Genomic DNA, 57,671 nt, shown 5'->3' on the forward strand with positions numbered 1-57,671 from the left:
TTATGCCATTGCCGATTCTCCGTTCGGGCCGTTTAAGCGTGTGGACAAAATTCTTCAGCAGGACCCGAAAGTGGCAACCGGTGCCGGACATCATTCCGTTATAAACATTCCGGGAAAAGACCAGTGGTACATTGTTTATCACAGACGCCCGCTGACTGAGACCGACGGTAATCACCGGGAAACCTGTATTGATGAAATGACTTTTGATGAAAAAGGGTTTATCAACCCGGTTAAAATCACAACGCAGGGCGTGAAAAAACAGCGTATTAACTAGCATTTGTCTGATAGATCTTTATATGACAATCCGTTGACTATTAATTTGATAGTTAACGGATATGCTTCGAATTACTTACATATAGCGGTCATCGTTTAAATTGATTTCTTTGTTTCCGGGATTGTTCAGAGCCTGTTTTCGCCGGTTTATGACCAAATGATTTTTTAATTTTCAATTAAGAGCGATATTGTAAGAACTTATTTGTTTGTGTTTATAGCTTTTCTGCTACAATGAATGCTTTAAAATTGATCCTGGAAGTTTCAGGCGCGCTGGTCATTTTGTTTTCTGTAATTCCGCTTATCCGAAATGACTACTGGGCATTCAGGGTTTTTGAGTATCCGAGGATTCAAAAGCTTTTTCTCAATTTAATTATCCTTGCCCTTTACGTTTCATTCTTTTCAGTTTCATCCACGTATGAAATTGTATTTACAAGTCTGATCGTTGCCAATGCGCTTTATCTGCTTTTCCAGATCCTTCCATTTACCTTTCTGGCCAAAACTGCGCTGATCAGGGCTACGAAAAAGGATGATGACAATTCGCTGAGCATTATTTCTTCCAATGTTTTTCAGGATAATAAGAATACGGCCGGCTGCATGAAGCTGCTCCATAAATATGATCCGGATATTGTTTTGCTTCTGGAAACGGACAACTTCTGGCTTAAAGGAACAGAAGCCCTGAAAGAAAAATACCCGCATCAGGTTCTGGTGCCGCTGGAAAATACGTATGGCATGCTGCTGTATTCCAAACTGAAACTGATTGATGCCGAAGTAAGGTACCTTGTTGATCCTGAAATACCTTCCATTAAAGCAAAAGTGCAGCTTCCGTCCGGTAAGACCGTCCGCTTGTACTGCGTGCACCCTACTCCGCCGGTTCCGGGCGAAAACCTGTATTCCACCGAAAGGGACAAGGAACTGCTGATGGTCGCCAAAGAAGTAAAGGAAAATAATCTGGCAACCATCGTTGTCGGTGACCTCAACGACGTGGCATGGTCGTACACAACCAAACTCTTTACCAAAATCAGCGGTTTGCTTGATCCGAGAAAAGGAAGAGGCTTTTACAATACGTTTCATGCCCAGCACCTGATCCTGCGTTTCCCGCTCGATCATGTATTTTGTTCAACAGACTTCAAGCTGCGCCGCCTGAAACGACTTGAAAATTTTTCTTCTGATCATTTTCCTATTCTGATCAGCCTGCAATATGAAGCCATTGCACATTTGCAGCAGGAAGAGCCTGAGCCAGACGCGGATGAAATCAAACTGGCGGAAGAAAAAATCCATAAAAAGGCAAACTGATCCAGACTGCTTCCGGATGCATACCGGGCCCAGCAGGCCCGTGTTCAGGGCTGCCGTTTTTTGGAATGATTTTTGCTAAACAGGAATAAGTGTTAAAAATGCGTTTTTCTGTTCTATCTGAAATTGTCCTTTTACCGGTATGCAAATTCTTACATATGAAGAAAAGATACAATCTGAACTGGTCAGGTGGCAGCAGAAAATGCAGAAGCGGCCTAACTTCGTTGACAGGACTTCCAAAAAGGTTCAGGATAAGCTGAACAACCTCATCCCCGACAAAGTACACGAGGCCATAACGGCTTCAATCAGGCAAATGACACGGGCTGTGCTTACAGGCGCAGAATTTACGACTTCAATGCCTGTACCCAGAAACACGATTGAAGAAATTGAAGCCGAAGTAAAGAAGCGGATTGCATTTTACAAAAAAGCTGGCGCTGCAGAAGGCGGTATCACAGGAGCCGGCGGTTTCTGGCTGGCATTGGCCGAATTTCCGATTTTACTGGGCATCAAGCTCAAACTGCTGTTTGAAATCGCAGCATTGTACGGTTACCCGATTGATGATTACCGGGAACGGCTTTTTATTCTCCACGTTTTTCAGCTTACATTTTCAAGCCAGAAACAACGCCAGCATGTTTTTCAGCAGATCATACAGTGGCATATAAAATGTAAGGAACTGCCCGAAGATATCAATCAGTTTGACTGGAAAACCTTTCAGCAGGAATACCGTGATTACATTGACCTTGCCAAACTGGCGCAGCTGATACCCGGCATCGGAGCCGCCGTTGGGCTTGTCGTCAATTACCGCCTGCTCGATCAGTTGGGAAAAACGGCCATGAACGCCTACCGTATGCGATGGTTTGAAGAAAAAAATACATTGATAGCATTTACAAGTTAATCCACCTTGCCTATTATCTGAATGAGCGCCAAGCAAAAGGAACACGTTTACACCAAAAAAATAGATTCGGCCTTACTGGCAGTTTATAACGGTTATTCTTTTTTTATCCGTTTTTTCCGCGAAGCTTTTCGGGGCAGAATGGAATTTCAGGAGATTGTAAAACAATGCTATGCCATCGGAAACAAATCGCTTTTGCTGATCGGGATGACGGGATTTATTACCGGAATGGTGTTTACAAAACAGTCCCGGCCGTCTCTGGCTGAATTCGGCGCTACTTCGTGGCTTCCTTCGCTTGTTGCCATTGCGATTGTAAGGGCTTTGGCCGCGCTCGTTACCGCCCTGATCAGTGCAGGAAAAATCGGTTCCAGTATCGGGGCCGAACTTGGCTCCATGCGTGTTACCGAACAGATCGACGCCATGGAAGTTTCTGCCGTAAATCCATTCAAATTTCTGGTAGTTACGCGTGTGCTGGCTTCAACGATTTCGATTCCGATCCTGATGTTTTATTGTACACTGGTCAGTCTGATGGGTGCATTTCTGAACGTGTACTTGAATGAAGGCACGAGTTTTATTGCATTTTTTGAGAACGCATTCGAACAGATTACTTTTCTCGATGTGGGGACTTCGGTCGCGAAAGCAGTTGCATACGGGTTTACAATCGGTATTGTAGGCTGCTATCAGGGATATAACGCCAACAAAGGAACAGAAGGCGTAGGAAAAGCGGCCAATTCAGCGGTGGTTATTTCCATGTTCCTGATTTTCATTGAAGAAGTCATTATTGTTCAGGTATCGAATTATTTCAGGATATAAAATGGCAGAAACCCGCTTAGACACCGATACGGTTATTGATATACAAGATCTTTACAAATCCTTCGGAGACCTTCATGTACTCCGGGGTGTGAACCTGAAAATAAACAAAGGCGAAAACGTGGTTGTGCTCGGCCGTTCGGGAACGGGAAAATCGGTTTTGATCAAAATCATTGCCGGCTTGCTCCGACAGGATAAAGGCATGTGCAAGGTACTGGGAAGTGAAGTTTCCACGCTGAACGAAAATGAACTGCGCGATCTGCGGTTGAAAATCGGCTTTTCCTTTCAGAACAGCGCCTTGTACGATAGTATGACAGTCCGTGAAAACCTGGAATTTCCGCTAGTACGCAATGTTGCAAACCTGAGCAGGGCCGAGATCAACGAACAGGTGGAATATGTACTGGATGCTGTGGGGCTGCTTCAGACGATCAATCAGGTTCCTTCCGAGCTTTCCGGCGGGCAGCGCAAAAGGATCGGGATTGCCCGGACACTGATCCTGAAACCGGAAATCATGCTTTACGATGAACCCACCGCAGGACTTGATCCGATTACATGCCTGGAAATCAATGAGCTTATCAATGAGGTAAAAGAGAAATATCACACCACCTCCATCATCATCACGCATGACCTTACCTGCGCAAGAACAACCGGTGACCGTATTGCCATGCTGCTCGACGGCATATTCCTGAAACAGGGAACGTTCGAGGAAGTATTCGATACAAATGAAGAAAGAATCAAAAGTTTTTACGATTATAATTTTATTCAATAAATAATGGAAACATCAAGCAGAAAACGCTCTATAACAGTCGGTCTTTTTGTCATCATCGGCATTTTGATTTTTGTAGTAGGTATACTTACGATCGGGAGCATGAAAAAGGCATTTTCTACAACCATTACGGTCAAAACCATTTTTGATGACGTAAACGGTCTTCAGAAAGGAAATAATATCTGGTATTCGGGTGTGAAAATCGGGACGGTGAAATCCATCCGGTTTCTTGAAAATTCCAAAGTGGAAGTGATCATGAACATCGAAGAAAAATCCCAGGAATTCATCCGTAAAAATGCCAAGGCCAAAATCAGTACGGACGGTCTGATCGGCAATAAAATCGTGGTGCTTTACGGCGGAACGCAGAAAGTACCTTCCATTGAAGACGGCGACGAGCTGGCCGTTGAAAAAATCGAAAGTACCGAAGAAATGCTGGCTGTACTGTCCGAAAACAACAAAAATCTGCTGGGCATTACAAGTGCATTCAAAACGATCAGCAAGAATATCCTGGAAGGAAAAGGAACGGTCGGGATGCTCCTGAACGATGAAAGTCTTTACAAAGACGTAGACCAGACTTTAACGCTGCTGAAAAAGGCATCGCAGAATGCTTCCACCATGACGGCATCACTTTCCGGATTTACAGAAAAACTGAACCAGAAAGGCGGACTGGCCAATGACTTTGCAACCGATACGGTTATCATGCGCGACCTGAGAACGACCGTAGGCAGACTGAACGAAACGGTTTCTTCAGCAAACGAAATGGTTGCAAACCTCAAAACGGCCAGTGCCGACATCAATTCCAATACAACCAGCCCGATCGGTGTGCTGCTGCATGATGAAGCGACGGCGTCCAATCTGAAAGGCACGCTGCAGAATCTGGAAAGCAGTACGGAAAAGCTGGACGAGAATATGCAGGCATTAAGGTCCAATTTCCTTTTCAGACGTTATTTCAGGAAAAAAGATAAAGAAGAAAAAGAACAGGCCAAACAGCAGGAAGCAGCACCAACCGAAGAAAAAGCACAGAATGTTCAGTAATTTGATATCTTTGTAAAAATAGTTGTGCATTTTACATAATAAGTCAAATAATTTCATAAGCTTTAACAAACCATAATTTGTAACTTGTTAAAACATCTGAAACACCTATAACTGGAAGATATGGCACTGCAACTTAATCCTGCTCTGGACTTGAATTACATTGATAAAGCGTATGGAGAAGATCCTGTTATTCTGCATATGATTTTTGATGCTTTTCTCAGTGATTCCGTCCCGCGCTGGAATGCATTGCACGAAGCTCTGGATAAGGAAGACTGGAAGGAATCAGCGAGTATCGTTCACGGTCTGAAGCCATCTTTTACCATGGCCGGTCTTACCTGGATCCGCCCGAAAGTAGAAGTTCTGGAAAAGGCGATCAAGGACAACGAAGAGCCGGAAAACCTGATGGATATGTACCTGAAAATTTCCGACGAACTGAATCAGCTGATCCCGATTCTGGAAGAAGAATCCGAAAGGCTTAAACATTATTAATCGGCTTTTAGCTATTAGCTTTTAGCAGTTGGCTTTTAGGAAAGGCTGAATATTATAACAAGCAAATTCTTATAGCATAACGTTTTGCTGATTTCGGGTGATTGCCGTTAGTTTCCTGAATTGCAGTTTAATAAATTAGAATTGAAAGCGCCGTTCTCAAACGGCGCTTTTTCTTTTTGCCTTGTCCCAGACGGCGCTCTGGCTTCCGGCAATGTATCTTCTGATCCCGGCCAGCACGGCATAATTCATCACGCAAAAATAATAGGGCACGAACAATGCCTTGATCTTGATTCTTCGTTTTTCCAGAACCCAGCCGGCAAAGGAAAGCGTATAGAAAAGCAGCTGTGCAATCAGAATAGCCGTATAAAGCCATTCACCCGTTCGGATGACAATAACGATATTCAAAATCAGTGCAAGCAGCATCAGAAAAGGAGTTACCGTCCAGCGCAGCACGCGGTGACTGATGTACTGAAAAGTAAGGACGGGGTAATGAAACGGGTTGAACAGCTTTTCAAGGCGCAGAATGGACTGTATGCCGCCGGCCGCAATCCTGATCTTTCTTTTCAGCTCTTCCTTGATGTTATCCGAAGAAAGTTCCGATGCATACGCCTCGGGTTCATAAATGATGCGGTAACCTTGCTGTGCGATCAGCATGGAAATCATGAAATCGTCGAGAATGGTGTCGGATTGTACTTCCTTGTACAGCGAACGCCTTACGCTGAAAAGTTCGCCCGCCGCACCTACAACCGAATACAGTTCGGAATCCCATTTTTTAAGCGTCGATTCGTATTTCCAGTAAAAGCCCTCTCCTGCCGTCGCATCGGCCATGGCTTCCTGCATTACCCGTTTTTCACCTGAAACGGCACCCACTTTCGGATCGGCATAATGCCTTGCAATGAGCAGCAGCGCATCTTTATTTAAAAAAGTATTGGCATCGGTAAAGACAACAACCTCACTGTCTACTTCGTGCATGGCCCTGTGAATGGCCTGGATTTTTCCGCTTCTGACCGGCGTATGCATGAGTTGGATTTGTCCGTAACGCGCAATAAGATCGGGTGTACGGTCTGAGGAACCGTCTGTGATAAACAGCAGCTTCAGTTTTCCCTGCGGATAGGAAAGTTCGAGCGTGTTCCGGATCTTTTCCTCGATAATGCTTTCCTCGTTGTAGGCTGCAATCACCAGCGTCAGCGTCGGGAAATCCTGATCCAAACCGGGTACAAGCCTTTTTCCCTTGAAAATCCTGCGAATCCGTACAAGGATAAAAAGGACAATGCCGTAACCGAGAAAAGTGTAAAAGACAATAAACAGGCTGAACCAGAAAAGTAATTTCATATTTTATCTCGTAAGTGGAAATCCAAGATTGTTGCTGTCCGCTTTGTTTGTAAAATGCCAGGCAATGGCTTTCAGAAAAACCGGTATAAAATTGTATTCTCTGTTTTTGATATACTGAAAAAGATTGCGGGGGATTACGGCAGCCAGAAAATAGCAGCAGAACACAAGGAATGTGGACGTATCCGCATTTTTACGGATAAAAAGGATGCGGTTCCGGTTCATAAAAAACTCTTTCAGTGCCGTCCGCTTTCCTACGGAAACCGATTCCTTATGATAAATAAGCGCGGACAAGTCCACATGGATTTCATAGCCGGCTTTCCGGATGCGTTCGCACCAGTCCAGTTCTTCATAATACAGAAAGTAGTTCTCCGACATGACGCCCGCTTTCTGCAGAGCTTCCCGCCGGATCATCATGGCGGCGCCATGCGCGTAACCTGTTACTCCGCTCAGCGAATCGTACTGGCCGCGGTCCTCTTCAAACTGCCCGATGCATGCATTTCTGGCAGTGAAGTAATTCATCGGCGTGTAGCCTGTGTATTGCAGCATGCCCGGCTGATCGAAGTAGTGGATTTTGGGTGAAATCATTCCGATTTTCGGATTGGATTCCATCTTTTCCACCAGCTTTCCGATCAGGTCCGCAGTAACTTCCGTGTCATTGTTGATCAGAAAAAGGTAATCGCCGGTCGCATGCTGAATGCCGATGTTGTTTCCGCCGGCAAACCCGGTGTTGATTTCAGAACGGATGAATATAATGTCTTTGTACCGTGACTGCCATTCCGGGACCACATTGACCTTGCTTCCATTGTCAACAACGATTATTTCCAGATCCGGATACGTATTTACCTCTGCAAGTGATTTCAGCAAATCTTCCGTAACCAAAGGCTGGTTGAAATTTACCGTAACAATGGAAACCTTTTTCATGATCATGCGATTTCTGAAATTGTTCTGAAATAACAAATATATTTTGTTGATTTGTAGAATTATTTCAAAATTAGCAATAAAATTATAGCTTCAAATAATTGCCGGGCTTTAAGAAGATATTTTATTGGAAATGTAAATCAAACGCTCGTTAAAGCAGCTTTAATCTTATAAAATATTCACAAAGTGAAAATCAACCGCTTGCTTAACATCCGGAAAGATTCTGAGGGACAAAGTATCCGCTTGACGCAGTCCGAGATTGGCAATGCTTTGCTTGAACAGAAACTAAGTGAGCTGATCGAAATTATAGAGCGCTCGGTGATAGACAGTGAAAGTGCAAGGCTTTATCAGCAGCAGATTGCGGCAGCCTTTGAAAAAGCGGAAACGGCAGAAGCTCAGATTGCATCGTTTGAACAGCTGGACCAGGACAACAACCTTTCGAGGGAAGAATTGCTGGAAGGGCTGGAAAAACTGCTTTCCGAAACCAAGATAGACAGCAAGATCAGCAGCAATTACCTTAAAAAAAATGCATTTCAAAAAGGGATTATGTTCATTCTGGCCATATTGCTGATTGTATTCGGATTTGCCATGATCATCATGCCTGCTCCGCCCAGCTTTGAAATTTTTACTGTTTTTTACTTTACACCGAATGACGGCGTTACGATCATGGACCTGGTTTCGTTGCTCATCATATTTGGCGGCGTCCTATTGTTTGTTTTAAACTTCAACAAAAAATGATCAGTTTCCCGGATCCTCCTGCGGCCGTAAAAAAGATCCTGCTGGTAGAAGACAACCTTTTGTTCCGGAAGGTTATTGAGGCATCCTTGCTGAAAGCAGGCTACAACTGCGTGCTTTGCGAATCTGCAACAGAAGCGCTGGAATTGCTTGCAGATGAAATGCCGGACCTTATTCTTTCAGATTATGACATGCCTGAAATGAACGGATTTGATTTCCGGCAGGCCGTTCTGCATAATCCGAACCTGAAAGATATTCCGTTTGTATTCCTGACTTCCATCACCGACGATTCGCTGATGCTGGAAGGGCTGAACATGTATGCGCTGGACTTTATCAACAAGGAAACGCCGATGGCGGTCATTATTTCCAAGCTCAACAATATCATTACATCCCTTCAGAACGAGCATGTAAGGTCCGTACATGAACTTAAGATTGCTGCCGAAACGCTGAACGTCAAATCCATGCCGGTGCAGGACCCCAAAGTTGCGGGTTTCCGGGTTCATTTCTGGCACAAAGGATTCCGTGGTTATCCCGGCGGTGATTTCATTGATTTCGTACAGGTTGACGAACGTTTCTGCTTTGCTTTTCTGGGCGATATCATGGGAAAAAAATGGAAAGCTTGGTTTTTCACATTCGGTTTTTTAAGCTATATCCGCGCTGCAATCCGTTTCTGCGTGCTGGATAACGATTATGCAATTGATACCATCATGCAGAAAATCAACAAGCTGGTTTATCTGGACGACAGTCTGGAAAGTATTTTGTCCAGCTTGTCGCTGCTGCTGCTCGACAGTCATACCGGAGAAGTGCATTACTCCGGGGCGGGAGATCTTCCGCTTGTGAATTTTGAACCTTCACTGGACAGCGTTTCAACCATTATGTCTTCCGGCCTGCTGCTCGGGCTGATGGAAGAAGGCATGTACGACAAACAGGTCATTAAAATGAAATCCGGGGACCAGATCGTGCTTTTTACAGACGGCATGATCGATATACCTTCGGATGGCTCCAAAAAAAGTGATTATCCTTTTTTTGTAGACAAGATCAGTCCTTATCTCGGCAGAACAGACAGTTTTGAACTCATCAAGAAGCAGGTTCTGTCGACGATCAACGATGGCAACCAAATGGACGACGCAAGCATTATTTTTATCGAAAAACAATAATATACCCTATGGTACTTCAAGTTAATGCCCTTTCAGATGTAGTACAGGCAACTATTTTGCCGGAAGAAGCCAGCCTTGCAAATGCAGACATGTTCAAGGAAGAGATGATCACACTCATAGCCGGCGGCACGAAGCTCGTTATCCTGAGCTTTGAAAATGTAAATTATATCGACAGTTCCTTTCTGGGCAGCCTCGTTGTGGCTCTGAAATATGCCATGCCGCGAAAGGTGGATATTTACCTTGTTGCCCTGAAACCGGATGTCAAAAATCTGCTGACCCTGATCAGAATGGATAAAGTCTTCAAGATTTTCAAAGACTACAAGCAGGCAATGGAAACAATAAACTAGATCATGAAAGTGGAAGCAGGTAAGATTAATATTGTTTTTAAATGTGACCGGGAAGAAATTCCCGGGATTGTAAATCTATGCCTTGATCATATCAGGAAAGAAACACACGTCAAGCCTGTGGATCTGTTGACGCTTGCAAAGCTGAAATGGATTATAACCGAACTACTTACCAATGCCGTAAAGCATTCGGGCATGGAAGAATGCACGCTTACTTTCGAGCACGATACCGAACAGCTCGTCCTTGAAAAGGAAGACACGGGAAAACCGCTGATGCTCTTTGAAAACAACAGCGGCAAAGTGATAACCTGGCCGCTGTCCGGCTTGTCCGAACCACTGGAATTCCAGATTTATCATAACGGAACGGATTCACTTAAGGTACGGAGTACAGAACCGGACGGCGCAGCTTTTTTTGTTGAACACCTTGATGATGTACAAATGCCCGGGCTGCTTATTGATACAAGCGAGCATTTCGGGCTGCTGATCATGACCAAAGCATCTGATGAATTCACCTATACATACGATCCCATTTTGAAAACCAACCGGTTCAGAAGCATCATTTATCTGAAAAACAGTGACTATGAAGCATAGGTTTGAAGTACTTGACATTTTTCGCGGTCTGTTTGCGACGCTGGTCTTCATGTTTCACCTGGGCCCGTTTGCAGAAACGCCCGTGCTGAACAACAGCTTTGTGGAAAATTCCGACATGTTTGTCGATTTCTTCTTTGTGCTGAGCGGATTTGTAATTGCTTACAGTTATCAATCCCTTTCCGACTGGCAGCAGTTCAGGCTTTTTATCACCAAACGCATTTACAGGATTTACCCGCTGCATCTGTTCATGCTGCTGGCTTTTGTGGGAATGGAAGTTGCCAAAAATCTGCTGAACCCTTACGTCAAGGTAAATAACCTGGTTAATCCGGCCAATAATGTCACTACTTTTTTTACATCTCTTTTTCTGATCAATTCCACGCCGGTTCCGGGCGTCAGGGATGTAAGCTGGAACATTCCGAGCTGGTCAATCAGTGCAGAAATGATGGCTTATCTTGTCTTCGGAAGTCTGCTGGTTTTCATTCACAGCGCGCGCCAGTTCAGCCGCAGAAATTTTTTCTATGCACTGATTATCCTGGTTTGTCTGGCTGGATTGTCCGCAGTTTCTGGAAGTTTACAGATCAATTACAGCTTTGATTACGGCTTTCTGCGGGGCATACTCGGCTTTTTTACCGGTGCAATCTGTTTCAACCTGTTCAGTAATACGCATCACCGTGTACGCACCTGGCCTTCGTTCTTTTTTTCTGCTGCGGAACTGGCAACGCTTGTGCTGATTACGGTTTGTATCTGTTACGGAGAAATTATGAAGCCGCTCGGTGCTGTCTTTGAAGTGTTGTTTTTTGTTTGCATTTACACTTTTTCATTTGAAAAAGGCTTTATATCGGCCATGCTGAAAAAAGCCGGCTTACTGCATAACCTCGGAAAGTACTCCTACTCGATTTACATGACGCACGCCTTGATGATCAGCCTTTTCAACGTGCTGTTCATCCGCATCCTCAAATTTCCGCCCAGTGCATATTCCTATCTTTTTATCCTGAATTTCGTACTGATCTATCTCGTTTCTTCCTGGACTTACAAGAATATTGAAATGCGGTTCCAGTACAGGAAGACGAAAGTTCCTGCAAAACAAACGGATGCAGCATGAAGTCAGCAATCAGTTTCTGGCTAGTTTCAGCCAGTAGGTTTTAACAAGGTTTACAGCCTCCGAATAACCCGTTGTAAATACACTCATGATGCTGAAAGGCTCAAAGCGGTTAAGCCCCCAGTAACCGATCCCCACGCCGATCAGCGTCGGCACAATTCCTGCAATGGCCACGCCGTATACATTTCCTGTCAGGTAAATTCCGGCAAAAGAAGCCGTTACACTTCCCGCAAGCATTAAAAGCACTTTTATGAAATTGATCTTGGGCTGATGGATTACATCCAGCGTCAGGGCAAAAAACCGGTCGAGCGGATAAAGCAGCGCAAAAGTCATAAACAGGCGCATGATATTGGCCGCTTCACTGTGTACGTACTTGCTTCCGCCAATGATACTGATGGCAACGTCGGCAAGTGCCACGGCACCCAGGCAAGCCGGCAGCAAAGCAACCGTAATCAGGCCCGTATACCTTTTCATTGTCTCGATGACCTTTGCTTTGTTGCCTTCATTGTATGCCGCGGACAACTCGGGCATTCCCGTTGCGGCAAAACTTCTGAGCGGAATTTCAATGATTTCCATAAGCCGCTGGCCGAGGTTGAAAACGGCCAGTGCCGCAGGCCCGAGCATAAAGTTGATGATCATGGTATTGGACGTCCCGAAAAGGTTGGAGCTTAGCGTAGTCCCGACGCTGTATTTACCAAAATGAAAAATTTCACTGATCGTTGCCCACGTCCGGTCTTTGAACATGGCAATCCGCGACCAGCCCATGAAAATGGCAAAGAGGCTCGTCATGGCCGCACCGCCCAGATATGCATAAATAATATTCTGCAGATTGGCTGTTTTGGTCAGTGCCATGATAATCACAAACAGTATGAACACACCCTGGCTCAGAAACCGGATGCATAGCAGCTGATCAAAGCGCTGCTCGGCCTGTACGACGCAGGAAGCAATAAATGAAGGAAGTGACGCTACATAAATTATCCCGAACCATTCTACAAACAAAACAAGTGAGGGATTTTTGAAATAGGAAGAAAACAGATAGGCAGGAACATTCAGGATCACCAGAACCAGCGTGATGGCACCGCCGATAAACCATGCCGAACCGACCACTTCCGCTTTTCTGGCCGTAGCGGCGCCTGCATAAAACTTGATAAAGGCAGTCGTAAGAAAACCCGAGCGAAAGGTATCCACGAGCAGCAAAATAGACAGAAAAAACACCCACATTCCGATACTTGCAACCGGAAGCGCACGATACAGGATGATCATGTTAAGCATTCCCAATACAGACATGATGCCGTTCCCGGCCAGCGAAAGAAAATGTTTGTTCCTGAACTTCTGTAAAAGCTGAATGGCCATGTAACGCTGAATGTGACAGTTAGTAATCTATTTAACGGCGCAGCACAAATATGTAATTTTTTTTAATGAGATATTATTGACACTGCGAATTATTTCCACAAATAATTTAATTAATTTGCCTAATGATTAGATTCTTGGCTACGTTCCGAATTAATACATTGGTGCTCTATGATAACCAAAACTTTTACACCTGTTAAAAATTCACAAAGGAGTCATACCATACTGCTGTCCGTTATTCTGCTTTCAGGGATTTTCCTGCGTGTCTTCCACTATTTTGATAACCGCTCATTATGGGAGGATGAGGTTTTCTTGGCTTCCAGTCTTATTCATATGGATTTCATCCAGCTTGCTACCTTGCCGCTGGAATACCAGCAAAGAGCTCCGATCGGCTTTTTGTGGCTTTCGCGCCTGGGCGTGGTGCTTTTTGGAAAGAAAGAACTGGCATTACGGCTTTTTCCGTTTTTATGCGGCATTGCATCTTTACTTCTTTTTGTTCCGGTTGCCAGGCATTTTCTGCGTTCGGGCCGCAGTATCGTGTCAGCGGTGTTCATTGCAGCGTTCGCCCCGCCGCTGGTTTATCATGCCGTGGAAGTAAAACAGTATGGAACGGAGTTTCTGGCAACGGTTCTCTGCCTGCTCCTGTACATAAATTATTTTGGAAAAACCGATGTAGATAAGCTGGTGCTCTGGGGCTTGGGCGGAGCTGCCATACTCTGGTTTTCGTTTTCGTCCCTGTTTATCCTGGCAGGAATGGGCGGGGCCGTTGCACTGACCTGCATGGTCCGGAAAGACTGGAAAATGTTCTTTTTATACCTCATTCCGTTTTCCTTGTGGCTCTTCAGCTTCGTCATTCAGTATGTATTTTTTATCAGCCGGTTTCCGGAAGAAGAATGGCTGGTGCAGTTCTGGCGCAACCGGGAAGCTTTTATGCCGTTTCCGCCGCGGTCGCTGCACGATGTGCTCTGGCATTTGAACCAGATTTATTCTCTGGTCCGATACCCGATCGGGCTATCCTGGTTTGACCTCGATTATGAGCACGATTACAGTCCGGTTACCCGGATTCTGGCAAGGGTTCCGTTTCTTCCGATTGTAGTCGGCATCATCGGGCTGGCCGCACTGTTTTTCCGCCAGAAGCGGCATTTGCTTTTATTTTCGATGCCGGTCATACTTGCGCTGGCGGCATCCTCGCTGGAATTTTATCCTTTAAGGGAAAGACTGACCCTGTTCCTTGCACCGATTTTCATTCTTGTGATTGCAAAAGGCGTGGAAAGGATTGATGCTTTCAAAATTTCATCCAATGCAAAAACATGGATCGCAGCCATTCTGCTTGCTGCTCCGCTCATGAATTCCGTCATGCAGGTCTGGAACACAAGTCTTTTCGGCAGTTACAAAAAATCCGTGCAGCGCGAAGTCATGCAGAACATCCAGAACCAGTACCGCGAAAACGATGTGGTGTATGTATACTGGAACGACCTGCCTTCATTCCGTTATTATGAAGAAGCTTATGATTTCAGGTTCAATACCATTTACGGCAGCGACGTACGCCAGGCTTCCAGCAATTTCAGCAGCTACTTTAAAAACATGTCAGCCGATTTCGAAAAATTCCAGGGTCATAAAAGGCTCTGGTATGTGTACAGGCCCTATAACGGACTGAAGCTTGGCGATATAGAAAACGAACCGCAATGGTATTATCACAATGTAGACGCCGTCAGGAAGGTATTAAGGCACATCTCCGGAATGGGCACTTTACAGGAAGTATTTCCGTCGGGGAAGTCAACTTACGATGTTAAAGTCTGTCTGTTCGGGCTTTCGCCGCAGTAAGACTTAAGTTGTCCTGAAATTTTGTTAAAACCTTTTCAATGTTGAAACATGAGTTTATTTGGTTTGCCTAAATGGATCCAGCCGCACCTTTTCAAGAACAAGAAATTCAAGGATCTTACCGGTTCCGAAATTGAAAATCTTAGAAGGACAATCAGCCGCTTCAAGGCTGAAAAACCGGATGTTTCGGTTGTAATTCCTGCATGGAACGAAGAAAACAACATTTACAGGACACTTTCTTCGCTTTCCAACAGCCGTACAAAATACATGGTGGAAATTGTGGTGATCAACAATAATTCTACGGACGGCACACAAAATGTGCTTGATACGCTGGGCGTCCGCAATTACATGCAGCCTGTTCAGGGAACGCCCTTTGCCCGCCAAATGGGCCTCGAACTGGCACGCGGCAAATACCATTTATGCGCAGATTCGGACACTTTTTACCCGCCCGACTGGATTGACCTGATGGTGGCGCCCATGGTGAAGGATTCCAACATTACAGGCGTTTACGGAAATTATTCCTTTATCCCGCCCGAAAACCAGGGAAGGTTCGGGTTATGGCTGTACGAGCTTTTTGCCGGCATGATGATCCGAATCCGCAAAAGAAACCGGGAATACCTGAATGTTTACGGGTTCAATATGGGGTTTGTAACGCAGATCGGGCGCGATACCGGCGGCTTCAAGGTAAGCGGTTCCAGAATTTACGCCAACATTGTCGGAAGCGATTACGAGAATGAAGCCGAAGACGGACGCATGGCGCTGAACCTCAAAAAAGCAGGAAAACTGAAAATGGTGACTTCTTCCAGTGCAACCGTTTACACGTCTCCGCGCCGGCTGCTGGACGACGGAAGCATTGCCAATGCTTTTTTCAACAGGGCCGGCAGACAGCTGAAAGGCATGCGCGATTATCTCTCTCTTTCCAATTAAGCTATGGAATACCATTTCCCCGATACTACTTTACTGATTACGCATTATAACCGGAGCGGTTCACTGGAACGGCTGCTGGCTACTTTTGAAGGTCTCGGATGCCGGTTCGGCGACATTGTCGTTTCCGACGACGGAAGCAGGCCGGAGCATCTGGACAAGGTGGTCGCGATGAAAAACCGCTATGCGTTCCGGCTGATCACTACGCCTGTCAACAAAGGCCTAGGCAACAACATCAACAAAGGCCAGGATGCCGTAAAGACGCCTTATACCCTGTATGTACAGGAAGATTTTCAGCCGTCGGATATTTTCCCGGGCCATTTTCAGGATGCACTTGGCTTCATGCAGGAAGATCCGGCGTGGGATATTGTCCGGTTTTATGCCTACTTCTCCTATCCTACACTGAAACCGTTCAAAAAAGGTTTTTCAGAAATGGTTTATACTTTCTGGGATATGAATCATTTGAAATTCTATTATTACAGCGATCATCCGCATTTGCGGCGCAGCAATTTTCTGGAAAAATTCGGAAGGTACCCGGAAGGGATCAAAGGCGACCTGACGGAATACAAAATGGCTGTCAGTTTTCTTCAGAAAAAGGGAAAAGGACTGTTCTTCAACGATTTTACCAGATTATTTTACCAGAAAAACTCTTCCGACGAACCCAGTACCATGGAAAGGCCTAACTGGAGACTGAGCAGCAATCCGCTCATCAAATTATCACGCCTGCTGTATCTGCGTTACCGCTGGCTGAAAAATTCCCTGGATCTGGTATTTATGAAGTGAACAGCGCCGACTGACTATTATGAAAAAAGACTACTATTTTAAGGATGTGACGCTTCTGATCACACATTACAACCGGAGCCAGTCACTGGAACAGCTTCTGAAATCCTTTGTACAGCTCGGCTGCCGGTTTGAAGACATTGTGGTTTCCGATGACGGCAGCAAGCCGGAGCATCAGGAATATCTCCGGACGTTACAGCCGGCATACGGGTTCAGGCTGATTACCACGCCCGCAAACAAAGGGCTTGGCAACAACATCAACAAAGGGCAGGATGCCGTGAAAACGCCGCTTACCTTGTATGTGCAGGAAGATTTTACGCCTGCCGCCATTTTCCCGGAAAGCTTTATAAATGCACTGAACATCATCAACCGCAGGCCGGAAATAGATGTTGTACGTTTTTACGCCTATTTTCTTTATCCTTACCTGAAAAACCCGGAGAACAACTATTACGAAATGGCCTTCCATGTGCTGAAACCGGGCTATAAAAAATTTTATGTTTACAGCGATCATCCGCATCTGCGGCGCAGCAGCTTTTTTGATAAATTCGGAAGATACATGGAAGGTCAGAAAGGTGATGTTACGGAATACGGCATGATGATGTCGTTTCTGAAAAATAACGGGAAAGCCGTGTTTTACAAAGACTATAAAGACCTGTTTCTACAGAAAAATTCCGAAGCCGAACCCAGTACGATGAAGCGGAACATATGGCGGGAAAGCGACAATTTTTTTCTGACGCAGTTAAGACATCTTTACAGGCACTTGAAATTCAACTTTGATTATATGGTCTGATTCCGGCAGCATCCATGCAAATGCAATCAGGTTTACAGTTACAGCTCAATCATTTACAGGTTTATGCCCGGTACTACAAGAAATAATTCATTCAAATGGTATTATGCCAGCATTTACCTCGGGCTTGCCCTGATTTTCGGATCGCAGTATTTTACCTATAAAAACGTAAGGGATCTTTCGCTGAACAACACAAGGCTGAACGTAACGGTCGGCGTGCTGAACCAGATTGCCAATTTCGGGCTGGTTACCAAAGATTTCCAGTCCAACATGCGCGGTTATCTTATTACACAGAACAATGAACTTCTTTCGGACAATTACAACAAAAAAATTCAGCTCGTCGGTATTACGGACACGCTTTTCAATCTGGTAAGATCGGACGCAGCGCAGACGCGGCGTGTTCAGGAACTGTTGCAGATTTCGGGCAAAATCGTTTCATATACGCAGAATGTCATCACATTATACCGCACGAATGGACAGGAAGCCGCTTTCCATCTGCTGCAGGAAGGAGAAGGAATCCGTCTGAACAATTTGCTGACGGACAAAATCAATGAAATCAACAGTGTTGCGAACAGCAACCTGGATGAACGGAGAAGGCTCGTGGCCAGAACGCAGAAAAATTCGGTTCTTTTTATTTTCGTGACCGGAGCCGCCGGATTTCTGCTCTCGCTTTTTTCAATCGTACTCCTGAACCGCGACAAGCGAAAACTCAGGCGTTTGCAAAAGGAAATAAATGAAAAGGAAAGAGTTGTAAACCAGTATCTGGAAGCCATTCCGGATGGCGTGCTCGTTATCAACAAGGAAAATGAAATCGTACTGCTGAACCAGTCAGGCCGTGAAATTCTGGGTGTCAGATCAACCAATCTGGAAGCGCTTAACCAAGAGCTGAATACGGTGAAACTGCTTGATCCCACGCGTTACCACATTGCATTTACCCGTGACACACTGCCGGTTTCACGCGCTTTACGCGGCGAAAAACTCATCGGCAATAAAATTGACCTTGTAAAAGACAACAAATTATTTCATCTTGAAACCAATGTACAGCCTGTAATCGGGCTGGAAGGTGAAATCACAAGCGCCATTACGGTTTTCCGCGACATTACCGAAAGGGCCAATTACGAAGCTACGCTGGAAAAAGCCCGGACGCTGGCGGAGAAATCGGTGAGGGTAAAAGATATATTCCTGTCCAATGTAAGCCATGAAATCCGTACGCCGCTGAATGCCATTATCGGTTTTACAAACCTGCTCATCGGTGAAGTAAAGGACCAGAAAAGCATTGAATACGTGGGCTACATCCAGTATGCGAGTAAAAACCTGCTGGAACTGATCAACGATATTCTTGACTTTTCAAAAATAGAGGCCGGACAGGTGCACCTTGAAAAAACGGCGGTTTCCATTACCGAACTCGTCAACTCGGTTTCGGTGATCATCAACCAGCGGGCGGTGGAAAAAGGCATTATTTACCAGTCCGTTTTATCCGCCGGCCTGCCGGAAATCATTGAAATCGACAAATTGCGGCTTACACAGATTTTGCTGAACGTCTGCGGAAATGCTGTCAAGTTTACCGAAGAAGGCAGTGTAAAATTGCTGGTGGAACCCATCGGCGAGCCGGTCAACGGCGTACAGAACATCCGCTTTGAAGTACGCGACACCGGTATCGGGATTGCACAGGATAAAATAGACGAAGTGTTCAACCGTTTTGTGCAGGCCACAGAAAGCACAACGCGGGTTTTTGGCGGAACAGGGCTTGGACTGAGTATTGTAAAGTCGCTGGTACAACTATTTAACGGAACACTGAACCTGAAAAGTGAGGTCGGTAAAGGCAGTACTTTCACGATAGATATTCCGGTCCGGATCATGACGGACGCTGTTTTGCAGGAAGATCTGGAAAAAACGGTTGACTTCAACGGCTCCATTACGTCGTTGAGAATACTCGCTGCGGAAGACAATACGCTTAACCAGAAACTTCTTAAGGCGATTTTTGAAAGATTGAACATACCTTTGACCGTGGTAAACAACGGCCAGGAAGCCATCGAGAAACTTCAGACCGAATCGTTTGATATTGTACTGATGGATATTCAGATGCCCGTTATGGACGGCTATACCGCAATCAGGAAAATAAGGAGTTCCATTTCAAAAACAATTCCTATTATTACCATGACCGCGCATGCCATGATCGGAGAAAAAGAAGAATGCCTGAGCATAGGTGCCAACAGTTATATATCCAAGCCGTTCAAGGAAAGCGAACTGCTGTATACAATTGCACATCTTGGAAACAAAGAAAATATAGTAACGCCTCATAACCAATCCACTAATCAAAATCAAAATACCATGACTGACTCCATTATCAATCTTGAATATCTGAATGAAATTACAGGAGGCGATGAAGAGTTGCGGGAAGAACTTATTGCACTTTATGAAAGAGACAGTAAAACGCAGCTGAGCGCCATAGAAGAAGCATCTCAAACCATGAATCAGGAACAGATGCGGCAGGCTGTTCACAAATTCCGCTCCTCACTGTTTTCGGTCGGAATGCTTTCCACAGCCAATCAGTACAAAGACCTGGAAGCCATACTGAAACAGGGAAAATGGGAATCTTCCCTGAACCAGAAACTGGTAGAACTGAAGGCAGAATCGGAACTGGGCCTTAAGCAGCTAAAAATGCTGAGTTAAATTCAGAGTGGTATTTGCAAGCAGTTCATTGATTGCCTTGTAAATATCACCTACACTGTTTTCCCAGGTATGCGAAGCGGCAAAAGCACGGCGTGCTTTCATTCTGGAATCCGAGTTTTCTTCAAGGGCCTTTTCGATCAGTGAAACGTAATCTTCTTTAGTTTTGCCCAGATAAACGTGCTCCGCAAAAACACTCATGGCATCTGTTCTGGTAGCAACGGTCGGTTTTCCCATGGCCAGATATTCGTCAATTTTTCTCGGATAATTTCCGATGGTGACTTCGTTCAGCAATTGCGGATTGATGCATACGTCAAACGAATTGATGTATGCCGGCAGCTGGTCTATGTTTCTGGAACCGGTAAAAGTCACGTTCGGCAGCTGATGCAGACTGCTCTGGAGAAACTCGTTATCCTCAGGCCCCACCAGTACAAGGTTCCAGTCCGGGCGTGTTACTGCTATGTAATGAAGCAGTTCCATGTCCAGCCGGATGCTCTGCAGCGCGCCAACGTAGCCGATCCTCGGCCTGGCGATGGCACGGATATCGGCGGGTTCTTCACTGTCAACTCCTTCCATGAACAACTGCAGGTCGCAGCCCTGCCCTACATAATACGAATGCCGGTTATACTTTCTGCAGTAATCGGCCAGATAGGTGGAATTGGCAACGCAAAGGTCACTTTTTGCAATAAGCTGCGGTTCCAGTGAAGTACCGTGTTTTTTCCAGTAATCCACCGCCAGCATGAAATCGCGGGAATAATAAATAGACAGTTTCGGCAGCAGGAAATCTTTAAGATAAAAGCTCCGGAACATGTCGTTGTCATTGAAATGAATGAAATCACTGAACCCCAGGCTTTTTACGGCACGTGCAATGGACGAGGCAAAAATCCTGTTGTTCCTTTTATTGAGGAGGTTAAAAATGAACTGGGAAGGTATCCAGTTAATGGATTCGATCATCCGGTCGGGATAAAGTACCCACAGGTTTGCATTTATCTTTTCCAGGCCGTTCTGTTTCCTGTCGATGACTTCACGGCGCCTGATGATTTTGGGATCGGTACTTTTTTTCAGCAGACTGATCCGGTCCAACGGCGAATTAACATACAAAACTCTGTGATGCCTGCTGAATTCCAGTGCAATATTCTTGCAGTTGCTTCCGATTTCGACGTCCCACGCCTGCTGCCCGGTGATGACAATATCCATTTTCAATCTGCTTATAAGTAATAAAAATATTCAGGTTCCAGTTAAAATTGCTGAACGAACAGTCATGAATGGCTGTGAATTCTTTTATCCAGCATATCAAATATTTCCGGATGCCTGGCCATGTCAAATTTCCTGGCAAACAATGCACGGGATGCCAGCAGCTTGTCCACATCTTCGTAATCCAGCGTTTTGGGACTTGCATTTCCGGCCGACCAGTCAATGTATCTCAGGTTGTTATTGATCAGTTTACTCCGGAAAGTGGAATTGTATAATATGGTCTGAAAAATGATTTCGTCCGGCGCCCACGTAAGTTTAAAGAAACGTACAACTTCGGGGTGCTCGTCCAGATAATTGAGAATGAACTGCACCGCTTCCATGGTAATGCTGAGCCATTGCGACTTCCCGACGGGTACCAGCAGATCAGGCATTTTTCTGGCAGGAAAAAACTTGTTCATCCATCTCTGAAGCATGGTTTTTCCACGAAAATGATAGTTTGTCAGATGGTACTCTGTAAAGCGGGTTTCAGCTTCTTTCCACTCTTCCGGGATAAACCTGTATTCCATAAAATTCTTGTCCGGGTTCTTTGCAAAAAAATCATGGATTTCCTCGGCACTTTTTAACGGATAATCCGATCCGCTGAGCAGATTTACAACGTCAATCGCGATGCCGGATCCGGCAATGGCCAGAAAGCCGTTCAGGGTTGCCTGCACCATGCTGTAAGCGCCCCAGCGTACACGTTCCCGGTTGCTGATCAGAAAAACCCGGTTTCTGGAAGCCAGAAAACTGAAATGGCTGCTCTTTACCTTACGGTCTATGTGAATGAAAAAATAGGCATTTTCGTGCTGAAGGCTGTCGATTAGTCTTTCCAGCTGTGCGGGTTGCGAATGGGCCAGAATGAGATGTGCAATTTTCATAAGGTGATTTTCTCTTTTAAAGCCACTTCCCGGTCATTAATCCGCTTGATTATATTGATAAGGGCAACAGCGAGATAGAAATAAATATTGGATGGAAACTGCACCAGTGCTTCCTGCGGATAATTGCCGATGTTATACGCAAAAACGATCAGCAGCATGGCCATGCAGTATGTTTTCAGTTCTTTGTTTTCTATGAGGTAATAATTGTTGACCCCTTCCCGCAGGATAAAATACATCAGGATACAAAAGAGAAGTAAACCGATCCAGCCCAGTTCTACGGCAATACGGACGTATCCGCTGTCGGGCGGAAAATTGGCCAGAAAGGAATTCGGTGCAAACCGCTGCCCCCAGGCACCCGTTGCGCCCAGTCCGCCGCCCATCGGGTGCGTCCAAATATACGGCTGGATCCTTTTCTGGTTGGCAGTACGCAGCTTGAAAGACTCGTCATCGGATGGCTTGAACGCCGTCTGGAAACGTACGATATTGGGATCGGCCGTCGGCACAAAAATCAGGAACAGGATGAATACGCCGGCAATGGCTGTTCCTACCAGCACCTGACGGCTGAACCTCAGGATCAGGAAAAGCGCCATGGCTGCCGGCAAAAGGACATAGGCGCCGCGCGTTCCTGAAAAAAGCATGGCAGAAAAGAACATCGCGATCAGAATGGCCAGCACTACTTTTTTCCAGATTTTTTTTACAACGGTCAGAAGCGCAATGCAGAGAATGCTGCTGACAACCATATTATAGGAAAAAGCAACCGGATCGGAAAAGATGGAAAACTTGCGCCAGCGGCCTGCAATAAACAGCAGGTTGGCAATATTCGGATCGGAATGCAGCCATTCGTCTTCGGCAGTTGAAAAACCGATGTATTCCTGCTTGTAAGCATACAGTGCGGCAAAAATGGAAAGCATAAGCCACATGTAAAGCAGGTTCCGGATCGCTTTGACTGTCTTGATCTGGAACATGAAGACAAAGTACATCAGCATGACAACGGCAACGGAACGGATCGTGTAAACCCATGCCAGCCTCGATTCTGCAACCGGGTTGGCAACTTCAATCATGTTGTAAGCTATCCAGACGAGGATCATGAAACTGACCGGACCGCGAAAAACCGTCCAGTCGGGATATTTTTTCTGATAAATAAAAAACCCCAGAATAAGCAGTACCTGAATGCCGTCCATAACGGTCCCAAGCGGAAAATTGATTCCCAGCCGCATGATGAAAAACAGCAGATACGCCATGACCAGCAGCACTGAAATGCCGAACAGCGGAAACACCACAATCCCGTAAATCATGAGCGGCCCGATGATCAGCCCCAGAATAGCCGCGCAGGCAAAAATCCCGTAATAAGCAATGAGCGTTCCCATGACAAGGGAAACAGCTAGCAATAGGAGCAGTCCGGTCGTATTGCTCAGCTTCTGAACCCAGAACAAATGCTTCAGCCTGCTCCTCAGGTCGGTACCGGAAGCATTGTTCTGCATCAATATCTGAAAATCATCTGCCACTAGAAAAACAGTATTTTAAAGAAAAAAATAAATACACTTACAAGAACCAGCAACAAAGCGACCTGACGGGTTTTTTTCTGAAGAGGCGTCAGATGCCCGAAACTTTCCTTTTTCTTCTTTTCGGTTTTCTCCGGATATATTTTCATGAGCTGGAAGGCCGTTACTGTTTCTGGTCCGAATGTCCGTGCCGTGTTGCCACCGAAATCTGATTAGCCTTCCGCGCGTTGAAAAGGGCAAGAAGCTGAAAGGATATGAACTTTGGAATACTTACAAGCGACTGGTAAATGCGCGGGTCTGTATTTGATTTTTTCAGAGCAAGGTAAAATCCGCCGACAAATGTACACAGCCCGGCAAACCACGCAAGCGCCACAAAAGGAGCTATAAACAGGTTTACAAACATAAACAGAACGGAAAGAATCAGGAAAATAAACAGCGGCGGCCGCAGCAGCACCAGTCCGAAAATAAGCTGGTTCCAGTTGGAACCCGTAATTCCCTTGAAAAACATCCCGAAACCCAGTGTGAAATACTTGAACCAGGTATTGATCCAGCGCGCCCGCTGTTTTACCAGCTGATCGGTCCCGCTGGTTTTTTCATCGTATACAATGGCGTTTTCGGCAAAAGCAATCCGGTACCTTCGGCTGACGATCCCTTCCTGCAGAACTTTGTCGAACCCTGCACCGGTTACATCCAGATGTTCCAGACATTCTTTGTACAACGCCGTCGTAAATGCCATTCCCGAACCCGCCAGTGTAGCCGAAGATCCGGCGCCAAAAAGAACTTTCCCGTCATAAAAATGATAGTAAATATCCCGTGCCGCATCCAGACGAGCGTAGGTCGTATCCAGGTTTTTAGCATCCCTTACGCCTTGTACCGCCTGAAATCCCTGATTGAAATAGACATTAAGCTCATTCAGATACTGCGGGTGCGTGAGGTTGTCGCTGTCGATGATGGTGAGATGAGAATGCGGCCGGATAAAATTCCGGATGGCATAAAAATGGGAGCGCGTGTTACTGGCAAGCACTTGCTCCGGCCGCAGCACGAGCACGCGGTCCGCCGGAAAACGCAGATTGCTGATGTCGCATTTATCGGCTACGACGTAAATATGATAATGAACGTAATTCAGGTTCAGCAACGAATTGACAACCGCCGGCAATTGCTGCGTCTGTTCATAGGCCGTAACAATAATCCCGTAATCCGGAACCCGCGCCGCAGCCGGGTTCGGTACACGGCTGTGCGGTTGTTTTCTCAGGTTATAAATCAGCAGGAGCATGACCGGGAAAATCAGGTTGTACCCGATCAGCAGCTGCAGCAACAGCCATAACAGTTCTACTATTTTCATACTTCTACCAGTTTTCCGATTTTACCTGCCTGTTCCGGAATGTCTTCAGTATTGGTAAGCACCCAGCCGGAAAACTTGCTTTCCAGATTGTTCAGATACTGAATTTTGGATTGATCTTCATCTGAAATCGTATTTCCTGCGGCAAATACGGCTACAACAAGGTCGGTAAACGAGATCCATTCCTTGGCTTTGTTCATGGCGGTCAGCGGATCGGTTTCCACCAGAATAATATCAAACTGCGTTTTCAGGACCGAAAGCCGCTGGCTGATCACCCGGTCATCAGCGAGTTCTTTCAGGGAAATATCACCGCCTTTGTTGCCCAGTACGCTGATCTGGCCTGGCACCGCTTCCTTGATCGTATCCTTGTTTACGAAACTTTCAAACAGCTCCGAATCCGGGTTCAGCTTGGAAATATCCGACTGCCCGAAATTGCCGTCGATAATGAGCACCGTTTTGTTGATCTTCGAAAAAGCCCATGCAAGTGCCAGTACAAACGACGTTTTTCCGACGCCGTGCGAAAGACTGGTTACGGCAATGATCTTGGGATCGTCCATTTCATTGTCAAGTTCATAGCGTATCGACCGGACCAGATTCTTGTACAGCCGCAAAGGTTTTTCATCCGACGAACCCGTTCCGGCAAGGTTGACATTCGAATCCGAGCCCAATGCATTGAGATAACCCAGCACAGGCCGTTCCGTGGCATTGGCAAGCTGAAGCGGGTAACGGATGGATTTGTCAAGATAGAACAGAATGAAGAACACAAACACACAGAAAGTAAGGCTGATGACGCCGGAAAGAATCACCAGAACCATTTTCTTGGAAGCCTGAATCTGTCCCGGCATCGCCCTTTCGATCAGCCTCAGGTAAATAGGAAAACTGAATTCCAGACTGGCTTCATTATAGCGCTGCAATGCTTCGATATACTCCTTGCTTGCGATGTCGATTCCCGTTTCGTATTCCTGAATTTTGGCTTCGTTCGGCACCAGTCCGTCAAACTTGCGGTTCAGCCTGTTCAGCTCGCCCTGAATGGAAGCAACGCTGTTCCTGGCCAGTTCAAGCGAAATTTCCATCGTCAGTTTCTGCGTCACAAGATCCTGCTTCAGTGCCATCGGGTTATATACATACCGGTCCGATGCATCGTCTATTTCATTCGTAAGCTGGGTTTTCAGGGAATCCAGACTGACTTTCACTTTGGCGTCAAAATTGCTCTGGATGTATTTTTCGTTCAGTTCCTTCAGGTTCCGTTTGGTCGTAATGATTTTCTGGTTGATACCCGTCAGCGCGCTTTCAAAATATTTCCTGTCCGCCGGATCAAATTTCTTGTCAATGTTTTTGATTGCTGCACTGTAAGCAACAATGTCTTTCTGCGCAATTTCCCTTTTGGTCTCGTAATCGGCCATCTGGCCGTAAATGCTTTTTGCCTGCTCGTTCAGGTTCAGTACGCGGTTCTTGATCTTGTAATCTTTCAGCGTGTTCATCCTTTCATTGAGCGCAGTCAGTTTCTGGAGCATAAATCGCTGCAGAAAGTCAATCGTCTTCTTATTGTTCCCGACTACACGCGAAGAGTTGTCTGAAATAAACTCCTGACAAAGACTGTTGACCACATAAGCCGCAAGCTCGGGATCATCCGCTTCGTATTCAATATCAATGTAATCGCTTCCGCCGGTGCGGTATATAATGAGTTTGTCCCTTAATGAATTGGCGTCGTAACCCATATCGACCATGATTTTGTTCAGGCTGTTTTCATAGGGCTTCCACAGAAAAAGCTCTTCTCTGGCCTTGTATTTTTTGGTCAGGAGTGCAATGGCCTTGCTTTTGTCAGCCTTGCTCATGTCTTCAATTTCCTTTACAGGCTCCCGCCATGTCGAATCCTTGTAACCTTTCAGCTGATTCAGCAACAGCCGGTAGGAAACCTGATCCAGCGTTCTTTTAAGCCTCATTACCTGAATGAGACTTTCGAATTTTCTGGCAATCTGCGTATCCTGCTCGTCTTTGGCCTTCGTAACCACCTGATCGGTCTTGTCCACAAGCCCCGTTGCAATCCGGGCGCGGGTGTCATAGGTATCCGGAAGCCTTCTGACGAGGAAAAAGCAAAGTATAACAGTGATCAGCGGGACAAGGATCAGTGTGATCTTGTTCCGCTGCAGTAATCTCAGGAATTGTAAGAATTCGCTCATTTTATGTCTTCCAGTTTTTGTCCCAACAGTTCTTCCAGATTGCTTTTGGCCATCAGCACGTCGCTTTCTGCATTGAGTATGTTCTGAGTATGGTCGGCGATCATAATCAGCACCTTGTTGTAATTTTCAAGTGTTTCCTCCCCTCTTTCGAACCGGTGCCTGATGGTGGCGGCCATGCTTTCCACGTCCAGCATTGCCCCCGACCTGACACGCAGCACGGCAACTTTCTGGACGTAGGTGAAATACCGCTTTTTGACCTCGGCTTCCATGTTCAGGTCGAAACTTTCCTTGTCATACTGCGCGGCTGCCAGTTCGCCTTTGGCCTGTTTGATCAGACTGGGCTTTTGCAGGATGGAGCCGATGTTGGCAAAAAAACCGAACTGGTATCCGCCCAGAAAATTGGGTGATATGGTGGCAGTGTTGTTGTTCGGGCTGTACAGATAGGAAAATGAAAATATATCGAAGTAGGAAAGCTTGGCCCGCCTGATCCCGTACTCAGCTGTATTTACCCTTGCTTCGTACATTTTGATCTTCGGGTAATTGGCCTTGCTTACCGCGATCAGCTTTTCGAGATAAGCATAAGAAACGTCTTTGCTCAAAGATTCCTGTGCCTTGCCCGTATGTATTGTAAGAATAAAAAAAGCCGAAAACACGAAGTGTTTCATCTGCATTAATTTAGAAAAAATTAAACTATTAAAAATTACTTTTAATATAATTGTAAATAAAAGAAATCTTGATGTAATATTAAATATATAATTGCAACTAACTAAATCTACGCAAATGTCAGTATCTGACCAAATCAAGAATAATCCGCGTTTAAAGAAATTTATTCACTGGCTCCTAATTCCTTCCAATCAGGCACGTCCCAGATTATGGGTGAGACTTTTTCTGAACCGGTTCTACCATCAGCGCGGAAAAGGCGTCATTATTCGCAGCCGGGTCAGAATGGACGTAGTGCCGTTCAATCATTTTTCAATCGGAAACCATTCCATGATTGAAGATTTCTCGACGGTGAATAATGGCGTTGGAGCTGTGGAAATCGGAGAAAATTCGCTTGTAGGTCTTGGAAACGTAATTATTGGTCCGGTAAAGATCGGCAACAATGTGATTCTTGCCCAGAACATTGTCGCAAGCGGACTTAACCATAATTACAATGATGTGATGCAGCCTATTCACAAGCAAGGCGTAAGCATGGCGCCCATTGTTATTGAAGATGATTGCTGGATTGGTTCCAATGCGGTAATAACGGCTGGCGTTACTATTGGAAAACATGCTGTTGTCGCTGCCGGTGCCGTTGTCACCAAAAATGTACCTCCGTATTCGGTCGCAGTCGGAAATCCTTCGCGTATTATTAAAAAATATGATGACACCCGCAAGGAATGGATTAAAACATACTAACATAAGAAGTAGAATATATTCAGACAATATGCTTCAAACTTCACCTCAAGGATCTGCTGTCAATTACAATCCGCAATCAGACATTTTCAGACTGCAGCAAGGCCGGAAATGTTTTAAGAATTATTCTGAGGTCCATCATGAATGAAAATTCCTTGGCATAGGTAATATCCAGCTGCGTCCTTTCTTCTTCCGACATATCTGCTTTTCCTTTTCCTCTTTTGGTCACCTGCCATAAGCCTGTCAGTCCTGCCGGGCCGGCAAAACGGAGGATTTTATCGTCCGTTGTCATTTTTTCGGCTTCATACAACGGAAGCGGACGGTTGCCCACCAGCGACATATCGCCTTTCAGAATGTTTAAAAGCTGCGGAAGTTCGTCCAGACTGCTGTTCCGCAGAAACTGGCCGAGACGCGTAATGCGCGGGTCATTCTGGAATTTCATAAAAGCGGCTTTCTGGTCTTTCTGGTACTGGTACAGCTTTTCACATATTTCCTTTCCGTCATGGAACAGCAGGCTTTTGCAGTAATTCTGCGCCTTGCACTCGTCACAGAGTCCGTTGCTTTCAATTTGCTGGACCGGCTCAGGGCTTTTGTTGTACATGCTCAGCGCAGCCATTTTCCGGATCAGCTGGTCGGCATCGGTCCGCATGGTCCTGAACTTGTACAGGTCAAATATCTTGTACCCGCTCCCTACCCTTTTCGACAGGTAAAAAACAGGACCTTTGGAATCAATTTTGATGAGGATCGCCACAATCAGAAATACGGGCAAAAGCAGGATTAGAGCCGTTCCGGTCGTTGCAATATCAATGGCTCTTTTCCAGAGCGGCGTCCGGCTGTTCATCGAACCAATTTTCTGTGACGCCTTGTTGGCGACGTACCATTGCCGCTTTTTGAAATATTTCAGCCTGGTAATCAGATCGCCGTTGTCGAACCGTACTGAAAAAATATCATCCGCATGCTTTGTCCTCGCCATTTCGATGGCTTCGCGACTGAGCTTGTTTACCAGCAGCACAAACGGAATATTACCGAATCCCGAGTTACCGCGGATGGTCTCCAGCAACTCAACGCCGCCGCTGTCAACATGCGCCAGAATGACGTCTGCAGGATAATTTTCGTACAAGGCCTGCAGAACACCTTCCTGAGAATCAAAATATTCTACCTGCAGTGTTTCTTCAAACTGTTCCGAAAACCGGATGTACTGATCCCAGTCCGAATTCAGGTAAATAACCCTGAACGAAGATGCATAGGATCTTTGCTCAACAACCATTCCCTCGGACGTGCTTGTTAATTCCATGACTTTATAATGATTAGGAGAAGCGTTTACTTCGGCGCAGGATCGCGTTGATCTTTGCGTGTACTTCCATCGGATTGAACGGTTTTACCATAAAATCATCTGCGCCAAGGTTCAGGCACTGAATGCGTTCACTGCTTTCGTCCGATCCGGATAGAATAATGATGGGTATTTCGGAATACAGGTTGCTGGCCTTTGCCACTTTCAGGAATTCCTTGCCGCTTAGATTCGGCATGTGCAAATCTGCGATGATAAGGTCGGTATGGTTTCCCTGTTCCAGCCAGAGCATGCCTTCCGAACCGTCATTTTTGATCACTACATTAAAATCCTTTTTAAGAAAATGCTCCAGAATCTTGGTAATGCTGGGTTCATCGTCCAAAATCAACAGATCTTTTTTATCGCTCATGGGTTTGTAAATATTTTCAGATATTCTGATGCTTGTTTATGCAGGTAAAATCAAAATTTTAAAAAACCGGGCAAGTGTGTGACGGCAGGAATATCCCGCAGGAAATGTTCATGACGTAGAATTATTAAGAATAATACTCAATAGCTATTTTACATTTTCTGTTTTCCAAAACTTCTTAACTAAATAGCCCGCGCAGTTTTTTCAAGTAATAACCTGACTCATTTTAATGATAATTAACAAATTTTGCCAATTACAGCCCACATTCAGTAGTACAAGTTAATAGTAAAATTAACTATTCGTGGCAATAAGTCAAAAATAAATTTGTAATTATTAGAAAATAATTAAAATAACTTCTACAAGCGCTAACTAACAGTTTGATTGCTGCCACATTAACCCGAAACAGGAAGTAAAAAGGCTTATTTTCTGAAGTGAATGGTAATTTCCGCAGGCTGACTTGTGCCGTTGCCCGAATACTGCCATGCCGGTCCGTTCCGGATTATGCGTATGGCACGCTCGTGAAGCTGTTTGTCCCCGGATGCAGAAAAACGGGTGAGCGTGCCGTCCGGATTAATGACGAAAGTGACGGTAACCTCTGCATCCGTACCGGCTGAGCCGGTATTTCGTTCAAGATATTCCTGATAATTTTTCCAGCCTTTTTCCGGCATGGCGCTTGTCTTGTAAGCCGGCAAAGGCAATCCGGTGGCAGGCATTTTTTCCTTCATGGCGGCTGGAGCTGCTGCGACCTGCGTATTTTCAACATTTCGCTGCTTTCTTTCGCTTAACTCAGGCTTTGCAGCCCGGGCCGACTTTGAACTGTACTCCTGAAAAGCAATGCGCGGCGGACCGCCCATGAATTTACTCACGGAATCCGTCAACGTTTTCTGGCTGTCCGGAATAATCATGGAAACAGCATGCGGGTCCGGCATTTCAGTTTCAGCGGATGCAATGCGGTTTTTCTTATCCTCCTGAATTGGTTCCTGAACCGGCGCAGCTTCAGTGACATTCGGTTCCGCTGCTGAACGATCGGCTGCCATGTTGTTTTCAGTGGAATGTGAATCTGTTCCGTATTCCCGATCCGGCTTCTTTGCAACGGATTCCTGCGGATCAACGCTCTGCGGTGCTTCGTTCGGAGCGGTTTCTTCTTCCGTTTCCTTCAAAGGCTCAGGCGCTTTCATGAGCGGAACAGTTTCTGATAATTGCCTGTTTAAAGCTTTTTGATCGGCTAAAAAAATCATCCAGATTGCTCCCGTACCGATCACCAGTGAAGCCGCCGCACCGTATAGCCACAACGGAACGGATCTTTTTTCCTTTATTTGAATTCGCGCTTTCAGTTTATGATTCAGTTCACCGGGAATTGCTGAGGTATTCGTTTTATCAGTTTCAAGCGCCCGAAATCCTTCGTATGCTGCTGCGGTAAAAGCATCGTCCAGCATTTGCTTTTCAAGCTTATGCTGTTCCTCAAAGGACATTTCGCCATGATGGTAACGGCGGAAGTCTTCCAGGCTGAATACGCGGTATTTGTCAGGCTCTTCCATTTTTATCCATGCAGATTTTGAGGTTCCGCTTTCCATTCTGGATGCAGCTTTTTACTTTGTTCAGATCAAAACCGGTTTCTGCGCTTATTTCCCGGTAACATTTTTCCTGCATGTAAAACAGCTCAATCGCAGCTCTTTGTTCTTTCGCCAATGCTTTCATGCAAATGTCAAGTGCAGTCCGTTTTAGATCGGCGTTATCATACAGTTCGTAATCCTCGTCAGCAAATCCCGACAGGTTTTCACTTACTTCTTCCGCCGTTACAAAGACTTTTTTTTTGCGGATCTGCATCAGACAGAAATTTCTTGCGACGGTATGGAGCCAGCTTTTGAAATTATCCACTTCATGCGTGCGGAGGTCTGTTACGATCTTTTCAAATATCTGCATAACGGCGTCCTTGCTTTCGTTTTCTTCACGCAAATACGTGTAGCAAACAGCATAGACCATTTCCATATACGGCTGATACAAAGCGCCTAAAAGCTGCATATCGCCGGTACGACGATACGCGGCGAGCTGCTCCGCTTCCGAAAACGAACTGTCATTTCTGACCTGAAACCATTTTAAAAACCTCACACGCGCTTACTTAAAAGAAGGACTTCCGTTTGCCTGCTGCCTATTGATGCAGTTTTACCAAAATTCCATAAAATTTTTCCAAAAAGATTATGGAATTATCCGTCGGCGTGCATCCAGTCTGCAAACCAAACCAGCTATTAGCCATGAAAGGAAAAATAATTGTACTGCTCTCATTCATGTTGTGTGCATTTGTATTGCTCCCGGCCAGAAAAATCACCGGAACCGTTCTGAATACAAGCCTGGATCCTGTCAAGGGCGTTCAGGTGACGGCCAAAGGAAGTTCTGTTTCCACAAACACCGATTCGCTGGGCCATTTTACAATGCATGTTCCGGTTTTTTCAAAAGTACTGGTTTTTAACCTTGAAGGTTATTTTACCCGGGAAGTAAGACTGGATTCCGGTTCTGTATTAAAGGTCATTCTGGAAAGCATGAACATAAAAATGAAAGATTTCCTTGTAATACACGAAGAGCTGGAACCAATGCAGGCAGATCTCGCGGAATTGGAAAAATCAGAAAGTGTGACGCATACCGTAGCTGCAAGCCCGATGACCTTTATGCGTTCCCAGTCCATTCCCCGGCAAACCAATACTGAAAATTACAAAGCGATCGATGAAAAAGGTTTTCAAATAGCAGAACGCGAGCCGGTAACCACTTTTTCAGCAGATGTGGACCGGGCGGCATACAGCAATGTACGGCGGTTTCTGAATTCCGGGCATATGCCTCCGGCAGATGCCGTGCGCATCGAGGAAATGATCAATTATTTTGATTATGATTATGCGCAGCCAAACGGTCAGCATCCTTTGTCCGTAAAAGCCGAACTGGCCGATTCTCCGTGGAACCCGGGACTGAAACTGCTGCATATCGGACTTCAGGCCAAATCCGTTTCGAACAAAGACCTGCCCGCGTCCAATCTGGTTTTTCTGATTGATGTTTCCGGTTCCATGTCGGATGAAAACAAACTTCCTTTGTTGCAGCAGGCGTTCAAGCTGCTTGTCGACCAGCTCCGTCCGCAGGATAAAATCTCCATCGTGGCTTATGCCGGAGCAGCGGGTGTTGTACTTTCGCCGACGGCCGGTAATGAAAAAATAAAGATCAGGGAAGCACTGGATAAACTGGAAGCAGGCGGCTCCACAGCCGGCGATGAAGGAATAGAACTGGCGTACCAACTGGCCCGGAAAAATTTTATCCCGAAAGGCAACAACCGCGTCATCCTTGCGACGGATGGCGATTTCAACGTCGGAATTTCAAGTGAAAGCGAATTGCAGCGGTTTATCGAAGAAAAAAGGAAAAACGGCATTTTCCTGAGCGTTATGGGCTTTGGAATGGGCAATTACAAAGACAGCCAAATGGAAACGCTGGCGGATAAAGGAAACGGGAATTATGCGTATATCGACAATATACAGGAAGCCAGAAAGGAGTTTGTGCAGGAATTTGGCGGGACGCTTTTCACTGTTGCCAAAGATGTAAAGTTCCAGATCGAGTTCAATCCGGAATATGTGCAGGCTTACCGGCTGATCGGCTATGAAAACCGTGCGCTGCAGAATGAAGATTTCAGCAATGATCAAAAAGATGCCGGTGAAATAGGCGCCGGGCATACGGTTACTGCTATGTACGAAATTATTCCTGCCGGCTTCCAAAGCAGTTACATTTCACCAGCCGGAGCGCTGAAATATCAGAAAAACACAAGGTCTGTCCATGAAAAGTCGGATGAAATGCTGACGCTGAAAATCAGGTATAAAAATCCGGATGATGAAAAAAGCCGCCTGTTTGATCTGCCTGTAAAAAACAGGAACGCACCCTTTGCTGTTGCTTCCGAAAACCTCCGCTTTGCCGCTTCGGTCGCAGAATTCGGCCTGCTGCTGCGGAATTCGGAATACAAAGGATATGCTTCGTACCGGACTGTAATCCAAAATGCCAAAAATGCTTTGGGAAAAGACGAGGAAGGTTATCGCTCAGAATTTATAAAGCTGGTAAAAACCGCTGAATTGCTGGACAACAACCATAAAACGGTTTCCAAAAACAACTGACAAAACTCACTTCTGCAATGAATCAACAGTCTGTGCGGCGTATTTTACTTTGCCGCACAGATTGTTGCTTTACAAAGCTGTTTTTACAAATGCAGCCATGTGATTTTTCATCGCTAATCACCGGGATCCGTTCAGATCAGGCGTTTTTATAAAGTTTTTTTGTCAATAATTCTGAGTACTTCAAACGAATTGCCTGCAGATACTTACTTGCAGAGAAGCTTTTCAGCCGTTCAATGCTTTATGGATCAGCTGTTTTTCTTCATCGCTGTATGGCAGCGAAAGTGCCATGTCTCGGCCGGGCCCGCTCATTTTTGCCCACGTTTTCCGCAGGATGTCAACCATTTTTTCTTCGCTTACCTTTGCAATCAGATCATCAAACTGGTATTGAAGAAAAACCAGGCACAATGCATTTTCCATGGTCTGAACTTCGCTATCCGCCTTGATTTTCTGTTTGAGGATAATTTGCCGTACACGGTCGGTTGTTTCCTTGTCATAGCCCACTGAAGCCAGTATTTCCTCTGCCTTGTGCGCGTGGAATTTCGCCAGATCGCTTCTCCATTTGAGATAACCCGCCCTTCCTTCGGGATACGTATCTCTGGCAATTTCCCACCTGCCGATATGCTGGCTTCTGGATGCCAGCAAAAGGCTTTCACTTGCTTCGGGATCAAGCTTTCTTATCCATTCATATCGTTTTACCGCATAAAAATATTCAGCCGGATAATCCTCGTTTTCCCATTGAAGATGCTCGGGCGACTGCCGGTTGTATGCGTCAAAAAGTTCAAATGCTTTTGCAAGTTTGTCCATGAATGGCCGGTATATACAATGTGGTTAAAGTTATTTTGCTGCCTTGAATTTCAGGGCAATTCTCGTCACGCGCGGATAGTCGTAAGCTGTGCTTTGCGTCTTCATGATAAAAGAACTGCTGCTGACATCGCGGGGTTCAATGGTCCATTCGCCGCCCTTCGCATTTGCATCTGCGGCTCCGACGGTGATATTGGCCTTGTTTTCCTTCCATTTCAGGATAAAAGGCTGGGTCTCTCCTTTGAAAACCCCTGAAAACGTGCCGTCATTTTTCAGTTCTACCGTTTCCATATATCTTTCAAAGTCAACGCCGCCGAATTGCTGCGTCATTTTACCCTCTTTAAAAGTAATGGCGTCATTGACAGAAATTTCGTCAATGCGCCATCGGGATTGGTCCGTTAATATGGAAGCTGCTTCCTGCACATTGTCCGCCGACTGGCTGCAGGCGGACAACAGAAGCAGGAACAGGAATATGCATTTTCTCGGGATCGTCATTTTCGGGATTATATGTGTTTGCACAAATATAATCACATCATTGAAAGTCCGTCACAGGAATGCATTGTTGTTATTGTCACCGGAAACCAGAATCCGCGTTCCGTTGCATTTTCTGAATTCATCGGCAAGGCTTTCTTTGTTCAGGTGACTTTTAACTTCCACGCTGATGATGATACCGCCCTGCTTGATCTTGTCTTCATAATAATCCACATCGTCCTTCGGATAGCCGGAGCCGATAATGGCACCGATGGTTCCGCCCGCCAGACCGCCGGCAGCGGCTCCGGTGAGTCCGGCCAGTAACGGGCCGGCCAGTACAAGCCCTACGCCGGGCAACACCAGATTTGTACCGATTGCAGCAATGACGGTAAGTACGGCGCCGGCGGCGCCTCCTACTATGGCACCGCGCTTCGCATCACCGGCTGCATGTGTTTCTGCCGGATGTTCTTCCAGATCATCTTCAGATTTGTTTTCCGGCTTGGCCATCACCACGGAGATTTCGTCCCGGTCATATCCTTTTTCCAGAAGTGTGCTGAATATATGATCGGCATCTTTGTGGGTTTCAAACAAGCCGGTTACTTTCTCCGATTTAACATTTACACTTTCCATAACAGTAAATTTTTTAAGTGTTACAAAACGCATGATGAATTAAAATTTCATGCCATTAAATACTTAATCCCGGTTGAATAAAACCGTCAGGTCTGCCAGAAACTTCTCGGCATCTTTGGTAACCTGCCCTGGCGTCAACCGCCATGCCCAGTTGTTTTCACTTGATCCCGGACTGTTCATTTTGGTGGATTCGTCCAGGTTCAGAACGTCCTGCATCGGCAGTATTGCTGCTTTTGCAACCGAAGAATAAGCCATACGCGCCATAGCGACATAAAAATTTTCTTCATCGACCGAAGCGGAAATGTAATGTTCGATACGGGCTTTCATTTCATCATCCACCGCCTGCCGGAACCATCCTCGTATGGTGTTGTTGTCGTGCGTTCCGGTGTAAACGATGAAGTTGGGCGTGAAGTTATGCGGTATGTGGTCCGACTGCGGCATGTTTTCGTCAAAAGCGAACTGCAGTACTTTCATTCCCGGCAGTGCAAATTTGTCGCGGAGCCTGAAAACCGCCGGACTGACTTCTCCAAGATCTTCCGCAATGAACGGCAGCCCGCCCAATGCCGCTTCTATTTTCTTGAAAAAATCTTCATCGGGCCCGAGTTTCCACTCCCCTTTTACAGCCGTCTTTTCACCTCCCGGCACTTCCCAGTAATCTGCAAAAGCCCTGAAATGGTCGAGCCGCACGATATCGAACAGTTCTATGTTTTTTGCCAGTCGTTCGATCCACCATTGGTATCCCTGCTGTTTGAGTGCTCCCCAGTTAAACACCGGCATTCCCCAAAGCTGGCCGTCATCCGAGAATGCATCCGGCGGTACGCCCGCAATGCCGGTTATTTTTCCATTTTCATCGACGCAAAAGAATTCCGGATTCGACCATACATCCGACGAATCGTAGCTGACATAAAACGGCATGTCGCCCAATAACTGAATATTCAGGCCGTTGCAGTATTTACGCAGGCTTTTCCATTGTTTATCAAAAATGTATTGCTGCCATTTCACAAACCGGATGTTTTCTGCTTCTGTTTTTTCCAGTTCGTCCAGTGCGGCCTGATCCCGCTTCCGGTATTCATCCGGCCACTCGTACCAGGGCTGTGTTTTATGTTTGGCTTTGAGTACCATATACACGGCAAAATCATGCAGCCATTCTGTATTTTTTTCACAAAATGCTTCGAAATGCTTTTCTTCCTCTGAATCCTGCAGTTCGTTGAACTTGTTGAATGCTTCCTGCAACAGTTCGTTTTTAATTTTGGCAGCCTGTTCATAATCCGCTTCTCCGGTATGCGGCAAGTAATATTCCTGCAATTTTTCACTATCCAGCAAACCGTCTTTGGCCAAAAGCTCCGGACTCACCAGCAACGGATTGCCCGCGCGGCTCGAAAGTGCGCTGTACGGAGAATTGGCCTGTGCATCTTCCACCGGATTGAGCGGCAGCATTTGCCATAACTTCTGATTGCTCCTGCCCAGGAAATCGGCAAATGCATAAGATTCCGGCCCCATGTCACCAATCCCGAATGGCGATGCCAGCGAACTGATGTGCAGCAAAACACCCGCCATACGCTCATTGTCCAGCTTTGATCCTTTCAGCACGGCAAATGGCAGTTCCCTGAAAATATCGCTCATGTTGATCTTGCCCTGGAATTCCAGTTTTTCTTCACTGAAAACATTGTCCCATTCCAGTGAAAGGTTGTCCGGCATGACAATGAGCGTATCTTTCCAGTCGATATCAAAGAAGCTTTTTTGCTGTTCCTTACAGATAATTGCGGTATGCAGCGGTACGATCACGATGTAATAATCTTTCTTCTGCTTGCGCGCAAATGCCAGGATATGATCTTTGTATGCGCCTCTCATTTTCAAAGGAATATAGTCTCCTTTGGTAAACAGAAGCGGGTTTTCCCTGCGCAGCTTAAACAAATGCTGTGTCAGCCAAAGTTTGATCTGTGCATTGTTGCGGTCGTCCCAGAGTTTTTCCAGCAGCCTGTCTGCATCGTAATCGTCCAGTTCTTTCAGCCACTGCTCTCTTTTGGCAAAATCAACAGGCCGGCGGTTGTCCGGATCTACCAGACTGAAATCCCAGAGTTCGCAGCCCTGATAAACGTCCGGAATGCCGGGACATGTAAATTTCAGCACCAGCTGAACCAGTGAATTGATAATGCCGTAATCCGCTATTTCTGCGTTAAATGCCGTGAAGTTGTCAAAGAACGGATGTTCTTTGTTCAGCAGCTGGTCCGCAAATTTCATTACACTGCTTTCGTAAGCTTCATTCGGCTCCGACCAGTTGGTTTCCGTCTTGGCTTCACGAAGCGCTTTCTGAAGGTACTCTCCAAGTCTTTGCTGAAAGTTATCTTCATCTTCGCCCTGCATCGGGTAAGCGCCTGCAAGCGTCTGGTAAATCAGGTATTCATCATTCGCAGTCGGCCCGGGCTGATCTTTTTTCAGATCCGCATTCAGCGCCGTCCATTCCTTTACCTTGGTAATCCATTCTTCACCGATATCCGTCAGTACATTGAGCCTTGCGCGTACGTCCTCGCCTCTTTTTGTATCGTGCGTGGAAGTCGCATTCAGTGCCAGCGGCCAGTCTTTCTGACGTTGGCGCATGCTCTGATGAAAATCCTTGATGCTCATACCGAAACGGTCGGGAAAGTCGCCGACATCGTTATGTCCGATGAAGCGGTTATAGGTATACATCAGCGTGTCTTCTCCGCCTTTTGCCATCAGCGGCCCGGAAAACTGCATCAGCCTCTGGTAAAATTCCAGTGCCTTTGCATTGTATTCTTCATCTCCGTCTGCTGTTTTTTTCAGGATGCTTTCCTCCAGAAAAGCGATGGTTTCCGTCAGGTCTTCGTGATGCTTGCGGACATCTTCAAAAATGGCCTGGATTTCCAGTGTTTCCGTTTCTGACCGCGGCATGCTGTTTCCATAATAGCGGTAAACAGGGCAGTGTATCAGAAATTCACCGATTGTTTTTTTAAGGTTGTCCTTGCCGATTTTCTCAACGGTTTCCTGATCTGCAAGCTGAAGCTCCACGAAAAGCTGATACAGGTTTTCCAGTTCACCGCCCATGTGGTTGTAAAGGATGTCGGATTTCTTGTCCAGCAAATTGGAACGTACCGATTCTGTGTTGCCGGTCAGTTCGCTGTAATAATCGGAGAAAACCTGTTCTGCCTGGCTGTTTGTAAGCAGGTTGTTTAAAGTGGCAAGGAATTCGTATCCGGTTGTCCCTTCAATCGGCCAGGAAGCGGGAAGGTCTTCGTGTTTTTCAAGGATTTTTTCGGCAACGATGTAGGTGTCTTCCCCGGTCAGTGCTCTTATATTTTCAAGGTATGCTGCCGGATCGTACAAGCCGTCGATATGGTCGATGCGGATGCCCTGGAAAATGCCTTCGTCAAGCAGTGTTTTGATATAACGGTGATAATGCTCAAAAACATTTTCGTCCTGAATATTAAGGCAAATCAGACTGTTTACCGTAAAAAACCTTCTGAAACTGATCTGCGCTTCCGTATGTCTCCAGTAGCAGAGTCTGTATTCCTGCTGGGCTGCAAGTGCTTTCAGCATTTCCTTGTCTCCGCTGATCTGTTCCAACCGTGCCGTGATGTAGTTTTTCACCATATCGTTTTTCATCAGCGAAGCAAGCTGAAGCAGAAGCTCGTTCCACCTTTCGGAAAATACTTTCGGGTCTTCCACTTCATGGATTTCGTTCAGCTGCGCTATAAATTGCCCGATGGTCTGCGGTCCTTCCTCTTCGCCTGCGTTCAGAATGGTAATGTACGATTTCAGGTTGACCGGAAAAGAGGTCCCTTCGTAAGTAAGCACCAGCCGGCCGTCCACAAATTCGGTTTTCAGTTTGCCATCCTCGATCACTTCGTCCAGTTCCTTGCCCAGAAAAGGCACCATCATTTTTCCGCGAAACAGCTTGCTGTTGCCCGGCATGTCAAAATAACTGGCAAATACAGACTGCTTTCCTTTTTCAAGCACGTCCATCAGCCACGGATTGGTGGAATGAAATGCCATATGGTTCGGCACGATGTCCTGCAACCATTTTATTTCAAGCTTCTTGAGTTCGCTGCTGAGTTCCCGCAGCTGTTCCTCGGTTCCGATTTCAGGATCAATCACGGATGGATTTACGCCGTCATAGCCATGGGTGCTGCCGGGTGTGGATTCCAGGATCGGAGAAGCGTAAATGGTTCCTATTCCAAGCTTCTGAAAGTAGGGAATCCATTTTTCGAAATCGGTAAAAGAAAATTCTTTATTGAATTGTATGCGGTAAGTAGCTGTAAGATTATTCATAGTACGTCAGAATGATTCCTTGCTTGCATATTAAATATTGTGCCAGTACAAGAATATTCCGCGCAGGAAAATGAGGAATTTACATATTCAGAAGGGATTTTAAAACCGGAATTTCCAATGGTTTGGAAAGCAGCTGGATGATATACGGATTGGCAGTGGCTTTTTCCATATCCGTGACATCAACTGTGGAAGAGATCATGAAAACCTTGATTCTTTCCCTGAGCCCGTCCGGAAGATGTGCATACTTCCCGATAAACTGGAACCCGTTGATCCCAGGCATCTGGATATCCAGCAATATCACAGTCTCAGGCATTTCGGCGGATTGTGTCTCAAGAAAATCCAGTGCAAGCTGTGCCGAATTAAATGTGATGACTTCTGTCGTCAATCCGCTTTTCAGGAGTAATTTCTCCTGAGTAAACAAATCAAAACTGCTATCATCAATCAGAAGAAATTTCATGCGCACAAGAAGGAAAGTTCTCTATAAAGCTATCTGCAAAGACTATCAAGTTCAATCAATTATTAAAAAATAATTTTTATTTCTACATTTATTGCAAATAGTAGAAATACTTCCTATTAGAGTTCTATCTTTAATAAGAACAAATTATTAAATGCAGCCTCAACAAGTAATATTTATTCAATAAAGGATAATGAAAGTATCTCTGCGGGCCGTTTTATTTTTTCTTGTTGTAAGTTACTGCTTACAGGCACAGGAAAAAAACCGTTCGTTCCGGCATCTCACCACAAACCAGGGCCTGTCGCAGAATAATGTGACGAGCATCCAGAAAGACCGCCGTGGTTTTATGTGGTTCGGAACACAGGACGGACTGAATATTTATGACGGTTATAAATTCACCGTATACCGCAATGAACCGCACAATCCCGGAAGCCTCGGCCACAATTACGTTCATACCATTTTTGAAGACAGCAAAGGAAGGCTCTGGATCGGCACCAATTACGGCGGCCTGAGCCTGTACAATCCCGATACCGACCGCTTTACCAATTACACGCACAAGCCCGGTGATGACGCGAGCATCAGCCATAACAATGTAACCTCCATTGCCGAGGACAAGAACGGCAATCTGTGGATCGGTACCGGTGGCGGACTGAATTATTTTGACGTTAAAAAAAGGACTTTCAGGCATTATATCCATCATGAATCGGAGCCGTCGAGCCTGAGTGACAATTTCGTTACCGATGTGCTTGTCACCAGCGACGGTGCCGTTTGGGCCGCAACGAAAAAAAAGGGCCTCGAAATGCTTTCCCCGGACGGCAGCCGTTTCACGCATTTCATGTACGATCCGGCCAACCCGAAATCGTTGAGCAAAAATGAAATCAACAGTATTTATGAAGATGCCGAACATCGTTTCTGGATTGCTACCGAAGGCGGCGGCCTGAATCTGTTCAACAGAAGCAAAGGGACTTTTACCGCTTACCAGCACGATGAAGCAAATCCGCAAAGTCTTTCGCACAATGATGTTTTATCCCTTGCACAGGATAAAAAAGGCCGGTTATGGATCGGTACCCGAAACGGCGGGATCAATATTCTTGAAAAAAACGGCACGTTCAAAAAGTATGCCTTCGATCCTGCCATCAGCAGCGGACTGAACAACGGCTCTATCTATGCGCTGCATTGTGACAATATCGGAACCATGTGGATCGGGACGTACAGCGGCGGCGTGAATGTAATGGATTACGAACCGCAGAAATTTAACCTGTACAGAAGCAATCCGAGCAGGCGGAACGGCCTCAACAATGACAACATACTCACCGTAACCGAAGACAGCGACGGCAAACTCTGGTTGGGAACAGACGGCGGCGGAATTAACGTCTGGGACAGGAAAACCGACCGGTTTACACATTATACGCACAATCCGCTGCAAGCCGGAAGCATTGCCAGCAACTTCATCATGTCGCTGTATGAAGACAAGGATAAAAAAATGTGGATCGGCAATTACAAAGGCGGTCTGAGTATTTTCAACCGGGAAAAAGGCACTTTCCTGAACCTGAACGAGGACAGCAGCATCCGCGACGTCATTCCGTCCAACATCAATTCCATGATCGAGGGCAGCAACGGATTCATCTGGATCGGCACTTCCGCCGGACTTATCCGGTATGACAAGAAAGCAGGAACGTACATTGTCTATAACAGTAATGCAGTCAAACCCGGGCACATCAACAATGACATCATCAAATCGCTCTGCATTGACCGGAAAGGGAACTTATGGATCGGGACGGAAGGCGGCGGGCTGAACCTTTTCAATGAAAAACAGAATACTTTCACGCATTATGCAAACAATGAAGACGATGAAAATTCCATCAGCAATAACCTGGTCAACTGTATTTATGAGGATAAAAAAGGCAATCTGTGGATCGGTACGAGCAACGGACTGAATCTTTTTAATCCGAAGACAGGAAACTTTAAAAGTTACCGGCAGAAAGACGGCCTTCCAAATAATGTAATTCAGGGGATAACGGAAGATTCGCACGGAACGCTCTGGATCAGCACCAACTACGGCATTTCCAACTTCAATCCGGAAACAAAGGTATTCCGGAATTTCGATAACAGCGACGGGCTTCAGGGTACTTCGTTCAACAGAATGTCGGTTTATAAAAATCAGGAAGGCTACATTTTCTTCGGCGGGCAGAACGGCTTCAACTTTTTTCATCCCGACAGCATTCTGTACAACAATTACATTCCGCCTGTTTACATTACGGACTTTCAGATCTTCAACAAATCCGTTTCACTGCACGACGCGGATTCTCCGCTAAAAAAGCACATTACGGCCACCAAGGAAATAACGGTTTCTTACAAGGACCTGATGCTTTCCTTTGAATTTACCGCGCTGAACTATACCATTTCCAGAAAAAACAAATATGCGTATAAACTGGAAGGGTTTGATAATGACTGGATTTATCCGGGAACAACCCGCCGTGCAACCTACACCAATCTTGATCCGGGCGACTATGTTTTCAGGGTAAAAGCCTCCAATAATGACGGCATCTGGAACGAAACCGGAACTTCTGTAAGGCTGCACATCATTCCGCCTTTCTGGAAAACCTGGTGGTTCCGGGTGGCCATGCTGCTGCTGGCTGCCGCGCTGATCATCGGGATATATCATTCCCGAATGGAAGGCGTCAAAAAACAGAAGCTGGAACTGCTCAGTCAGGTTCAGGCAAGGACAAAAGAAGTGATCCGGCAAAAGCAGGTACTGGAAGAACAGGCAGAAAACCTGCACAAGCTGAACAGCGATCTTCAGAAAAAACACATCGAGGAGCAGCTCGCCAGAGAAGAAGCCGAGCGGGCAAACCAGGCCAAAAGCATATTCCTGGCCACGATGAGCCATGAAATCAGGACGCCTATGAACGGTATTCTGGGCATGGCCGCACTGCTTTCACAGACCGCCATGAACGAAGAGCAGGAAGAATACGCCGAAACCATTATGAGCTGCGGCGACGGGCTACTTACGGTCATCAACGACATTCTGGATTTTTCCAAAATCGAGTCCGGCAATATGGAGCTGGAAAACAAACCTTTCGACCTGCATGAATGCATCGAGGAAGTGCTCGGCATCTTTTCGGGAAAAGCTTCCGACCTCGGCTTGGACCTTGTTTATCAGATTGCTCCCGACGTTCCCGGCCAGATCATCGGTGACAATCTGCGTCTGCGGCAGGTCCTGATCAATCTGGTCGGGAATGCGGTGAAATTCACACAGCAGGGCGAAATTCTTGTCAGCGTACAGAACGAAGGCGTGAAAGATGACGGCATGATCCAGCTGAAATTTCTGGTGCAGGATACCGGTATCGGCATTCCGCAGGACAAGCTCGACCTTTTATTCAAAGCCTTTTCACAGGTTGATTCTTCACATACCCGGAAGTATGGCGGTACCGGGCTCGGCCTGGTAATCAGCCAGCGGCTTGTTCAGCTGATGGGCGGGCACATCCATGCGGAAAGCTGGGAAGGAAAAGGAACCGACTTTTATTTCAGCATACACACCAGAGCAAGCGAGCAGGCTTTGCCGCAGTCAGACAGCAATGAAGCCCATGACATTGAAGGAAAACTTGTGCTGGTTGTGGACGACAATAAAACCAATCTCAGGATCATAGAATCGCAGCTCCGGTACTGGAAACTGGTGCCTGTGCTGGCAGCCTCGGGCCAGGCGGCGCTGGACAGGCTGGATCAGTACAACAATATCGAACTGGTCATTACGGATCAGCATATGCCCGAAATGAACGGGCTCGAACTAGGCGAAAAGATCAAAAGCAGATTTCCCAAGCTTCCGATTGTACTGCTCAGTTCGGTGGGTGATGTCGTACGTAAAAACAACCCGGACATTTTCCGTTCCATCCTTACCAAGCCCGTCAAACATCAGAAACTTGTCAAGGTAATCAGAAACGAACTTTCGCAGCGCACTGCTGCAATTCAGCCGGATGTTGCGAACAAAAACCAGCTTTCGGGCAACTTCGCCGAAGATTATCCACTTACCATCCTGATTGCCGAGGACAATCCCATCAACGAAAAACTGTTTGTGACCGTACTCCGCAAACTGGGCTACACCGCGCAGGTGGTGCATAACGGAAGGGAAGCACTGGAAACTGTGCAGCAGCAGTTTTTCGATCTCATTTTTATGGATGTGCAAATGCCTGAAATGGACGGGCTGGAAGCATCCGCACTGATCAGGAAGCTGGAAGTCAGGCAGCCGTTTATTGTTGCGGTTACGGCCAATGCCATGCCGGAAGACCGTGAAATCTGTATCAATGCCGGGATGGACGATTACATTTCCAAACCGCTGCGGTACGAGGATGTGAAAGCGGCTCTTCAGAGAGCATATACTTCGAAACAGCCTATGTACAAGTAGTTTATATTCACGTTGCTGCATATTGCCGGTTTCCTGCGTAGAACGGCCGTTCAAATAATCCGGATTTTCTCTAAAAAACAGTAGAAAACCCGATCAAAGCCAGTCTGCAGGCATGATTTTGATTGTCCTACTATCCATTCGACAAATGAAAACTTAAAAATCGGATCGATGAGTATTCAGGATGGAATAAGACGCGTAATTATCACCAACGTTACACCACAAGTTGAAGGCGGCAAATATCCGGCTAAAAGAGCAATCGGGGAAAATGTACTGATCGCTGCCGATATTTTCGGAGACGGACACGACGTAGTTGCTGCAAGTGTGATTTTCAGGCATGAAAATGACGAATACTGGAGTGACCTTCCCATGAAATATGTCAGTAATGATTGCTGGGAAGCTTCATGGACACCGGAAAATACCGGTTTTTACGAATACAGGATAACCGGCTGGATCGACCATTTCACAACCTGGAAAAAAGGCCTGGTCAAGAAATACGATGCTGGCCAGGATGTTTCTGTCGAAATCCTCATCGGTGTAGAGCTGCTGGAAGAAGCAGCCGAACTCGTAAGTCTGGAAAAGAAGCCTGACTTTACCCGATGGATCAGTGAACTGCAGGATTCCAAAGACAAGGACATTGAACGGGCAATAAGCCTTGCGATCAGCGACGAGGTTGCCAATGCCATGAACAGCATCCGTTTTACGGATCGGATCACAGTATATGACAAAACGTTCCGGTTGGAAGTAGAGCGAAAAAAAGCAGCGTTCAGTTCGTGGTATGAGCTTTTCCCAAGGTCTGCATCCGCAACGCCTGACACTCACGGCACGTTCAAGGACGTTGCCAAACTGTTGCCCCGGGTTGCCAGAATGGGCTTTGATACCCTGTATTTTCCGCCGGTTCATCCGATTGGCGAAATGAAGCGCAAGGGAAAAAACAACTCATTGACTCCGTCGGAAACCGATCCGGGCTCTCCGTGGGCAATCGGGAACCGGCTTGGCGGACACAAGGCGATCCATCCGGAACTGGGTACTGTGGAAGATTTTGAAGAACTGGTTTCACAAGCCAAAGAACTCGGTATCGAGATTGCCATGGACATTGCATATCAGTGTGCACCGGACCATCCGTACGTGAAAGAACATCCACAATGGTTTAAATGGCGGCCCGACGGCACCGTTCAGTACGCAGAGAACCCGCCCAAAAGATACGAGGATATCCTTCCGTTTGACTTTGAAACCGAAGACTGGCAGAATCTGTGGGAAGAACTGAAAAGTGTTATCGACTTCTGGATTGAAAAAGGCGTGCGCGTGTTCCGGATCGATAATCCGCATACAAAGGCATTCGGATTCTGGGAATGGATGATTCGTGAAGTAAGGAAGAAAAATCCGGAAGTACTGTTTCTGGCCGAGGCATTTACAAGGCCGAGGGTTATGGAACGCCTTGCCAAAATCGGTTTCAACCAATCCTATACTTATTTCACCTGGCGAAACAGTAAATATGAAATTGAAAAGTACATGCATGAACTGACCAAAACAGATCAGCAGTACTATTTCCGCCCAAATTTCTGGCCCAATACGCCGGATATATTGCCGCATCATTTGGCCGTTGGCGGCGAAAATGCGCACATTACCCGGTTTTTACTTGCCGCTACGCTTTCTTCCAATTATGGCCTTTACGGACCGGTTTACGAATTCGGCATTAACACACCCCATCCCGGCAAGGAAGAATATACAGACAATGAAAAGTATGAAATCAAGCACTGGGACTGGAACCGATACAGCCGTACGGCCGAGATTATAACACGCGTCAACAAAATCAGGAAAGACAATCCGGCACTGCAGACCACCTGGAACATTGAATTTGCAGACACAGACAATGACATGATCATGTGTTATTCCAAAATCGATGAAGCCAGCAACAATGCATTGCTGATTGCTGTCAACCTCGACTTCTATAATACGCAGGGCGCTCACATAAAAGTACCGATCGAGAAATTCGGGATACATTATGATCAGCCGTACAAGGTCAGCGATATGCTGTCCGGAGAAAAATACAACTGGCAGGGAGCGTACAATTATGTACAGCTGAATCCGTATGAAATGCCTGCACACATTTTAAAAATTGAACCATTGAATACATACCCGCATGGAAAATAAGAATGGAGTACTCGAAAAAAATCTGCAATGGTACAAAGATGCCATTATTTACGAATTGCATATAAAAGCATTCAAAGACGGAAATTGCGACGGAATCGGTGATTTCCAGGGCTTGATGCAACAGCTGGATTATCTTCAGGATCTTGGCGTAACGGCGATCTGGCTGCTTCCTTTTTACCCTTCGCCGCTGCGGGACGACGGATACGATATTTCGGATTATTACTCCATTAATCCTTCTTACGGCGATATTCAGCAGTTTAAGACTTTCCTGAAAGAAGCGCACAAGCGCGGCCTGAAAGTAATTACAGAGCTTGTCATCAACCACACTTCGGATCAGCACCCGTGGTTCCAGCGTGCGAGAAAAGCACCAAAAGGCTCTGATCACCGTAACTATTATGTCTGGACAGACGATCCCAAACAGTTCAAGGATGCTCGGATCATTTTTCAGGATTACGAAAAATCCAACTGGACCTGGGACAGCGAAGCAGGACAATATTACTGGCATCGCTTCTTCCATCATCAGCCCGACCTGAACTACGACAGTCCGCTCGTGCAGGAGGAAATTTTCAAGATCATTAACTTCTGGTGTAAAATGGGTGTGGACGGATTTCGTCTGGATGCCGTTCCCTATCTTTTTGAGAGAGACGGCACCAACTGCGAAAACCTGCCCGAAACGCATGAATATCTTAAGAGACTCAGAAAATATGTAGACGAGCGTTATCCCGGAACTTTGCTTCTGGCAGAAGCCAACATGTGGCCGGAAGATTCCGCAGCTTACTTTGGCGATGGTGACGAATGCCAGATGAACTATCATTTTCCGATTATGCCGCGCATGTTTATGTCGCTGCAGATGGAGGACCGTTACCCGATCACCGACATTTTTGACCAGACACCGGAAATCCCGGAAAACTGCCAATGGGGAATATTCCTGCGTAACCACGATGAGCTGACGCTGGAAATGGTGACGGATGAAGAGCGCGATTACATGTATAAAGTGTACGTAAAAGACCCGAAGGCAAGAATAAACCTGGGAATCAGACACCGTCTGGCTCCTTTGATGGAGAATAACCGGAAGAAAATCGAGTTGCTGAATGCACTGCTTTTTACCTTTCCGGGAACACCGATCATTTACTACGGTGACGAAATCGGAATGGGCGATAACTTTTACCTCGGCGACCGTGACGGCGTAAGAACGCCGATGCAATGGAGCCCCGACCGGAATGCCGGATTCTCGCAGGCGAATCCGCAGCGGCTTTATCTGCCACTGATCCTGGACCCGCAATATCATTATGAATCCGTAAACGTAGAACTTCAGACACGCAATTCATCTTCGCTGTTGTGGTGGATGAAACGGGCGATTAATACGCGCAAGAAATACAAGGCATTCAGCCGCGGCGACATCAAGTTTATCAATTCCGAAAATTCGAAAGTACTTGCATTCACACGTACTTTTGAAGATGAAACCATGCTGGTAATCGCCAATCTTTCGCGTTTTCCGCAGCCGGTAGAACTGGACATTGATCAATACAAGGGTTATCAGCCGGTGGAGATTTTCAGTAAAAACAAATTTCCTGCAATCAAAGACAGTACGCCGTATTTCTTTACACTGGAAGCTTATGCCTGTCAGTGCTTTGTATTGCAGCAGACGCATCCGGAAATTGACAAGAATGAAGAACTGCCGCTTATCGAACTTGCAAAATGGGATGATTTGCTGGAACCGCGCGTAATCGAAAACCTTGAAAATAAAATACTGCCTGCTTACCTGATGAAAATGAGATGGTTTGGCGGTAAAGGCAAAGGACTGGACAGCCTGCGCATTGTTTCCCATGCAACCATTCCGCTTGGCGAAAACCTGCCGAGCTATATTCTTCTGCTGGAAGCTACCTACCAGAATGACCTTCCGGAAATGTATCAGTTGCATATTGCTTTCGGCAAACAGCCTTTTTCATTCCGTGTAAGAGAAGACTGTCCGCAGGCCGTTATTGCACAGATCAAAATTGAAGAGGAAGAAGGGATTCTGTTTGATGCCGTTTACGGACAGGAACTTCAGCTTGCGATGATCAGCAACATGGCAGCGCAGGAATCGGTTGAAACCCGGGACGGACATATCCAGTTTTCAGGAAATGAAGATCTGGAAAGCCACATCCGCGATACCGAGAAGATCAAACCGCGGGTGATGTCTGCCGAACAAAGCAATACTTCACTGGCATTTGACAGCAAGTATTTCTTCAAGCTGTACCGGAAAGTGGATCGTGCCATTAACCCGGATCTGGAAATTACGCACTTCCTGACGCACGAAGCCAAATTCCCGAACATTCCGGCATTTGTAGGGTCCATTGAATGGAAAAACAACAAAGATTCCATGGTACTGGGCATGATGCAGGAAATGGTTCCGAGCAGTACGGATGCATGGGCGAATATGCTGGACAGGCTTAATGATTTCAATGAAAAAATCCTGATGGGCAGCAACATTCAGCTGCCGACAGAACTGGTCGGAACTTTGATCGATCCGGTTGGCTATGAGGATATTCCGGGTGTGTTGAAAGATTTGCTGGACGTTCCTACCGCCGAACAGATTTCGCTTCTGGGCGTAAGAACGGCTGAAATGCACCTTGCACTTGCTTCGGGAACGCATTTGCCGGATTTCAAACCGGAGGAATTCTCATTGCATTATCAGCGGTCAGTCTATTCCTCTTTGCAGTCGCTGGTACGTGTTGCTTTCCAGAGCCTCAACCGAAACAGCAAGAAACTGGACCCGGAAGTAAAACAGGAAGCCGATGAAATCCTGCAGATGAAAGAAGACATCCTGACAGAACTCAAAAAGGTGTATTCGCACAAAATCGATACTTCCAAAATCCGTATCCATGGTGATTACCATCTCGGACAAGTGCTGTTTACAGGAAAAGATTTTGTAATTCTTGACTTTGAAGGCGAACCTGCAAGAAGTTACAGCGAAAGAAGACTGAAGCGTTCTGCATTGCGTGATGTGGCGGGAATGCTCCGTTCGTTCCACTATGCAGCCTACGGAAGTCTTTATCTGGACAATCAGGTCCGTACGGAAGATATCGAGAAACTCATTCCTTACGTGGAACAGTGGTATCATTACATGAGCGGAATTTTCATGAAATCGTATCTTGAAACGGTAAAAGACAGTCCGATTATTCCGCAGAAAAAAGAGGATCTTGGCATTCTACTGCAGACATTCCTGCTGCAAAAAGCTATTTATGAACTTAATTATGAGGTTAATAACAGGCCGACATGGGTTATGGTACCGCTGAGAGGAATCAAATCCATCATGAAAAAGGCAGAACCTGCGACCGTATAAACTTTTGACTATGACAGATCATAAAACGGAATCACCGGCATTACTGACCGACTTTGATATAAGCCTGTTCCAATCAGGTACACATTACCGTATCTATAATAAACTCGGTTCGCACATTACCGAACAGAACGGCGTGAAAGGAACCAGTTTTGCTGTCTGGGCGCCCAACGCAACTTACGTTTCAGTTATCGGCAATTTCAATGGCTGGACGCGAAACAGTACGCCTCTTCAGCCGCGCCATGACCATTCGGGAATCTGGGAAGGATTTATCCCGGATATCGGGAAAGGTGAATATTACAAGTATTTCATTCGCTCGAATAACGGGTACGAAGTTGAAAAAGGCGATCCGTATGCCTATCACTGGGAAACGCCTCCGCATACCGCCACCGTAACGTGGGACCTTGACTACGAATGGAACGACACTAGCTGGATGCAGAGCCGCAAAGCGGAACATGCCATGCGCAAGCCAATTTCGGTTTACGAAATGCATATCGGTTCGTGGCGGCGTGTGGATGAGGAAGAAGGCCGGTTTATGACTTATCGTGAACTTGCAGCCGAGCTTCCCGAATACTGTAATTATATGGGATTCACACATGTGGAGTTTATGCCCGTTATGGAACACCCTTTTTACGGATCTTGGGGTTATCAGCTTACAGGCTACTTTGCACCTTCCAGCCGCTTTGGAACACCGCAGGATTTTATGTTTCTTGTAGATGCCCTGCATCAGGCGGGAATCGGCGTCATACTCGACTGGGTTCCCTCCCATTTTCCTACCGACGAACACGGACTGGGTTATTTTGACGGCACGCACCTTTACGAGCATGCCGATCCCAAGAAAGGTTTTCATCCGGACTGGAAAAGTTCCATTTTCAACTTCGGCAGAAATGAAGTAAAGTCTTTCCTGATTTCCAATGCCATTTACTGGCTGGACAAATTTCATATTGATGCCCTGCGTGTAGATGCCGTGGCTTCGATGCTTTATCTCGATTATTCAAGAAAAGAAGGAGAATGGATTCCGAATGAGTTCGGCGGCAGGGAAAACCTGGAAGCCATCGACTTCATACGGTCATTCAATGATGCCGTGCATACCTATTTTCCGGATGTATTCACCGTTGCCGAAGAATCAACGGCCTGGCCGGGCGTCACCAGCCCGACCAACCAGGGCGGACTCGGCTTTGACATGAAATGGATGATGGGCTGGATGCACGATACGCTCTCCTATTTCCAGCTTGACCCTGTATACCGCACGCATCATCAGGGACAGCTTACTTTTAGCATCCACTATGCTTTTTCGGAAAAATTCACCTTGCCGCTGTCGCATGATGAAGTTGTTTACGGCAAGCATTCGCTGATCAACAAAATGCCGGGCGACAACTGGCAGCAGTTTGCCAACCTGCGGCTTTTATATGCTTATATGTATGGCCATCCGGGTGCAAAGCTGTTGTTTATGGGTGCGGATTTTGCCCAGCGCCATGAATGGCGTCACGATTTCAGTCTGGACTGGTCAGAAAACAACAATCCTGCGCATACGGGTATTCAGCATGTTCTCAGAGACCTGAATGCATTGTATAAAGAGCAGCCTGCACTTTACGAAAACAACTTTTCGGCAGAAGGCTTTGAATGGATTGATAATCAGGATGCGGCAAATTGTGTCATGAGCTGGATGCGGAAGGGCAAAAATGAAGCAGACAACCTGATTTTTGTGGCCAACTTCACGCCTATCGTACGGAACAATTACCGGATCGGCGTCGGCAAACCGGGCTATTACAAGGAGATATTCAACAGTGATAATTTGAAGTATGGCGGAGCCGATATAATCCATACAGACGAGCTGGAAACTTATCCGGTTCCTAAAAATGGAAAAACGCATTCTATTCCGCTGACATTACCGCCCTTAGGCATAATTGTATTAAAGTACGTGCGGGAATTCGAATGGCTTTAAATTAATTGTTAACCTAAAATTGGAACGTTATGTCTGCTAGTCAAAAATATGCTTTGATAACCGGTGCAACAAGCGGTATTGGTTACGAACTTGCTCTGCTATTTGCCAAAAACCAGTATAACCTCGTTATTGTGTCACGTGACCAGCAGCAGCTGGAAATCAGAGCGGAGGAGTTCAGGCAACACGGAATTCATGTTGTCCCGATTGCAAAAGATCTGTTTATCAAAGACGATGCTTTTTCACTTTGTCAGGAAGTAAGAAACCAGGGTATTGAAGTAGAGGTACTTGTAAATAATGCAGGACAAGGTGTTTACGGGTTGTTCAAGGATACGGAAATTGAAAGAGAGCTGGATATTGTAAATCTGAACATTGCTTCGGTTATTATCCTTACAAAATTCTTTCTGCGGGATATGATCAGCCGCAATTCCGGTAAAATCCTGAATGTCGCCTCTATTGCCAGCAAAACACCTGGACCCTGGCAGTCTGTTTATCATGGGACAAAGGCTTTTGTACTTTCTTTTTCCGAGTCGATCCGGGAGGAAGTAAAGGAATATGAAATTACAGTGACTGCGCTGATGCCGGGCGTTACAGATACTGATTTTTTCAATAAAGCGGATATGACAGAAAGCAAGGCAGTTCAGGATGAAAGTTCCATGGCTGACCCTGCCGATGTAGCCAAGGACGGTTACGATGCCCTGATGTCCGGAAAAGACAAGGTCATTTCAGGGTTCAAGAACAAGGTTCAGATCGGAATGAGCAACATTTTGCCGGACACGGTTGTAGCGCATAACATGAACGAAATGCAGAAGCCTGTTGACAGCAAGTAAAAACGTTGTACATACTGAAAATCCCGGGAACCTCCTTCCCGGGATTTTTTTATGCATTTTAGCCGGAGAAATTTCAGTCGGGGAAAAATTACTCCAAACCCGAACATACATTTACAGCATTTAAAATGACCGTTACTGCTCGCTATATGAAACAGAAAATGCAGGGATGGCTTTCAGAATATTCCAGCAAGTATTTACAGTAAATTACCTTTCAGTAATCAGAACCGGCCACCAAATAAATGAATCCTGCTATATGGGTGAAATTAGTATAAATTATTGCCGCTATTGACTACGTGACTGTTACGCAGCAATATTTATCATTTATTTTCTAATATATCAGACTAACGTTATGATCAAAGCCTTGATTATTGATGACGAACTGAAAGCCAGAAATGTTCTCCGGCATTATCTTGACAATCTTGTAAGGGAAAGCTTTGACATCCGGGATGCCGATTCGGTACAGTCGGCACTGACGGTGCTGGATACCTTTATGCCGGACGTTGTTTTTCTGGATGTTGAAATGCCTTTTCAGAACGGGTTTGACTTCATCAGTGCCAGAAAAGATCCGCCGTACGATATTGTATTTACCACTGCTTACAACCAGTATGCCATTCAGGCCATTCGTTTCAGTGCACTGGATTATCTGCTGAAACCAGTTGACCCTGACGAACTGCAGGCAGCCGTAGAAAGGCACGTTGAGAAAGCACGTCTGAGAGCCATCGAGTTGAATCAGGAACTATATGATAACCTTGTCCAGAATATTGAAAAGAAAGATATCCGGGATTTCAGGCTGGCGGTCCCGTCCAGTGAGGGCGTTTTTTTCTTTACACTGGACGAAATTCTCCGGCTGGAAGCAGACAAAAATTATACGGCCATTCACCTGGTCGGGAAAAAGCCGTTTCTTTCCAGCAAGACGCTCAAACATTTTGATGACATGCTTGGGGAATTTAACTTCATCCGCACGCATAAATCACATCTTGTCAATCCGAAATACATCAAGCAGGTTACGCATAACAACCAGTTCGTGCTGCTTTCCGACGGATCAAAGGTGGAAGTTTCCCGTCGTAAAAAGGAAGAAGTCCAGCAACATCTGAACCTTCGCTGACTGTTTATCCAATCTGCTGTTCGAACAGACGCTGCAACGTTTCATCCGGATCTTTACAAAAGCCCGGATGAACTTTTGAAGATTGTACAACCGTGCTTCGTGTAGCCGTAAGCCAGCGGAAACGTGATGAAAGCGGCAAAGACCCGATGGGGCCGCCTGCTTTTCTGCCCTCGCATATACGCCTCAGCGCATCGAGGTAATCCATGATTTCCTTGATGTCGATGTTTTCTGAAAAAGCACACAAGCGGGCTTCGTTCACCTTAAAAACAAATTGCAGGTAATTTTTTCCGGGACAGTACAGAATAACCCCGACATTCATAAATTCCTCGCGCTCCACCCTTGGTACAACACGTATCACGGCGTACTCAAACAAGTGATTCTCGTGCATTTTGTGCTCCTTTTACAAAGATTTCAGAAACAGAAAGCCGCAGTTCCAGAAAGCGGGCATAGGCATTGCGATGCGCCTCGGCGGACTCAAAAGGCGAATCGGCGAGCAGCCATTCATCCGGGATGAGTGCAACAACAGACCTGATTTCATCTGCGTTCAGTATTTTTCTGAAAGCAGCGTCGGCATCGTCCATTTGGGTAGCATTGCGAAGCAGTACATGATCTTTCACCTGCGCAAAAGGCCGCTGTGCCTGCTCTTCCCAGTTCTGCCAGGAATGATGGAAATAGAGCGAAGCGCCGTGATCAATCAGCCACAACTCTTTATGCCACATCAGCATATTGGTATTTCGCGCGGTTCTGTCCACATTGGTAAGAAAGCTGTCCAGCCATACGATTCTGGAAGCAAGCTGCGGATCAACAACCGTAACGATGGGATCAAACGTAATAGCGCCCGACAGGTAATGCATGGCAAGGTTCAGTCCGGTACTCGATCGGAGCAGATCCTGAATTTCTTCATCCGGCTCTGTTCTTCCAAAAGCTTCATCCAGACTGGCAAATACGATTTCCGGAACCCTGAACCCCAGAAGGCGGGCCAGTTCGCCGCCGATCAGTTCGGCAATCAATGCTTTCGGCCCCTGCCCGGCTCCGCGAAATTTAAGAACATACAGGAAATCATCATCTGCTTCTGCAATGGCCGGAAGCGATCCTCCTTCACGCAGCGGCGTTACATAACGCGTTACATTTACAGTCCTGAGCCGGGAATAATTCGGGTTCATTGCAATTTTGTAGTCATTCAATGCCGGCAAGATAAAAATTTTTAACAAAACAACTTCCTGCCGTTTAAAACAAAGCCGCATAAAACTCCTTTGCAGAAAAGAATTTTATGCGGGATATGCTGTTCTCAGTTAATCTTCATCCTGGTCGCCGCTTCTCATCCATGCAACCAGAAGCGCCGTAACGGCAACACCCACCAGTACTTTTTTGGCAAAGCCTGCGGGATTATGCTTCAACTCCGATTTGACACCAAGTTCGTCAATCAGATTGGGAATATGTCCTTTTCTTAAATCATCGGCAATACCTTCCAGCATATTGATGCGGTCGGCAAGGATAAGCGGCAGCCAGTGTGCAAAGCTCGCCTCACTGTATTTGAATGCAAACCGCCTGATTTTTCCGCTTAAACCGCTGGGCGGCGTAGAAGTGCCGAATACGGTGGTAAGATCCGGTCTTTCAATGGACTTAAGTACTTCGACGGTCTGAACCTGATGTGCGGGACGTTCCCAGTACATGCCTTTGTTATCGTTTTCGGTCCTTCTTTTCATCGGGTAAGCCGGAACATCAAGCGGATCAGCATCCACGCCCCATCCCTTGATATGGCTATGATCAATGGCTGTATTTTTCATATTCGTTTGATTTAAATTCTGGCTGATGGCGGTATAAGTATGGTTTTGATACAGTTGTCAAGCTTGGCCGAGAAGATATGATATGCATCTCCTACTTCTTCCAGCGGAACCCTGTGCGTAATAATTGCTTTCGGGTCCAGTCGTCCTTCCTTGACGTGCTCGATCAGTCTTGGCAGCAGCCTTTTAACAGAGGCCTGGTTAGCACGGATTGTAATGCCTTTGTTCACGACATTTCCGATTGGAATCAGGTTACCCGTTGGTCCGTACACGCCGACAATCGATACAATACCTCCTTTTTTTACCGAGTTGATCGCCCAGTGCAGGGCAGTAGCTGCGCCAGCCTGAAGCATGAGTTTTACGCCGGTGATGGTCTGCATGGCACTTCCTGCGGCTTCACAGCCTACGGCATCGATACAAACATCGGCACCAATCCAGTCTGTTGTCTTTTTAATAAACAGAACCGGATCTTCCAGCGAGCGAAAATTGTAGGCTTCACACTGCGCGTAGTTCTTGACAAATTCCAGACGGTACTCGATATGATCAATAACAATCACACGTCCTGCACCAAATAGCCATGCGCATTTGGCAGCCATAATTCCGACCGGACCGGCTCCGAAAACCACAACGGTGTCACCCGGTTTGATACCGCCCATTTCCGCTGCCTGATAGCCCGTCGGAACCACGTCCGTTAATAAAACGGCATCATCCGGATGCATTTCGGATGGAATTACAGTCGGGCCCACATCGGCATAAGGAACGCGGACGTATTCTGCCTGGCCGCCGTCATAACCACCGGCCGTGTGCGAATAGCCGAAAATACCGCCAACCGCAGTTGCCTGCGAATTGGATTCATGACAGTTTCCATACAATTGCTGCTCGCAAAACACGCACTTTCCGCAGGCAACGTTAAAGGGAACAATCACGTGATCTCCAACTTTAAGGTTCTGAACGGACGGCCCGATTTCCTCTACAATGCCGATGAACTCATGGCCAAATGTCATTCCAACTCTGGTATCAGGCACAAGTCCATGATACAAATGTAAATCGGACCCGCAGATACATGATCTTG

General features: G+C 46.2%; 48 protein-coding genes (2 of these 48 running past the window's edge). 25 read left to right on the forward strand and 23 right to left on the reverse strand.

Features of this window, described 5'->3' with window-relative positions:
• The 7 genes from FEM33_RS24705 to FEM33_RS24735 all read left to right on the forward strand — a co-directional run.
• Positions 1–274: the 3' portion of a glycoside hydrolase family 43 protein gene (locus tag FEM33_RS24705; protein WP_139014644.1), read on the forward strand. 719 nt of this gene lie to the left of the window's left edge; 274 of the gene's 993 nt are visible here — the last part of the coding sequence; its start codon lies off the left edge, out of view; its stop codon occupies positions 272–274.
• Positions 275–504: 230 nt separating this feature from the next.
• Positions 505–1,566 carry an endonuclease/exonuclease/phosphatase family protein gene (locus FEM33_RS24710; protein ID WP_139014645.1) on the forward strand — a complete coding sequence of 354 codons (1,062 nt, stop codon included), beginning with the start codon at positions 505–507 and terminating at the stop codon, positions 1,564–1,566.
• A 139-nt stretch (positions 1,567–1,705) separates the two neighbouring features.
• Positions 1,706–2,458, forward strand: a complete 753-nt coding sequence (locus FEM33_RS24715) for an EcsC family protein (RefSeq protein WP_374756448.1) — start codon at positions 1,706–1,708, stop codon at positions 2,456–2,458.
• A gap of 21 nt (positions 2,459–2,479) precedes the next feature.
• Positions 2,480–3,268 (forward strand): MlaE family ABC transporter permease, encoded by a 789-nt coding sequence (locus FEM33_RS24720; protein WP_139014646.1) that lies wholly within the window; start codon positions 2,480–2,482, stop codon positions 3,266–3,268.
• Position 3,269: 1 nt separating this feature from the next.
• Positions 3,270–4,034, forward strand: coding sequence for an ABC transporter ATP-binding protein (locus tag FEM33_RS24725; RefSeq protein ID WP_139014647.1), 765 nt, complete (start codon positions 3,270–3,272; stop codon positions 4,032–4,034).
• A 3-nt stretch (positions 4,035–4,037) separates the two neighbouring features.
• Positions 4,038–5,066 carry an MlaD family protein gene (locus tag FEM33_RS24730; RefSeq protein WP_139014648.1) on the forward strand — a complete coding sequence of 343 codons (1,029 nt, stop codon included), beginning with the start codon at positions 4,038–4,040 and terminating at the stop codon, positions 5,064–5,066.
• Between the two features lie 120 nt (positions 5,067–5,186).
• Positions 5,187–5,555 (forward strand): Hpt domain-containing protein, encoded by a 369-nt coding sequence (locus FEM33_RS24735; RefSeq protein WP_139014649.1) that lies wholly within the window; start codon positions 5,187–5,189, stop codon positions 5,553–5,555.
• 156 nt (positions 5,556–5,711) lie between these two features.
• Here FEM33_RS24735 and FEM33_RS24740 read toward each other — a convergent pair whose 3' ends face one another.
• Entirely contained in the window at positions 5,712–6,887 is a 1,176-nt protein-coding gene (locus tag FEM33_RS24740) for a glycosyltransferase family 2 protein (RefSeq protein ID WP_139014650.1), read from the reverse strand.
• A 3-nt stretch (positions 6,888–6,890) separates the two neighbouring features.
• On the reverse strand, positions 6,891–7,808 hold the full coding sequence (locus FEM33_RS24745) for a glycosyltransferase family 2 protein (protein WP_139014651.1): 918 nt from the start codon (positions 7,806–7,808) through the stop codon (positions 6,891–6,893).
• Between the two features lie 183 nt (positions 7,809–7,991).
• On the opposite strand from FEM33_RS24745, the gene FEM33_RS24750 reads away from it, so the two are divergent.
• From FEM33_RS24750 to FEM33_RS24770, 5 genes are read left to right on the forward strand one after another with little or no spacing between them, the layout of a single operon-like run.
• Complete coding sequence (locus FEM33_RS24750) at positions 7,992–8,543, forward strand: hypothetical protein (protein ID WP_139014652.1); 552 nt, start codon at positions 7,992–7,994, stop codon at positions 8,541–8,543.
• Positions 8,540–9,697, forward strand: coding sequence for a response regulator (locus tag FEM33_RS24755; RefSeq protein WP_139014653.1), 1,158 nt, complete (start codon positions 8,540–8,542; stop codon positions 9,695–9,697). The genes FEM33_RS24750 and FEM33_RS24755 overlap by 4 nt, the downstream gene beginning before the upstream one ends.
• A gap of 8 nt (positions 9,698–9,705) precedes the next feature.
• Positions 9,706–10,044, forward strand: coding sequence for an STAS domain-containing protein (locus tag FEM33_RS24760; RefSeq protein WP_139014654.1), 339 nt, complete (start codon positions 9,706–9,708; stop codon positions 10,042–10,044).
• Positions 10,045–10,047: 3 nt separating this feature from the next.
• Positions 10,048–10,632: an anti-sigma regulatory factor gene (locus FEM33_RS24765; RefSeq protein ID WP_201747838.1), complete on the forward strand. Its 585-nt coding sequence runs from the start codon at positions 10,048–10,050 to the stop codon at positions 10,630–10,632.
• Complete coding sequence (locus tag FEM33_RS24770; protein WP_139014655.1) at positions 10,622–11,734, forward strand: acyltransferase family protein; 1,113 nt, start codon at positions 10,622–10,624, stop codon at positions 11,732–11,734. Before FEM33_RS24765 ends, FEM33_RS24770 begins: the two co-directional genes overlap by 11 nt.
• A 9-nt stretch (positions 11,735–11,743) precedes the next feature.
• Here the strand turns inward: FEM33_RS24770 and FEM33_RS24775 are convergent, their stop codons facing one another.
• Positions 11,744–13,084, reverse strand: a complete 1,341-nt coding sequence (locus tag FEM33_RS24775) for a lipopolysaccharide biosynthesis protein (protein WP_139014656.1) — start codon at positions 13,082–13,084, stop codon at positions 11,744–11,746.
• A 168-nt stretch (positions 13,085–13,252) separates the two neighbouring features.
• Here FEM33_RS24775 and FEM33_RS24780 point away from each other — a divergent pair, with 168 nt between their 5' ends.
• The 5 genes from FEM33_RS24780 to FEM33_RS24800 all read left to right on the forward strand — a co-directional run bounded on the left by FEM33_RS24780 (position 13,253) and on the right by FEM33_RS24800 (position 20,066).
• Positions 13,253–14,905, forward strand: a complete 1,653-nt coding sequence (locus FEM33_RS24780) for a glycosyltransferase family protein (protein WP_139014657.1) — start codon at positions 13,253–13,255, stop codon at positions 14,903–14,905.
• 48 nt (positions 14,906–14,953) lie between these two features.
• On the forward strand, positions 14,954–15,829 hold the full coding sequence (locus tag FEM33_RS24785; RefSeq protein WP_139014658.1) for a glycosyltransferase family 2 protein: 876 nt from the start codon (positions 14,954–14,956) through the stop codon (positions 15,827–15,829).
• A gap of 3 nt (positions 15,830–15,832) precedes the next feature.
• Positions 15,833–16,609 carry a glycosyltransferase family 2 protein gene (locus FEM33_RS24790; RefSeq protein WP_139014659.1) on the forward strand — a complete coding sequence of 259 codons (777 nt, stop codon included), beginning with the start codon at positions 15,833–15,835 and terminating at the stop codon, positions 16,607–16,609.
• A gap of 19 nt (positions 16,610–16,628) precedes the next feature.
• A complete protein-coding gene (locus tag FEM33_RS24795) occupies positions 16,629–17,396 on the forward strand; it encodes a glycosyltransferase (protein WP_139014660.1) in 768 nt (255 codons plus the stop codon).
• 63 nt (positions 17,397–17,459) lie between these two features.
• Positions 17,460–20,066 (forward strand): response regulator, encoded by a 2,607-nt coding sequence (locus FEM33_RS24800; RefSeq protein ID WP_139014661.1) that lies wholly within the window; start codon positions 17,460–17,462, stop codon positions 20,064–20,066.
• Here FEM33_RS24800 and FEM33_RS24805 read toward each other — a convergent pair.
• The 7 genes from FEM33_RS24805 to FEM33_RS24830 form a co-directional block, all read right to left on the reverse strand.
• Entirely contained in the window at positions 20,049–21,260 is a 1,212-nt protein-coding gene (locus FEM33_RS24805; RefSeq protein ID WP_139014662.1) for a glycosyltransferase, read from the reverse strand. The genes FEM33_RS24800 and FEM33_RS24805 overlap by 18 nt on opposite strands.
• A 62-nt stretch (positions 21,261–21,322) precedes the next feature.
• The gene (locus tag FEM33_RS24810) at positions 21,323–22,174 is read right to left on the reverse strand and encodes a beta-1,6-N-acetylglucosaminyltransferase (protein ID WP_139014663.1); all 852 of its coding nucleotides are present in this window, start codon (positions 22,172–22,174) and stop codon (positions 21,323–21,325) included.
• Positions 22,171–23,679, reverse strand: a complete 1,509-nt coding sequence (locus FEM33_RS24815; protein WP_229214399.1) for an O-antigen ligase family protein — start codon at positions 23,677–23,679, stop codon at positions 22,171–22,173. The genes FEM33_RS24810 and FEM33_RS24815 overlap by 4 nt, the downstream gene beginning before the upstream one ends.
• Positions 23,679–23,825, reverse strand: coding sequence for a hypothetical protein (locus FEM33_RS26590; protein WP_201747839.1), 147 nt, complete (start codon positions 23,823–23,825; stop codon positions 23,679–23,681). Before FEM33_RS26590 ends, FEM33_RS24815 begins: the two co-directional genes overlap by 1 nt.
• A 14-nt stretch (positions 23,826–23,839) precedes the next feature.
• Positions 23,840–25,018 (reverse strand): glycosyltransferase, encoded by a 1,179-nt coding sequence (locus tag FEM33_RS24820; RefSeq protein WP_139014664.1) that lies wholly within the window; start codon positions 25,016–25,018, stop codon positions 23,840–23,842.
• Entirely contained in the window at positions 25,015–27,195 is a 2,181-nt protein-coding gene (locus FEM33_RS24825) for an exopolysaccharide transport family protein (protein WP_139014665.1), read from the reverse strand. Before FEM33_RS24825 ends, FEM33_RS24820 begins: the two co-directional genes overlap by 4 nt.
• Positions 27,192–27,860, reverse strand: coding sequence for a TolC family protein (locus tag FEM33_RS24830; RefSeq protein ID WP_229214400.1), 669 nt, complete (start codon positions 27,858–27,860; stop codon positions 27,192–27,194). Before FEM33_RS24830 ends, FEM33_RS24825 begins: the two co-directional genes overlap by 4 nt.
• Before the next feature lie 115 nt (positions 27,861–27,975).
• Between FEM33_RS24830 and FEM33_RS24835 the strand changes: the two genes are divergently transcribed.
• Complete coding sequence (locus FEM33_RS24835) at positions 27,976–28,593, forward strand: acyltransferase (RefSeq protein WP_139014667.1); 618 nt, start codon at positions 27,976–27,978, stop codon at positions 28,591–28,593.
• A gap of 76 nt (positions 28,594–28,669) precedes the next feature.
• Here the strand turns inward: FEM33_RS24835 and FEM33_RS24840 are convergent, their stop codons facing one another.
• From FEM33_RS24840 to FEM33_RS24855, 4 genes are all read right to left on the reverse strand, one after another.
• The gene (locus FEM33_RS24840; protein ID WP_139014668.1) at positions 28,670–29,884 is read right to left on the reverse strand and encodes a sugar transferase; all 1,215 of its coding nucleotides are present in this window, start codon (positions 29,882–29,884) and stop codon (positions 28,670–28,672) included.
• Between the two features lie 13 nt (positions 29,885–29,897).
• On the reverse strand, positions 29,898–30,287 hold the full coding sequence (locus tag FEM33_RS24845; RefSeq protein ID WP_139014669.1) for a response regulator transcription factor: 390 nt from the start codon (positions 30,285–30,287) through the stop codon (positions 29,898–29,900).
• A 416-nt stretch (positions 30,288–30,703) separates the two neighbouring features.
• Entirely contained in the window at positions 30,704–31,858 is a 1,155-nt protein-coding gene (locus tag FEM33_RS24850; RefSeq protein WP_161597225.1) for an energy transducer TonB family protein, read from the reverse strand.
• Positions 31,809–32,393: an RNA polymerase sigma factor gene (locus tag FEM33_RS24855; RefSeq protein ID WP_229214401.1), complete on the reverse strand. Its 585-nt coding sequence runs from the start codon at positions 32,391–32,393 to the stop codon at positions 31,809–31,811. The genes FEM33_RS24850 and FEM33_RS24855 overlap by 50 nt, the downstream gene beginning before the upstream one ends.
• A gap of 143 nt (positions 32,394–32,536) precedes the next feature.
• Here FEM33_RS24855 and FEM33_RS24860 point away from each other — a divergent pair, with 143 nt between their 5' ends.
• A complete protein-coding gene (locus FEM33_RS24860) occupies positions 32,537–34,420 on the forward strand; it encodes a YfbK domain-containing protein (protein WP_139014671.1) in 1,884 nt (627 codons plus the stop codon).
• A gap of 222 nt (positions 34,421–34,642) precedes the next feature.
• On the opposite strand, the gene FEM33_RS24865 is transcribed toward FEM33_RS24860, so the two are convergent.
• The 5 genes from FEM33_RS24865 to FEM33_RS24885 all read right to left on the reverse strand — a co-directional run bounded on the left by FEM33_RS24865 (position 34,643) and on the right by FEM33_RS24885 (position 41,066).
• On the reverse strand, positions 34,643–35,224 hold the full coding sequence (locus FEM33_RS24865; protein WP_139014672.1) for a DUF4202 domain-containing protein: 582 nt from the start codon (positions 35,222–35,224) through the stop codon (positions 34,643–34,645).
• Between the two features lie 30 nt (positions 35,225–35,254).
• Complete coding sequence (locus tag FEM33_RS24870) at positions 35,255–35,740, reverse strand: hypothetical protein (RefSeq protein WP_229214402.1); 486 nt, start codon at positions 35,738–35,740, stop codon at positions 35,255–35,257.
• Between the two features lie 27 nt (positions 35,741–35,767).
• Positions 35,768–36,322 (reverse strand): hypothetical protein, encoded by a 555-nt coding sequence (locus FEM33_RS24875; protein WP_139014673.1) that lies wholly within the window; start codon positions 36,320–36,322, stop codon positions 35,768–35,770.
• Between the two features lie 63 nt (positions 36,323–36,385).
• Entirely contained in the window at positions 36,386–40,609 is a 4,224-nt protein-coding gene (gene treY, locus FEM33_RS24880) for a malto-oligosyltrehalose synthase (protein ID WP_139014674.1), read from the reverse strand.
• Positions 40,610–40,688: 79 nt separating this feature from the next.
• Positions 40,689–41,066: a response regulator gene (locus tag FEM33_RS24885; RefSeq protein ID WP_139014675.1), complete on the reverse strand. Its 378-nt coding sequence runs from the start codon at positions 41,064–41,066 to the stop codon at positions 40,689–40,691.
• A 190-nt stretch (positions 41,067–41,256) separates the two neighbouring features.
• Here FEM33_RS24885 and FEM33_RS24890 point away from each other — a divergent pair, with 190 nt between their 5' ends.
• From FEM33_RS24890 to FEM33_RS24915, 6 genes are all read left to right on the forward strand, one after another.
• Positions 41,257–45,465: a hybrid sensor histidine kinase/response regulator gene (locus FEM33_RS24890; protein ID WP_139014676.1), complete on the forward strand. Its 4,209-nt coding sequence runs from the start codon at positions 41,257–41,259 to the stop codon at positions 45,463–45,465.
• Positions 45,466–45,633: 168 nt separating this feature from the next.
• Positions 45,634–47,616: an alpha-1,4-glucan--maltose-1-phosphate maltosyltransferase gene (locus FEM33_RS24895; protein ID WP_139014677.1), complete on the forward strand. Its 1,983-nt coding sequence runs from the start codon at positions 45,634–45,636 to the stop codon at positions 47,614–47,616.
• On the forward strand, positions 47,606–50,941 hold the full coding sequence (gene treS, locus FEM33_RS24900) for a maltose alpha-D-glucosyltransferase (RefSeq protein WP_139014678.1): 3,336 nt from the start codon (positions 47,606–47,608) through the stop codon (positions 50,939–50,941). The genes FEM33_RS24895 and treS overlap by 11 nt, the downstream gene beginning before the upstream one ends.
• A gap of 10 nt (positions 50,942–50,951) precedes the next feature.
• The gene (gene glgB / locus FEM33_RS24905) at positions 50,952–52,883 is read left to right on the forward strand and encodes a 1,4-alpha-glucan branching protein GlgB (RefSeq protein WP_139014679.1); all 1,932 of its coding nucleotides are present in this window, start codon (positions 50,952–50,954) and stop codon (positions 52,881–52,883) included.
• Positions 52,884–52,912: 29 nt separating this feature from the next.
• Positions 52,913–53,710 (forward strand): SDR family NAD(P)-dependent oxidoreductase, encoded by a 798-nt coding sequence (locus FEM33_RS24910; RefSeq protein ID WP_139014680.1) that lies wholly within the window; start codon positions 52,913–52,915, stop codon positions 53,708–53,710.
• A 349-nt stretch (positions 53,711–54,059) separates the two neighbouring features.
• On the forward strand, positions 54,060–54,815 hold the full coding sequence (locus FEM33_RS24915) for a LytR/AlgR family response regulator transcription factor (protein ID WP_139014681.1): 756 nt from the start codon (positions 54,060–54,062) through the stop codon (positions 54,813–54,815).
• 4 nt (positions 54,816–54,819) lie between these two features.
• Here the strand turns inward: FEM33_RS24915 and FEM33_RS24920 are convergent, their stop codons facing one another.
• The 4 genes from FEM33_RS24920 to FEM33_RS24935 form a co-directional block, all read right to left on the reverse strand.
• The gene (locus FEM33_RS24920) at positions 54,820–55,203 is read right to left on the reverse strand and encodes a DUF3037 domain-containing protein (protein ID WP_139014682.1); all 384 of its coding nucleotides are present in this window, start codon (positions 55,201–55,203) and stop codon (positions 54,820–54,822) included.
• The gene (locus tag FEM33_RS24925) at positions 55,181–55,978 is read right to left on the reverse strand and encodes a HipA family kinase (protein WP_139014752.1); all 798 of its coding nucleotides are present in this window, start codon (positions 55,976–55,978) and stop codon (positions 55,181–55,183) included. The genes FEM33_RS24920 and FEM33_RS24925 overlap by 23 nt, the downstream gene beginning before the upstream one ends.
• Positions 55,979–56,107: 129 nt before the next feature.
• Complete coding sequence (locus tag FEM33_RS24930) at positions 56,108–56,602, reverse strand: hypothetical protein (protein WP_139014683.1); 495 nt, start codon at positions 56,600–56,602, stop codon at positions 56,108–56,110.
• Positions 56,603–56,613: 11 nt separating this feature from the next.
• Positions 56,614–57,671 carry the 3' portion of a zinc-dependent alcohol dehydrogenase gene (locus tag FEM33_RS24935; protein WP_139014684.1) on the reverse strand. 97 nt of this gene lie beyond the right edge of the window, so the window shows 1,058 of its 1,155 coding nt (coding positions 98–1,155); its start codon lies beyond the right edge, outside the window; its stop codon occupies positions 56,614–56,616.

This window comes from Dyadobacter flavalbus (genome assembly GCF_006149045.1).
In the GTDB taxonomy this organism is placed as follows: domain Bacteria; phylum Bacteroidota; class Bacteroidia; order Cytophagales; family Spirosomataceae; genus Dyadobacter; species Dyadobacter flavalbus.

Coding starts and splice junctions, on each gene's coding strand:
- FEM33_RS24710 (WP_139014645.1), top strand. CDS start 505: ATGAATGCTTTAAAATTGATCCTGGAAGTTTCAGGCGCGCTGGTCATT.
- FEM33_RS24715 (WP_374756448.1), top strand. CDS start 1,706: ATGCAAATTCTTACATATGAAGAAAAGATACAATCTGAACTGGTCAGG.
- FEM33_RS24720 (WP_139014646.1), top strand. CDS start 2,480: ATGAGCGCCAAGCAAAAGGAACACGTTTACACCAAAAAAATAGATTCG.
- FEM33_RS24725 (WP_139014647.1), top strand. CDS start 3,270: ATGGCAGAAACCCGCTTAGACACCGATACGGTTATTGATATACAAGAT.
- FEM33_RS24730 (WP_139014648.1), top strand. CDS start 4,038: ATGGAAACATCAAGCAGAAAACGCTCTATAACAGTCGGTCTTTTTGTC.
- FEM33_RS24735 (WP_139014649.1), top strand. CDS start 5,187: ATGGCACTGCAACTTAATCCTGCTCTGGACTTGAATTACATTGATAAA.
- FEM33_RS24740 (WP_139014650.1), bottom strand. CDS start 6,887: ATGAAATTACTTTTCTGGTTCAGCCTGTTTATTGTCTTTTACACTTTT.
- FEM33_RS24745 (WP_139014651.1), bottom strand. CDS start 7,808: ATGAAAAAGGTTTCCATTGTTACGGTAAATTTCAACCAGCCTTTGGTT.
- FEM33_RS24755 (WP_139014653.1), top strand. CDS start 8,540: ATGATCAGTTTCCCGGATCCTCCTGCGGCCGTAAAAAAGATCCTGCTG.
- FEM33_RS24760 (WP_139014654.1), top strand. CDS start 9,706: ATGGTACTTCAAGTTAATGCCCTTTCAGATGTAGTACAGGCAACTATT.
- FEM33_RS24765 (WP_201747838.1), top strand. CDS start 10,048: ATGAAAGTGGAAGCAGGTAAGATTAATATTGTTTTTAAATGTGACCGG.
- FEM33_RS24770 (WP_139014655.1), top strand. CDS start 10,622: ATGAAGCATAGGTTTGAAGTACTTGACATTTTTCGCGGTCTGTTTGCG.
- FEM33_RS24775 (WP_139014656.1), bottom strand. CDS start 13,084: ATGGCCATTCAGCTTTTACAGAAGTTCAGGAACAAACATTTTCTTTCG.
- FEM33_RS24780 (WP_139014657.1), top strand. CDS start 13,253: ATGATAACCAAAACTTTTACACCTGTTAAAAATTCACAAAGGAGTCAT.
- FEM33_RS24785 (WP_139014658.1), top strand. CDS start 14,954: ATGAGTTTATTTGGTTTGCCTAAATGGATCCAGCCGCACCTTTTCAAG.
- FEM33_RS24790 (WP_139014659.1), top strand. CDS start 15,833: ATGGAATACCATTTCCCCGATACTACTTTACTGATTACGCATTATAAC.
- FEM33_RS24795 (WP_139014660.1), top strand. CDS start 16,629: ATGAAAAAAGACTACTATTTTAAGGATGTGACGCTTCTGATCACACAT.
- FEM33_RS24800 (WP_139014661.1), top strand. CDS start 17,460: ATGCCCGGTACTACAAGAAATAATTCATTCAAATGGTATTATGCCAGC.
- FEM33_RS24805 (WP_139014662.1), bottom strand. CDS start 21,260: ATGGATATTGTCATCACCGGGCAGCAGGCGTGGGACGTCGAAATCGGA.
- FEM33_RS24810 (WP_139014663.1), bottom strand. CDS start 22,174: ATGAAAATTGCACATCTCATTCTGGCCCATTCGCAACCCGCACAGCTG.
- FEM33_RS26590 (WP_201747839.1), bottom strand. CDS start 23,825: ATGAAAATATATCCGGAGAAAACCGAAAAGAAGAAAAAGGAAAGTTTC.
- FEM33_RS24820 (WP_139014664.1), bottom strand. CDS start 25,018: ATGAAAATAGTAGAACTGTTATGGCTGTTGCTGCAGCTGCTGATCGGG.
- FEM33_RS24825 (WP_139014665.1), bottom strand. CDS start 27,195: ATGAGCGAATTCTTACAATTCCTGAGATTACTGCAGCGGAACAAGATC.
- FEM33_RS24830 (WP_229214400.1), bottom strand. CDS start 27,860: ATGAAACACTTCGTGTTTTCGGCTTTTTTTATTCTTACAATACATACG.
- FEM33_RS24835 (WP_139014667.1), top strand. CDS start 27,976: ATGTCAGTATCTGACCAAATCAAGAATAATCCGCGTTTAAAGAAATTT.
- FEM33_RS24840 (WP_139014668.1), bottom strand. CDS start 29,884: ATGGAATTAACAAGCACGTCCGAGGGAATGGTTGTTGAGCAAAGATCC.
- FEM33_RS24845 (WP_139014669.1), bottom strand. CDS start 30,287: ATGAGCGATAAAAAAGATCTGTTGATTTTGGACGATGAACCCAGCATT.
- FEM33_RS24850 (WP_161597225.1), bottom strand. CDS start 31,858: ATGGAAAGCGGAACCTCAAAATCTGCATGGATAAAAATGGAAGAGCCT.
- FEM33_RS24860 (WP_139014671.1), top strand. CDS start 32,537: ATGAAAGGAAAAATAATTGTACTGCTCTCATTCATGTTGTGTGCATTT.
- FEM33_RS24865 (WP_139014672.1), bottom strand. CDS start 35,224: ATGGACAAACTTGCAAAAGCATTTGAACTTTTTGACGCATACAACCGG.
- FEM33_RS24875 (WP_139014673.1), bottom strand. CDS start 36,322: ATGGAAAGTGTAAATGTTAAATCGGAGAAAGTAACCGGCTTGTTTGAA.
- treY (WP_139014674.1), bottom strand. CDS start 40,609: ATGAATAATCTTACAGCTACTTACCGCATACAATTCAATAAAGAATTT.
- FEM33_RS24885 (WP_139014675.1), bottom strand. CDS start 41,066: ATGAAATTTCTTCTGATTGATGATAGCAGTTTTGATTTGTTTACTCAG.
- FEM33_RS24890 (WP_139014676.1), top strand. CDS start 41,257: ATGAAAGTATCTCTGCGGGCCGTTTTATTTTTTCTTGTTGTAAGTTAC.
- FEM33_RS24895 (WP_139014677.1), top strand. CDS start 45,634: ATGAGTATTCAGGATGGAATAAGACGCGTAATTATCACCAACGTTACA.
- treS (WP_139014678.1), top strand. CDS start 47,606: ATGGAAAATAAGAATGGAGTACTCGAAAAAAATCTGCAATGGTACAAA.
- glgB (WP_139014679.1), top strand. CDS start 50,952: ATGACAGATCATAAAACGGAATCACCGGCATTACTGACCGACTTTGAT.
- FEM33_RS24910 (WP_139014680.1), top strand. CDS start 52,913: ATGTCTGCTAGTCAAAAATATGCTTTGATAACCGGTGCAACAAGCGGT.
- FEM33_RS24915 (WP_139014681.1), top strand. CDS start 54,060: ATGATCAAAGCCTTGATTATTGATGACGAACTGAAAGCCAGAAATGTT.
- FEM33_RS24920 (WP_139014682.1), bottom strand. CDS start 55,203: ATGCACGAGAATCACTTGTTTGAGTACGCCGTGATACGTGTTGTACCA.
- FEM33_RS24925 (WP_139014752.1), bottom strand. CDS start 55,978: ATGAACCCGAATTATTCCCGGCTCAGGACTGTAAATGTAACGCGTTAT.
- FEM33_RS24930 (WP_139014683.1), bottom strand. CDS start 56,602: ATGAAAAATACAGCCATTGATCATAGCCATATCAAGGGATGGGGCGTG.